The sequence below is a fragment of the Bradyrhizobium sp. STM 3561 genome (assembly GCF_045571455.1).
Lineage (GTDB): Bacteria > Pseudomonadota > Alphaproteobacteria > Rhizobiales > Xanthobacteraceae > Bradyrhizobium > Bradyrhizobium vignae.
On the sequence record NZ_CP120695.1, the window covers coordinates 1,026,573 to 1,082,572 of the forward strand.

Annotated in this window: 51 protein-coding genes, 1 tRNA gene and 2 pseudogenes (2 of these 54 cut by a window edge); 18 read left to right on the forward strand and 36 right to left on the reverse strand. The window is 62.2% G+C overall.

Annotation, left to right across the window (positions count from 1 at the left end; all coding sequences use genetic code 11):
- The 4 genes in view from P6U28_RS04550 to P6U28_RS04565 are tightly spaced (at most 41 nt apart) and all read left to right on the forward strand, a layout consistent with a single transcriptional unit that may run on beyond the window.
- A protein-coding gene (locus P6U28_RS04550; RefSeq protein WP_129143877.1) for a CaiB/BaiF CoA-transferase family protein crosses the window boundary here: on the forward strand, positions 1-916 show its 3' portion. The gene continues 299 nt to the left of window position 1, outside the view; the window shows 916 of its 1,215 coding nt (coding positions 300-1,215); the start codon falls outside the window, past its left edge; its stop codon occupies positions 914-916.
- Positions 917-957: 41 nt separating this feature from the next.
- Entirely contained in the window at positions 958-2,004 is a 1,047-nt protein-coding gene (locus tag P6U28_RS04555; RefSeq protein ID WP_122404676.1) for an ABC transporter substrate-binding protein, read from the forward strand.
- Positions 2,001-2,849: an ABC transporter ATP-binding protein gene (locus tag P6U28_RS04560; RefSeq protein WP_129143876.1), complete on the forward strand. Its 849-nt coding sequence runs from the start codon at positions 2,001-2,003 to the stop codon at positions 2,847-2,849. The genes P6U28_RS04555 and P6U28_RS04560 overlap by 4 nt, the downstream gene beginning before the upstream one ends.
- A gap of 2 nt (positions 2,850-2,851) precedes the next feature.
- Positions 2,852-3,703: an ABC transporter permease gene (locus P6U28_RS04565; protein WP_209294406.1), complete on the forward strand. Its 852-nt coding sequence runs from the start codon at positions 2,852-2,854 to the stop codon at positions 3,701-3,703.
- Between the two features lie 66 nt (positions 3,704-3,769).
- Here the strand turns inward: P6U28_RS04565 and P6U28_RS04570 are convergent, their stop codons facing one another.
- The 7 genes from P6U28_RS04570 to P6U28_RS04600 form a co-directional block, all read right to left on the reverse strand.
- Positions 3,770-5,017: a class I SAM-dependent RNA methyltransferase gene (locus tag P6U28_RS04570; RefSeq protein WP_122404673.1), complete on the reverse strand. Its 1,248-nt coding sequence runs from the start codon at positions 5,015-5,017 to the stop codon at positions 3,770-3,772.
- Complete coding sequence (locus P6U28_RS04575) at positions 5,010-5,744, reverse strand: TlyA family RNA methyltransferase (protein WP_129143874.1); 735 nt, start codon at positions 5,742-5,744, stop codon at positions 5,010-5,012. Before P6U28_RS04575 ends, P6U28_RS04570 begins: the two co-directional genes overlap by 8 nt.
- Positions 5,745-5,858: 114 nt before the next feature.
- The gene (locus tag P6U28_RS04580) at positions 5,859-6,041 is read right to left on the reverse strand and encodes a hypothetical protein (protein ID WP_129143873.1); all 183 of its coding nucleotides are present in this window, start codon (positions 6,039-6,041) and stop codon (positions 5,859-5,861) included.
- Between the two features lie 137 nt (positions 6,042-6,178).
- Complete coding sequence (dxs, locus tag P6U28_RS04585) at positions 6,179-8,107, reverse strand: 1-deoxy-D-xylulose-5-phosphate synthase (RefSeq protein WP_122406805.1); 1,929 nt, start codon at positions 8,105-8,107, stop codon at positions 6,179-6,181.
- 626 nt (positions 8,108-8,733) lie between these two features.
- The gene (locus P6U28_RS04590) at positions 8,734-8,985 is read right to left on the reverse strand and encodes an exodeoxyribonuclease VII small subunit (RefSeq protein ID WP_122404671.1); all 252 of its coding nucleotides are present in this window, start codon (positions 8,983-8,985) and stop codon (positions 8,734-8,736) included.
- A gap of 74 nt (positions 8,986-9,059) precedes the next feature.
- The gene (locus P6U28_RS04595; protein ID WP_407121834.1) at positions 9,060-9,989 is read right to left on the reverse strand and encodes a histone deacetylase family protein; all 930 of its coding nucleotides are present in this window, start codon (positions 9,987-9,989) and stop codon (positions 9,060-9,062) included.
- A gap of 122 nt (positions 9,990-10,111) precedes the next feature.
- A complete protein-coding gene (locus tag P6U28_RS04600; RefSeq protein WP_407121835.1) occupies positions 10,112-11,767 on the reverse strand; it encodes a bifunctional metallophosphatase/5'-nucleotidase in 1,656 nt (551 codons plus the stop codon).
- A 75-nt stretch (positions 11,768-11,842) separates the two neighbouring features.
- Between P6U28_RS04600 and P6U28_RS04605 the strand changes: the two genes are divergently transcribed.
- Positions 11,843-13,132 carry an IS701 family transposase gene (locus tag P6U28_RS04605; protein WP_407121836.1) on the forward strand — a complete coding sequence of 430 codons (1,290 nt, stop codon included), beginning with the start codon at positions 11,843-11,845 and terminating at the stop codon, positions 13,130-13,132.
- Positions 13,133-13,238: 106 nt separating this feature from the next.
- Here P6U28_RS04605 and P6U28_RS04610 read toward each other — a convergent pair.
- Together P6U28_RS04610 and P6U28_RS04615 are read right to left on the reverse strand one after the other, a co-directional pair.
- Positions 13,239-13,998, reverse strand: a pseudogene (locus tag P6U28_RS04610) (IS5 family transposase).
- A gap of 271 nt (positions 13,999-14,269) precedes the next feature.
- Positions 14,270-15,028: an enoyl-CoA hydratase-related protein gene (locus tag P6U28_RS04615; RefSeq protein WP_129143870.1), complete on the reverse strand. Its 759-nt coding sequence runs from the start codon at positions 15,026-15,028 to the stop codon at positions 14,270-14,272.
- Positions 15,029-15,217: 189 nt separating this feature from the next.
- On the opposite strand from P6U28_RS04615, the gene P6U28_RS04620 reads away from it, so the two are divergent.
- Positions 15,218-16,525: an MFS transporter gene (locus P6U28_RS04620; RefSeq protein ID WP_407121837.1), complete on the forward strand. Its 1,308-nt coding sequence runs from the start codon at positions 15,218-15,220 to the stop codon at positions 16,523-16,525.
- A gap of 135 nt (positions 16,526-16,660) precedes the next feature.
- Here P6U28_RS04620 and P6U28_RS04625 read toward each other — a convergent pair whose 3' ends face one another.
- Positions 16,661-18,439, reverse strand: a complete 1,779-nt coding sequence (locus tag P6U28_RS04625; protein ID WP_407121838.1) for an acyl-CoA dehydrogenase — start codon at positions 18,437-18,439, stop codon at positions 16,661-16,663.
- A 251-nt stretch (positions 18,440-18,690) separates the two neighbouring features.
- On the opposite strand from P6U28_RS04625, the gene P6U28_RS04630 reads away from it, so the two are divergent.
- Both P6U28_RS04630 and P6U28_RS04635 read left to right on the forward strand, forming a co-directional pair.
- Positions 18,691-18,765 (forward strand) — tRNA-Gln (locus tag P6U28_RS04630).
- 102 nt (positions 18,766-18,867) lie between these two features.
- Positions 18,868-20,865: a DUF6538 domain-containing protein gene (locus tag P6U28_RS04635; RefSeq protein ID WP_407121839.1), complete on the forward strand. Its 1,998-nt coding sequence runs from the start codon at positions 18,868-18,870 to the stop codon at positions 20,863-20,865.
- Positions 20,866-21,208: 343 nt separating this feature from the next.
- Here the strand turns inward: P6U28_RS04635 and P6U28_RS04640 are convergent, their stop codons facing one another.
- From P6U28_RS04640 to P6U28_RS04650, 3 genes are all read right to left on the reverse strand, one after another.
- On the reverse strand, positions 21,209-22,414 hold the full coding sequence (locus tag P6U28_RS04640) for an integrase core domain-containing protein (RefSeq protein WP_122400437.1): 1,206 nt from the start codon (positions 22,412-22,414) through the stop codon (positions 21,209-21,211).
- A 57-nt stretch (positions 22,415-22,471) separates the two neighbouring features.
- On the reverse strand, positions 22,472-22,882 hold the full coding sequence (locus P6U28_RS04645) for a hypothetical protein (protein ID WP_181956126.1): 411 nt from the start codon (positions 22,880-22,882) through the stop codon (positions 22,472-22,474).
- Positions 22,883-23,610: 728 nt separating this feature from the next.
- Complete coding sequence (locus tag P6U28_RS04650; RefSeq protein WP_122404665.1) at positions 23,611-23,790, reverse strand: hypothetical protein; 180 nt, start codon at positions 23,788-23,790, stop codon at positions 23,611-23,613.
- A gap of 719 nt (positions 23,791-24,509) precedes the next feature.
- On the opposite strand from P6U28_RS04650, the gene P6U28_RS04655 reads away from it, so the two are divergent.
- Positions 24,510-24,956, forward strand: coding sequence for a hypothetical protein (locus P6U28_RS04655; protein ID WP_122404664.1), 447 nt, complete (start codon positions 24,510-24,512; stop codon positions 24,954-24,956).
- 185 nt (positions 24,957-25,141) lie between these two features.
- On the opposite strand, the gene P6U28_RS04660 is transcribed toward P6U28_RS04655, so the two are convergent.
- From P6U28_RS04660 to P6U28_RS04680, 5 genes and pseudogenes are all read right to left on the reverse strand, one after another.
- The gene (locus P6U28_RS04660; protein WP_407121840.1) at positions 25,142-27,886 is read right to left on the reverse strand and encodes a hypothetical protein; all 2,745 of its coding nucleotides are present in this window, start codon (positions 27,884-27,886) and stop codon (positions 25,142-25,144) included.
- On the reverse strand, positions 27,883-29,085 hold the full coding sequence (locus tag P6U28_RS04665) for an SIR2 family protein (RefSeq protein ID WP_122404662.1): 1,203 nt from the start codon (positions 29,083-29,085) through the stop codon (positions 27,883-27,885). Before P6U28_RS04665 ends, P6U28_RS04660 begins: the two co-directional genes overlap by 4 nt.
- Before the next feature lie 152 nt (positions 29,086-29,237).
- Positions 29,238-29,610, reverse strand: a pseudogene (locus P6U28_RS04670) (SOS response-associated peptidase family protein); the annotation flags it as partial.
- An 82-nt stretch (positions 29,611-29,692) separates the two neighbouring features.
- On the reverse strand, positions 29,693-30,337 hold the full coding sequence (locus P6U28_RS04675) for a GNAT family N-acetyltransferase (protein WP_122404661.1): 645 nt from the start codon (positions 30,335-30,337) through the stop codon (positions 29,693-29,695).
- 442 nt (positions 30,338-30,779) lie between these two features.
- A complete protein-coding gene (locus P6U28_RS04680) occupies positions 30,780-31,877 on the reverse strand; it encodes a helix-turn-helix domain-containing protein (RefSeq protein WP_122404660.1) in 1,098 nt (365 codons plus the stop codon).
- 251 nt (positions 31,878-32,128) lie between these two features.
- Between P6U28_RS04680 and P6U28_RS04685 the strand changes: the two genes are divergently transcribed.
- A complete protein-coding gene (locus tag P6U28_RS04685) occupies positions 32,129-33,076 on the forward strand; it encodes a hypothetical protein (RefSeq protein WP_209296267.1) in 948 nt (315 codons plus the stop codon).
- Between the two features lie 619 nt (positions 33,077-33,695).
- On the opposite strand, the gene P6U28_RS04690 is transcribed toward P6U28_RS04685, so the two are convergent.
- The 14 genes from P6U28_RS04690 to P6U28_RS04755 form a co-directional block, all read right to left on the reverse strand.
- Positions 33,696-36,107 (reverse strand): glucose/quinate/shikimate family membrane-bound PQQ-dependent dehydrogenase, encoded by a 2,412-nt coding sequence (locus P6U28_RS04690; protein ID WP_209296266.1) that lies wholly within the window; start codon positions 36,105-36,107, stop codon positions 33,696-33,698.
- A gap of 4 nt (positions 36,108-36,111) precedes the next feature.
- On the reverse strand, positions 36,112-36,492 hold the full coding sequence (locus tag P6U28_RS04695; protein WP_122404658.1) for a cytochrome c family protein: 381 nt from the start codon (positions 36,490-36,492) through the stop codon (positions 36,112-36,114).
- A 12-nt stretch (positions 36,493-36,504) separates the two neighbouring features.
- Positions 36,505-37,140, reverse strand: a complete 636-nt coding sequence (locus P6U28_RS04700) for a cytochrome c (protein ID WP_122404657.1) — start codon at positions 37,138-37,140, stop codon at positions 36,505-36,507.
- Positions 37,140-37,988 (reverse strand): substrate-binding domain-containing protein, encoded by an 849-nt coding sequence (locus P6U28_RS04705; RefSeq protein WP_407123199.1) that lies wholly within the window; start codon positions 37,986-37,988, stop codon positions 37,140-37,142. The genes P6U28_RS04700 and P6U28_RS04705 overlap by 1 nt, the downstream gene beginning before the upstream one ends.
- Positions 37,957-39,792, reverse strand: a complete 1,836-nt coding sequence (locus tag P6U28_RS04710) for a methanol/ethanol family PQQ-dependent dehydrogenase (RefSeq protein ID WP_122404655.1) — start codon at positions 39,790-39,792, stop codon at positions 37,957-37,959. The genes P6U28_RS04705 and P6U28_RS04710 overlap by 32 nt, the downstream gene beginning before the upstream one ends.
- 104 nt (positions 39,793-39,896) lie before the next feature.
- Positions 39,897-40,685 carry a heme-binding protein gene (locus P6U28_RS04715; protein WP_245163265.1) on the reverse strand — a complete coding sequence of 263 codons (789 nt, stop codon included), beginning with the start codon at positions 40,683-40,685 and terminating at the stop codon, positions 39,897-39,899.
- 71 nt (positions 40,686-40,756) lie between these two features.
- The gene (locus tag P6U28_RS04720; protein WP_407121841.1) at positions 40,757-41,680 is read right to left on the reverse strand and encodes a cytochrome c oxidase assembly protein; all 924 of its coding nucleotides are present in this window, start codon (positions 41,678-41,680) and stop codon (positions 40,757-40,759) included.
- Positions 41,668-42,021, reverse strand: a complete 354-nt coding sequence (locus P6U28_RS04725) for a hypothetical protein (RefSeq protein WP_122404653.1) — start codon at positions 42,019-42,021, stop codon at positions 41,668-41,670. The genes P6U28_RS04720 and P6U28_RS04725 overlap by 13 nt, the downstream gene beginning before the upstream one ends.
- On the reverse strand, positions 42,018-42,617 hold the full coding sequence (locus tag P6U28_RS04730) for a cytochrome c oxidase subunit 3 (protein WP_122404652.1): 600 nt from the start codon (positions 42,615-42,617) through the stop codon (positions 42,018-42,020). Before P6U28_RS04730 ends, P6U28_RS04725 begins: the two co-directional genes overlap by 4 nt.
- Entirely contained in the window at positions 42,614-44,527 is a 1,914-nt protein-coding gene (gene ctaD / locus P6U28_RS04735; RefSeq protein ID WP_122404651.1) for a cytochrome c oxidase subunit I, read from the reverse strand. The genes P6U28_RS04730 and ctaD overlap by 4 nt, the downstream gene beginning before the upstream one ends.
- Positions 44,524-45,534 (reverse strand): cytochrome c oxidase subunit II, encoded by a 1,011-nt coding sequence (gene coxB / locus P6U28_RS04740; RefSeq protein WP_122404650.1) that lies wholly within the window; start codon positions 45,532-45,534, stop codon positions 44,524-44,526. The genes ctaD and coxB overlap by 4 nt, the downstream gene beginning before the upstream one ends.
- A gap of 62 nt (positions 45,535-45,596) precedes the next feature.
- Positions 45,597-46,151, reverse strand: coding sequence for a DUF421 domain-containing protein (locus P6U28_RS04745; protein WP_122404649.1), 555 nt, complete (start codon positions 46,149-46,151; stop codon positions 45,597-45,599).
- Positions 46,152-46,160: 9 nt separating this feature from the next.
- On the reverse strand, positions 46,161-46,283 hold the full coding sequence (locus P6U28_RS04750; RefSeq protein WP_283809901.1) for a hypothetical protein: 123 nt from the start codon (positions 46,281-46,283) through the stop codon (positions 46,161-46,163).
- 441 nt (positions 46,284-46,724) lie between these two features.
- Positions 46,725-47,045 carry a chemotaxis protein CheB gene (locus P6U28_RS04755; protein WP_122404647.1) on the reverse strand — a complete coding sequence of 107 codons (321 nt, stop codon included), beginning with the start codon at positions 47,043-47,045 and terminating at the stop codon, positions 46,725-46,727.
- A gap of 46 nt (positions 47,046-47,091) precedes the next feature.
- Here P6U28_RS04755 and P6U28_RS04760 point away from each other — a divergent pair, with 46 nt between their 5' ends.
- The 3 genes from P6U28_RS04760 (at position 47,092) to P6U28_RS04770 (ending at position 48,510) form a co-directional block, all read left to right on the forward strand.
- Entirely contained in the window at positions 47,092-47,595 is a 504-nt protein-coding gene (locus P6U28_RS04760) for a Crp/Fnr family transcriptional regulator (RefSeq protein ID WP_145987040.1), read from the forward strand.
- Positions 47,574-47,780: a helix-turn-helix domain-containing protein gene (locus P6U28_RS04765; protein WP_160118867.1), complete on the forward strand. Its 207-nt coding sequence runs from the start codon at positions 47,574-47,576 to the stop codon at positions 47,778-47,780. Before P6U28_RS04760 ends, P6U28_RS04765 begins: the two co-directional genes overlap by 22 nt.
- A 526-nt stretch (positions 47,781-48,306) precedes the next feature.
- On the forward strand, positions 48,307-48,510 hold the full coding sequence (locus tag P6U28_RS04770; protein WP_145987039.1) for a hypothetical protein: 204 nt from the start codon (positions 48,307-48,309) through the stop codon (positions 48,508-48,510).
- 418 nt (positions 48,511-48,928) lie between these two features.
- Here the strand turns inward: P6U28_RS04770 and P6U28_RS04775 are convergent, their stop codons facing one another.
- On the reverse strand, positions 48,929-49,303 hold the full coding sequence (locus P6U28_RS04775) for a DUF4142 domain-containing protein (RefSeq protein WP_209296311.1): 375 nt from the start codon (positions 49,301-49,303) through the stop codon (positions 48,929-48,931).
- A 315-nt stretch (positions 49,304-49,618) separates the two neighbouring features.
- On the opposite strand from P6U28_RS04775, the gene P6U28_RS04780 reads away from it, so the two are divergent.
- From P6U28_RS04780 to P6U28_RS04795, 4 genes are all read left to right on the forward strand, one after another.
- Complete coding sequence (locus tag P6U28_RS04780; RefSeq protein WP_122404644.1) at positions 49,619-50,128, forward strand: DUF2243 domain-containing protein; 510 nt, start codon at positions 49,619-49,621, stop codon at positions 50,126-50,128.
- Positions 50,129-50,278: 150 nt separating this feature from the next.
- Positions 50,279-51,064 carry a succinate dehydrogenase iron-sulfur subunit gene (locus P6U28_RS04785; RefSeq protein ID WP_122404643.1) on the forward strand — a complete coding sequence of 262 codons (786 nt, stop codon included), beginning with the start codon at positions 50,279-50,281 and terminating at the stop codon, positions 51,062-51,064.
- A 78-nt stretch (positions 51,065-51,142) separates the two neighbouring features.
- Positions 51,143-51,580, forward strand: a complete 438-nt coding sequence (locus tag P6U28_RS04790) for an NUDIX hydrolase (RefSeq protein WP_407121842.1) — start codon at positions 51,143-51,145, stop codon at positions 51,578-51,580.
- A gap of 51 nt (positions 51,581-51,631) precedes the next feature.
- Complete coding sequence (locus P6U28_RS04795) at positions 51,632-52,552, forward strand: SIR2 family protein (protein ID WP_122404641.1); 921 nt, start codon at positions 51,632-51,634, stop codon at positions 52,550-52,552.
- 16 nt (positions 52,553-52,568) lie between these two features.
- Here the strand turns inward: P6U28_RS04795 and P6U28_RS04800 are convergent, their stop codons facing one another.
- Positions 52,569-52,883, reverse strand: a complete 315-nt coding sequence (locus tag P6U28_RS04800; protein ID WP_407121843.1) for a hypothetical protein — start codon at positions 52,881-52,883, stop codon at positions 52,569-52,571.
- Positions 52,884-53,264: 381 nt separating this feature from the next.
- Here P6U28_RS04800 and P6U28_RS04805 point away from each other — a divergent pair, with 381 nt between their 5' ends.
- Positions 53,265-54,461, forward strand: a complete 1,197-nt coding sequence (locus P6U28_RS04805; protein ID WP_407121844.1) for an NADH-quinone oxidoreductase subunit D — start codon at positions 53,265-53,267, stop codon at positions 54,459-54,461.
- A gap of 67 nt (positions 54,462-54,528) precedes the next feature.
- On the opposite strand, the gene P6U28_RS04810 is transcribed toward P6U28_RS04805, so the two are convergent.
- Together P6U28_RS04810 and P6U28_RS04815 are read right to left on the reverse strand one after the other, a co-directional pair.
- The gene (locus P6U28_RS04810; protein WP_407121845.1) at positions 54,529-55,752 is read right to left on the reverse strand and encodes a carboxylate-amine ligase; all 1,224 of its coding nucleotides are present in this window, start codon (positions 55,750-55,752) and stop codon (positions 54,529-54,531) included.
- 2 nt (positions 55,753-55,754) lie between these two features.
- A protein-coding gene (locus P6U28_RS04815; protein ID WP_244607727.1) for a gamma-glutamyl-gamma-aminobutyrate hydrolase family protein crosses the window boundary here: on the reverse strand, positions 55,755-56,000 show its final stretch. Its footprint extends 573 nt past the window's final position; the window shows 246 of its 819 coding nt (coding positions 574-819); the start codon falls outside the window, past its right edge — the gene reads right to left on this strand; it ends in the stop codon at positions 55,755-55,757.

Genomic DNA, 56,000 nt, shown 5'->3' on the forward strand with positions numbered 1-56,000 from the left:
GAACTTCCGGCCGGGCCTGTTGAAGCGGATCGGCCTCGACTACGAGAGTGTCGCGGCCTTTGCACCACGCCTGATCTATTGCTCGCTCAAGGGCTATCTGCCCGGCCCGTACGAGAACCGCCTGGCGCTCGACGAAGTCGTGCAGATGATGGGCGGCCTCGCCTATATGACCGGCTTGCCCGACCGTCCCATGCGCGCCGGCGCCTCGGTCAACGATGTCATGGGCGGAATGTTCGGCGTGATCGCGATCCAGGCCGCGCTGGCCGAGCGGCAGCGCACCGGCCGCGGCCGCTACATCCAGAGTGCGCTGTACGAGAACAACGTGTTCCTGATGGCGCAGGCCATGATGTGCGAGGTGGTCAGCGGTCAGCCCTCGATCCCGTATTCGATCAAGGATAGCCCGTGGCCGGTCTACGATCTCTTCGACACCCGGGACGGCTCTAAACTGTTCGTCACCATCGTCGGTGAAGAGCAATGGGAAGCGTTCTGCCGCGCCTTCGATCGCGAAGCCTGGCTCTCTGATCCGCGCTTTGCGACGAGCAACGACCGCGTCGATCATCGCAGCTGGCTGATCCCCGAGATCGCGAAGATTTTCGAGCAATGGGACAAGGCCGATCTCGCCACGCGCCTCGAGCAGCTCGATCTGCCTTATGCACCGGTGAACAAGCCCGGCGATCTCTTCGAGGATCCGCATCTCAACCGTTCGGGTGGCCTGACCGACATTCGGCTTCCCGACGGTCGCGAGGCCAAGACGCCGCTATTGCCGATTTCCATGGATGGAAGGCGCCTGCCCAACCGCTACGATCCTCCCGGGATCGGCGAACATAGCAGTGAGATCCTGAGCGAGATCGGCATGTCGCCGAATGAGATCGAAGCACTGCGACAAGCAGGGACGGTCAAGGTCGCGCCGCCCTGACCGATCGGCGCGATCGAGCAGAACCAAGGGAGGAGGAGCACATGAGCATGACAAGGCGCCAGGCGCTGATCGCGGGCTCAGCATGGGCCGGCGCATCGCTGCTGCCGGGGCAGCTGCGCGCCGAGGCCAAGCAGGTCTCGCTCGCCTTCGGGCCGGTGTCGCCGGTCTACGCCATCGGCATGATCGCGGAGCTGAAGGGGTACTTCAAGGACGAAGGGCTCGATTCCAAGCTCGTTACCGGCAATGCCGGCACATTCGGCCGCCAGACGTTGGCGGCAGGGCAGGCGCTGTTCGCCCACGGTGACGCCAGCCATCCACTTCAGCTCGGTGCGCGCGGGAAGCCGTGCAAGATCCTGCTCGCGACCGAGATGGTATGCTCCTACGCCAACATCATGGTCCGGCAGGACCTCTATGACAGCGGCATCAATTCGGTCGAGAAGCTCGCGGACTATAAGCGCGCGGATGGCGCCAAGCCGATCGTCGCCGCGACCGCCATCGGATCCGGCACCTGGGTGTTCGGCACTTATGTGTTCGAGGCGCGCGGGCTGAGCAGCAAGGTGAACTGGGTCGCAGGCGGCGGGCCCAACACGATGTTCCCTTCGCTGCAGACCAAGCAGTTCGACGCCATCATGGCGCCGCCGAGCTGGATCGTCGAGGTCGAGAAAAAGGGCTTTGGCAAAACGATCTACGACACGTCCAAGCCGGGCGTGTTTGAAAAGGATTTCGGCGGGACGCTGCCCGTGCTGGTGATCTACACGCTCCAGGACACGGTCGAGCAGGACAAGGCGATGGTGCAGGCCTATGTCAACGCGATCTATCGCGCCATGGCCTTTGTGAAGGCAACGCCGCTCGCGGAGGTGCAGGCGCTGGTCACGCCGAAATATTTCTCAGGGATAGATCCGGACGCGGTCAGCGCCGAGCTCGGATTCGACAAGTCGACCTGGGCCTATGACGGCGTCATCGACAAGGCTTCGTTCGAACGCGGCGCCAAGCCCTGGTACCGCAAGGGGACCGACATTCCCGAGACCAGGTACGAGGATGTCGTCGACATGAGCTTCCTTCAGACGGCCAGGGCGAAATACAAATGATCGCCCCGCCAGGCCAGGGCCTCGCGCTCGCGCGCGGCGACGTTCCAGCAGCGGCGGCGCGCACTCGCATTGCCGTGCAGGGGCTTGCCAAGCGCTTCAACGCGTCCGGACGCGAGTTCGTCGCGGTGGATGACGTGTCCTTCGAGGTCAAGCAGGGCGAATTCGTCGCGCTGCTCGGTCCATCCGGCTGCGGCAAGAGCACCATTCTCAACATGGTCGCGGGGCTGCTGCCGCGCTCGGGCGGGCGCATCCTGATCGACGAGGACACGGTGGAGACCGGCAAGGTCAACCCCAGGGTGGGTTATGTCTTCCAGCGCGATACGCTGTTCCCGTGGCGAACCGTGGAGCAGAACATCGGTTATGGGCTGGAGATCGCGGGACTGCCGAAGACCGAGCGAGCAGGCCGCGTTGCTTCGGCCGTCGAGAAAGCCGGCCTCTCGGGCTTTGCGCAGAGCTTTCCGCGCATGCTGTCCGGCGGCATGCGCCAGCGCGTCGCCTTGATGCGCACGCTGATCCTGGAGCCCGAGATCCTGCTCATGGACGAGCCGTTCGGTGCGCTCGATACCCACACCAAGCTCGAGATGCACAAGACGCTGCTGGAGATCTGGGAGCGCGAGCGGCAGACCGTGCTGTTCGTGACGCACGATCTCGGCGAAGCGTTGACGCTGGCGAGCCGTATCATCCTGCTGTCGGCGCGGCCCGGGCGTCTCAAGGAAGATTTCGACGTCGCCATCCCGCGCCCGCGCGATCCCGTGGCCGTGCGCGAGACCGCCGAGTTCGGCCGCCTCTATTCCCACATCTGGCATTCCCTCGGCGAAGAATTCCGCCGCACCAGGGCCGACTGATCATGTCCAACAGCCGCACCGTCATCCTGCTCTGGCAACTGGCCATTCTCGCAGCCATTCTCGTCATCTGGCAGTGGGGCTTCGAATGGAGCAGGGCGCTGCTGCCGAAGGCCTACGTGCCGAAGATCCTCGATCCCTATTTCGTCGCCAGGCCATCGCTGATCTGGCAAAGTTTTCTGCGGCTTGGCTGCTTCTCCGACGCGGCCGGCTTTTCCGCCTGCATCACGGGTAGCGACAACAATCTGTGGCTTGCGACGCTCGTCACCCTGAAGAACACCTGGTGGGGCTTTCTGTTCGGCTCGGCGAGCGGCATCGCGGCCGGCCTGGTCCTCGGCCGTTCGGACTTCCTTGCCCGCGTGTTCGGACCCTACATCGTGGCGCTCAACTCGATACCGCGCATCGCGCTGGTGCCCCTCGTCATCCTGATCTTCGGCCTCGGCGATCTCTCCAAGATCGCGACGGCATGGCTCGTCGTGTTCTTCGTGGTGTTCTTCAACACCTTTGAGGGAACGCGTGCGGTCGACCGCGATCAGATCGCCGCCGCCCGTCTGCTCGGCGCCAGCGAATTCACGGTGCTGCGCACGGTCGTGATTCCCTCCGCGCTCGCCTGGGTGTTTGCGTCGCTGCTGCCGGCGGTGTCGTTTGCGCTGATCGGCGTCATCGTCGGAGAATTCATCGGCGCCGAACGCGGGCTCGGCAAGCTCATCATCGAGGCCGAGGCCCGCGCCAATGCCAGCGAGATGATGGTCGCCATCTTCGTCATGATGTTCGTCGGGATCCTGCTGGCGATCGCGGTGCGCTCGCTGCAGTCCTACCTGTTGCGATGGCAGCCGCAATTCGAGCCGTCGGCGTAGAGCATGATCCGGAAAAGTGTGCAGCGGTTTTCCGGAAAGATCATGCTCGAACAGTAGAGTCCGGCGTCATCGGCTGAACCGTGCCACCAGCTCCACGTGCGGCGTGTGGCGGAACTGATCGACCGGCACCACCGCTTCCAGCCGATAGCCTCCGTCCATCAGCAGCCGCGCGTCGCGGGCAAAGGTTGCGGCGTTGCAGGACACAGCGACCACGACGGGCACCTTGCTCGCGGCGAGCTTGAGCGCCTGCGCCTGCGCGCCCTGGCGCGGCGGGTCGAACACCACGGCGTCGAAGTCGCGCAGCTCCTGCGGCACCAGGGGGCGGCGGAACAGATCGCGCGGCTCGCACCTGATCGGCTTCAGGCCCGGTGTGCGCGCGGCTTTCGTGAGGGCCGCGATGGCACCGGCGTCGCTGTCATAGGCGGTGACGCGGGCCTTCTCGGCGAGCCGCAGAGCGAACGGGCCGACGCCGCAGAAGAGATCGGCGACCTCCTTGGCTTTGCCGATGCGCTCAGTGACGAGCGCCGCAAGCGTCTCCTCGCCCGCCACCGTCGCCTGCAGGAATGAACCTGGCGGCAGCGTCACCTCCGCGCGGCCCATCTTCACCGTCGGTGGCAGGCGCTGCAGCACCAGCTCGCCGTGCCGCGTCAGTCGTGCCAGGCGATGCTGCTCGGCGACGCGCGACAGCGCCGCGACCAGCGGCGTGGGCAGCGGGCCGGAGCCGCGCACGTCGACGTCGAGGCCGTTGGCGGTCGCAGTGACCTGGATGTCGAGCGGCTTCGTCACCGGCATCTTGGAGGTCAGCGGCTCGGCCAGTGCCCAGGCGGCATCGAGCGCCCCCTCGAGTGTGGGATCGAGGATGGGACAGCGATGAATCGGAATGACGTCATGCGAGCTCGCTGCGGAGAAGCCGACCTTGAGGATGTCATGCGTGCCGAACCGGCCGTGCAGCGTGATGCGGCGGCGTCCGGCGCCGTGGGCATCGACCAGCGGCGCCACCTCGCAATCGACGCCGGCCTGCGCCAGCGTGTCCACCACGATATCGCGTTTCCAGGCGCGATACGGCTCGGCCGCCCAATGCTGGATGGCGCAGCCGCCACAGACGCCGAAATGCGGACAGAATGGCGCGATGCGTTCGGGACTTGCGACCTCCACCGCGAGCAGCTTGCGGCGGTCGGGATGGTGGCCCACGACGTGATCGACTTCGACAGTCTCACCGCCGAGCGTGTAGGGCACGTAGATTGCTTCGCCGGCGTCGAGGCTGACGCCGTCGCCGCGATGGCCGACATGATCGATGGTCAGCCGTTCAACCACGGCGCGCGCCCAGAAAGAATTCGATATTGCCGTCACCGCCGGTGATCGAGGAGGGGAACACCTCGATGTCTGTGCAGCCGAGCGAAGCGGCAAAGGCCGCGATGTCGTCGCAGATCTCCTGGTGCACGGCGGCGTTGCGGATGATGCCCTTCTTGTTGTGCTTCCGGTCCGCCTCGAATTGCGGCTTGATCAGCGCCAACAGGCTCATCGGCGCGGCCGCCAGCGACAGTGCCACCGGCAGCACCGCCTTCAGCGAGATGAAGCTGACATCGATGACGACCACATCGGGCCGCGCCGGCAGGCGCTTGCCCTCGTAACTGCGGATGTCGGTCTCCTCCATCGAGACGATCTTGGGATGATCGCGCAGCGAGGGATGCAGCTGGCTGCTGCCGACATCGATTGCGAACACCAGGCTGGCGCCGTTCGCCAGCAGCACCTCGGTGAAGCCTCCGGTGGAGGCGCCGACGTCGAGGCAGACATGGTCCTCGATATCAATCGGGTAGCGCTCCAGCGCTCCGGCGAGCTTGACGCCGCCGCGGGAGACGTAGGGGTGCGCGGGCTCGGCCTGGATCACCGCGTCCTCAGCGATCGTCTCCGACGGTTTCGAAACCTGCTTGTCGTCAGCCGTGACGAGCCCGGCTTCGATCGCCGCGCGTGCACGCGCCCGGCTCTCGAACAGGCCGCGCTCGACCAGCAATGTATCAGCGCGCTTGCGGGGACGGGGCATCGGATCTCCGGGGCGGTGAAACGCTAAAGCATGATCCGGAAAAGTGCGAAGCGGTTTTCCGGAAAGATCATGCGTAAACAACAAGCTAAAGCGCGATGACGATTCATCCAAATCTCATCGCGCTTTAATGTAGCGATCAATCGCGCTGCCGCCATCCGGACTCAAGCCTCGAACTCGGCAGATCGTGCTGGACATCGATGGAGGTATCATGACCGGCACCACCAGCGGTTGGCTGAACACGGCCGACATTTTCATGAAGCGAGAAGTGCTGGGATCGAGATCTGCGCCACGGCGCATGCTCTGCTCCCTCCCTCGCTTGCGGGGAAGGCTCAGGGAGAGGGTGTCTCCGCGAGGAAGAACCTTCTACAGGAGAAAGCCCTCACCCGAAGCTGAGCGTCACCTCTCCCGCAAGAGAAGCGGAAGAGGTGAAACCATCAGGCCAGCTTGACCGTCTCGGTCTTCACATCCTTGCCGAGCGCCTCGAACACCTTGGCGACGATGCCCTTGGCGTCGAGGCCGGCGCGGGCGTACATCGCCGCCGGCGTGTCGTGGTCCTGGAACACGTCGGGCAGCACCATCGAGCGGAACTTGACCATGCCCGTATCGAGCACGCCCTGGTCCGTCAGGAACTGCGCGACATGCGAGCCGAAGCCGCCGATCGAGCCTTCTTCGATCGTGATCAGGATCTCGTGGTCGCGCGCGAGCTTGAGCACCAGCTCGGTGTCGAGCGGCTTCATGAAGCGCGCATCGGCGATCGTGGTCGACAGGCCGTGGGCGGCAAGCTCATCAGCGGCCTTCTCGCATTCGGCGAGGCGGGTGCCGAAGGAGAGCAGGGCGATCTTGCTGCCCTGGCGGATCATGCGGCCCTTGCCGATCTCGAGCGGAATGCCGACCTCGGGCATCTCGACGCCTCGACCTTCGCCGCGCGGATAGCGCAGCGAGCTCGGACGGTCGTTGATCGCGACCTGGGTCGCCACCATGTGCACGAGCTCGGCCTCATCTGCCGCCGCCATGATCACCATGTTCGGCAGGCAGCCGAGATAGGCGTTGTCGAACGAGCCGGCATGGGTCGCGCCGTCGGCGCCGACGAGGCCCGCGCGGTCGATCGCGAAGCGGACAGGCAGACTCTGGATCGCGACGTCATGCACGATCTGATCGTAGCCGCGCTGCAGGAAGGTCGAGTAGATCGCGCAGAACGGCTTGTAGCCTTCGGTCGCAAGACCGGCGGCGAACGTCACCGCGTGCTGCTCGGCGATGCCGACGTCGAAGGTGCGGTCGGGGAAGGCCTTGTTGAAGATGTCGACGCCGGTGCCCGACGGCATCGCCGCGGTGATGGCGACGATCTTGTCGTCCTTCTGCGCTTCCTTGACGAGGCTCTGGCCGAATACGTTCTGATAGGCAGGCGCGTTCGGCTTGGCCTTGGCCTGGGTGCCGGTCGCAACGTCGAACTTGACGACGGCATGGTACTTGTCCGCGGACGCTTCCGCCGGGCCGTAGCCCTTGCCCTTCTGCGTCACGACATGGACCAGGATCGGGCCGGTCTCCATGTCGCGGACGTTCTTCAGCACGGGCAGCAGATGGTCGAGATTGTGGCCATCGATCGGGCCGACATAGTAGAAGCCGAGCTCCTCGAACAGCGTGCCGCCGTCCATCATGAAGCCGCGGGAATATTCTTCGACGCGATTGGCGCGGTTGGCGAGGATCTTGGGCAGGCGCTTGTTGATCTGCTTGGCGGCATCGCGCAGCGTGCGATAGGTCTTGCCCGAGTAGAGCCGCGACAGATAGGCACTCATGGCGCCGACCGGCGGCGCGATCGACATGTCGTTGTCGTTGAGGATGACGATCAGGCGCGAGTTCATCGCACCGGCATTGTTCATGGCCTCATAGGCCATGCCGGCCGACATCGCGCCGTCACCGATCACGGCGATGACGTTGTTCTTGCCGCCGGAGAGGTCGCGCGCCACGGCCATGCCGAGGCCGGCGGAGATCGAGGTCGAGGAATGCGCCGCGCCGAACGGATCGTAGTCGCTCTCGCTGCGCTTGGTGAAGCCGGACAGGCCGCCGCCGGTGCGCAGCGTGCGAATGCGGTCGCGCCGGCCGGTGAGGATCTTGTGCGGATAGGCCTGGTGGCCGACGTCCCAGATCAGCCGATCGCGCGGCGTGTCAAAGACGTAGTGGATCGCGGTTGTGAGCTCGACCACGCCGAGGCCTGCGCCGAAGTGACCGCCGGTCACCGAGACTGCATCGATGGTCTCCTGCCGCAGCTCGTCGGCCACCTGGCGAATCTGCTCGACCTTGAGCTTGCGCAGGTCTTCCGGCGTCCGGATGGTGTCGAGAAGCGGCGTCTTACTGTATGCGTTCACGGCGATTTCCAATTTGTCAGCGCCGGAAGGTCATTCCGGTGCGCGATGGGTTTGCACAATATCGGCGCAGCGCGAGTCCTCAAACCGTCGGAGCCACCTGCACGGGGAATGCCCCGTCTTCAAGCTTAGGTAAGCTTAGGTGCGCTCCGGTTCAGTCTCTGTGATCCCTGTCACTCAGATCGGCTTCGTCCGTCCCAAGCCAATTTCATTAGCAATTTGAAGCGCTTGTCGTCGGTGATTGGTGCCCACGCAAGGCTTGCAAAAAGCCACACTCCGCGCAGCTTTACACCAAAGCTTGGGCCAAAGCCAACCCGCCGGACCGATTGTGGGTATGCAGGTGTAACTGGCGGGCCACATTGGTTAACCGTAGCCCGGGATAAGTGGCTCCGGCCCTGCTCGTTCCCTGGCAGGCTTTTTTGGCCTGAATGAGAGCTTTTTCGCCCTCAACGGCCGATTCTAGAAGGGGACGGCATCGATCCGCCGGCACGGAAACCGCGATGCCTTTCGAGAACGGCGCCGTGCAATCCTGAAAACGAAGCGGCGTCCACGCGCCCCTGAAGGCGTCTCGCGGGGGCCCTGCGTCGTCGGGCGACTGAGCGGGAAAGTCTAGGCTTCACTCCGGACGATTACTGGACGTCGAGCGGAGCAGTGCCCGTGGCCTGGCCGCTGGCATCGGTGGTGATCTTGTCGACGCGCGCCTCGGCTTGGCGCAGCAATTCCTCGCAGCGCCGCTTCAGGGCCTCGCCGCGCTCGTAGATCGTCACGGATTCCTCAAGCGGCACCTTGCCCTCTTCGAGCCGCTTCACGATCGTTTCGAGTTCCTCGATCGCGCGCTCGAAGGTGAGCCTGGAGACGTCGATTTGAGTATTTTCAGCCATATCCGTTTCCGATTGCCCGATTCGCCTTCACCTTGGAGAAAGCAGAGTTTTGCGGGCGTAATGTGGCGGGTGCGTCAAGCGCCCATCAGGGCGCCGACATGCGCCGTAACAGATTCTTTCAGTCCTTGCAGGTCATAGCCGCCCTCGAGCACCGAAACAATGCGGCCTCCGGCGGTCTTGTCGGCGAGATCCATCAGCTTGCGCGTCACCCAGGCATAATCCTCCGCGCGCAGGTTCAGCGAAGCCAGCGGATCGCGATAGTGTGCGTCGAAGCCCGCGGAGATGATCAGGAACTCGGGGCTGAATTTTTCGAGGTGCGGCAGGATCAGATTCTCGAACGCGGAGCGGAATTCCGGGCCGCCGTCCTCGGAGGCGAGCGGCGCATTGACGATGGTGTCGTGGTCGCCGCGCTCGCTCTTCGCGCCGGTCCCTGGAAACAGCGGCATCTGGTGCGTCGAGCAGTACATCACGGTCGGGTCCGACCAGAAGATGTCCTGCGTGCCGTTGCCGTGATGCACGTCGAAATCGACGATGGCCGCCCGCTTGATGCCGTATTTGCGCTGGGCATGGCGCGCGGCGATAGCGACGTTGTCGAAGAAGCAGAAGCCCATCGGCTTGCCGATCTCGGCATGATGGCCGGGCGGGCGCACCGCGACGAATGCGTTGCGATGCTGGCCCGCCATCACCGCTTCGGTCGCCGCTACCGCACCGCCGACGCCGCGCATCACCGCCTCCCAGGTGCCCGGCGACATCGAGGTGTCGCCGTCGATATAGACCTGCCCGCTCGTCGGGGCGATGTGGCGCAGCTCGGTGACGTAATGCTCGTTGTGGCAGAGCGTGACGAGATCGAGATCGCCCTCCGGCGCTTCCTCGCGCGCCAGGAACTGGAAGCGCTCGTGCGACAAAGCTTCTTCCACCGCGCGCAGACGATCCGGCCTCTCGGGGTGTCCCGGCGGCGTGACATGGTCGAGGCAGGCCTTGTGGGAAAGGAGAAGCGTGCTCATCAGGTCGGCCTCATGGGATGCGGGCTTTTGACGTGGTTGGCGCATCGGGCGCCAAAACGCAATGCAAAACCCAATCTAAGCGCTTGGCCGGGAATGGCAAAGGGCCGCCCGTTTGATCCGGATCAATTCACGCGCAGGATGCGGGTGGGCGGTAGCGGGCCGATCGGCCCGTGCGCCCGGAAAAACGCGAACAGCGCGTCCGCGTCGTAGCCGCCATATTGCGGCGCCGTGCCCTGCTTGGCGACGGTAAACCCGTCTCCGCCGACGGCGAGGTAATCGTTGAGCGTGACGCGGTAGCCGCTTCCAGCTTCGATCGGCCTGCCGTTGAGCGTCATGTTCTCGAGGCTGACGCGCTCGCCGAATGGCTTTGATGCATCCCAGGTATAGCTGAACCCGTTCGACACCTGGAGAATCCGCGGCCGCTTCGGGTCCAGCCATTGCTGCTCGAGCATGTCCTTGAGCTGGCTGCCCGTCAGCGTCATGGTAACGAGGCGGTTGCGGAACGGCTGGCTGGCAAAGACATCGCCGAACGTGATCGCGCCATTCTCCTTCGGAACGATGTCGGTGCGGATGCCGCCGGGATTGGTGAGCGCGATGACAGCGCTGCCATCCTTCGCATCGCGGGTTGCGAGCAATTGGGCGTCGGCAATGATATCGCCAAGCGCGCTTTCGCCGGACTCGTTCGGCACGCGCGACAGCGTCTGCGTCACCGAACCGGCCGGCCGGTTGGCGATCGGCGCAGAGAGCTTGTCGTAGGCGTCGATCAATGCGGTCTGCTCGGGATCCTTGGCCAGCGAAGCGTTGGCGACGATGACATTCTCGGCCTTGGCGCCGACGATGTCGCGCGTTGTGGGATCGAGCTTGAGGTCGATCGCGGTGACCAGCGTGCCGAATTTGTCGCCGCTGGTGATGAGCCGTCCGTCGATATCGCAGACATAGGCGCGGTGGGTGTGGCCGCTGACGACGACGTCGACGGCGCGGTCGAACTTCTTGACGATATCGACGATCGGACCCGTGATGGCAGGGCATTCATTGTAGTCGCCGGCGGGTTCGCCGCCCTGATGGATCAGCACCACGATCGCTTCGACGCCGCGCGCCTTCAGCTGCGGCACGAGCGCGTTCACCGTCTCGGCCTCGTCGCGGAATTCGAGTCCGGCAATGCCCGCTGGCGAGACGATGCCGGCGGTTTCCTTCAACGTCAGCCCGATGAAGGCGACGGGGATGCCGTCGAACTCCCTGATCTCGTAGGGCGGCAGCACGCTCTTGCCGGTCGCGGTCTCGACGGTGGACGCCGCGAGGTAACGGAATCTGGCGCCCGTGAAGGGATGCGGTCCCTGGCAGCCGTCGACCGGATGGCAGCCGCCGTTCTGCATCCGCAAGAGTTCGGCCTTGCCCTCGTCGAATTCGTGATTGCCGACCGAGCTGATCGCAAGGCCCATCATCGAGAGCGACTCGATCGAGGGCTCGTCGTGGAACATCGCCGACAGGAACGGGCTCGCGCCGATCAGATCGCCGGCCGCGACGAAGATGGTGTTCTTGCGCCCTTCGCGCAGCTGCTTCACCAGTGTCGCCATGTACTCGGCGCCGCCGGCCGCCACCATCACTTTCTTGGTCTTGTCCTCAGGGTCATTGATGCGGATGCTGCCCGGCGGCGGCCGCAGATTGCCGTGGAAATCGTTGATCGCGAGAATGCGCAGCTCGACGGGGGCCGCGGTCTGGGCAGAGGCGGGAAGGGCGCAGGTCAGCGCGAGCGCGGCGAGAATGGATCGGTATCGCATGGAACCGACACTAGCACTACTTTGGCAGATTGTTGATTTTGGCGCGTTTTATAGGATTCCCGAATCAATTTTTCAATGATTCATGGGTGGTCGGCTCTTGGAGGGCTGACCATGCCGGGATGGGAAGACGAACTCGAACGCTGGCTGATGCCGTTCTTGGACCGACTGGGTCATAAAACCCGGCAGCGGATGTGTCCTCTGTATGTTGCGGGATTGATCGGTCCCGGCGATCGTAAGAGCGTTCAGCCGATGGCGGAACGCCTTGCCACCAGCACCTACGACCAGTTGCACCATTTCATTGCGGACGGTGTCTGGGACGCGACGCCGCTGGAGACAGAGTTGCTCAACCAGGCGGACCGACTTGTCGGCGGCAGGGATGCGGTGCTGGTTATTGATGACACCTCACTTCCCAAGAAGGGTGAGCGCTCGGTCGGTGTTGCGGCTCAATACGCCTCGGCTCTCGGTAAAACGGCAAATTGCCAAACACTGGTGTCTTTGACGCTTGCGAGCGGCGAAGTACCCGTGATGGTCGCGTTACGTCTCTTTCTGCCTGACAGTTGGATAAGCGACGAATCTCGTTTGAAGCGCGCTCGCGTGCCAGTCGAACATCGAACGCCACGGTCCAAGCCGGAGATTGCTTTGGCCGAGATTGACCGCGCGATAGCAGCCAACGTGCGCTTTGGATATGTGCTGGCGGATGCAGGATACGGCCTCAGCGCACCGTTTCGACAAGGGCTAACAGAGCGCGGGCTGGTCTGGGCTGTCGGAATCCCGCGGCACCTGAAAGTGTATCCGGTCGATGTGAAGCTCATTTGGCCGATTACCAAAGCCCGCGGGAAACCACGAAAGCACCACGTGCCCGATATCTTATCAATTGCGGCCGAGCAAATGCTGGCCGGCGCCAAATGGAAAACCGTGAGTTGGCGTAGCGGGACGAAAGGTCGGCTTAAAGCCCAATTTGCTGCGGTCCGTGTCCGGACCGCCGACGGCCCTCCGCAGCGGATATGGGATAAAGGTCAGCAGCATCTCCCAGGCGACGAAGCCTGGCTCATTGGCGAGCAACGTGCGTCCGGGGAGAAGAAATACTATCTGGCCAATCTTCCGGCGGCGACGGATCTGCGCACGCTGGCCGCCACCATCAAGGCACGGTGGATTTGTGAGCAGGCGCATCAGCAGTTGAAGGAGGAACTTGGACTTGATCACTTCGAAGGGCGATCATGGCAAGGTCTTCATCGCCACGCCCTGATGACAATGATTGCCTACGCCTTCCTGCAACATCGTCGCCTCGCATACGCGGGGCGGAAAAAGAATCTACGGGCCTCCGCCTCAGCCAACCATGCCAGCCGTACGTCACGCCATCGTTGATCTCATCCTTCGGCCGCCGTCTCAGCATTGCCCATATTGCCGAAGGCAAATCCGTGAAAAACAGCGGCGAAAACACAATCTGCCAAAGTAGTGCTAGGGTTCAGACTCAATTGATCCAATAGGCGACGATGGCGGCGAGGTGCACGGCAGCCAAGAAGTTCCTGGCAAGTTTGTCGTAGCGAGTTGCGACACGCCTGAAATCCTTGAGCCGGCAGAAACAGCGCTCGATAACATTGCGCCCTTTGTAGGCGCGTTTGCTGAAGGTGTGGAGGGTCACCCTGTTGGATTTGTTTGGAATGACGGGCTTTGCGCCGCGATTGGCGATTTCGGCGCGAAAGCCGTCGCCATCGTAGCCTTTGTCCCCAATGAGGGCAGACATGGGCGGCGCGAGTTTCAAAAGGGCCGGCCCTGCGGCAATATCTGCGTCTTGTCCCGGAGTGAGATGAAATGCGCAAGGTCTGCAATCAGGGTCGCTCAGCGCGTGGATTTTCGTGGTCCGCCCACCGCGCGAGCGTCCGATCGCCTGTTCATGCTCCCCCCTTTTCCACCGCTCGCCGAGCGATGCGCCTTGATCGAGGTGGAGTCGATGGACAAGGTCACGCCATCCTTGCCGCAGCGGGCGAGCGCTTCAAAGATCGCTGCCAATGTCCGCGCTTAGCCCAGCGATTGAAACGATTGTAGATCGTCGTGTAAGGACCATAGTCGGGCGGGCAATCGCGCCAGCGTGCGCCGCACTGAAGCATGTGAATGATACCGCTGATGATGCGTCGATCGTCATCGCGCGCCGGGCCGGTCTGGTTCGTTGGCAGATGCGGCTCGATCTGAGCCCACTGCTTGTCGTTCAGCCAGAACAGCCCTTTGCGCACCGAAGTCCCCCATCCCGAATCAACTTGGTGCGAAGGAATCAGAGATCGCTAATTAGGTACAGACCCTAGTCGGTCCGCGCGAAGATTTCACGAAGCATTTGTCGTGAACGTGCCGCACTTTCTTCCTTCTTTCCTTGTGGGAAAAGGTGGCGCGGACGAAGTCCGCGACGGATGAGGGGCCTCTCTCCGAGCCCTCGATGCGGCAACGCTCGCGGAGACATACCCCTCACCCGTCTCGCCGCTGGCCCACAAGGAGAGAGGGAGGAGGGGCCTACCGCTTCTTCCTGTTCGCGAACGCGTTGAACGCGGCAATCGCCTCATCCGACTTCAGTCGCTCGCCGAACAGATGACCTTCCTGGTCGATGCGGCGGGTCAACTCCTCTGGCGGGGCGCGCAGCAGCTTGCGCGAGGTTGCGACGGCCTCGGCCGGCAGCCGGCAGATCTCGCGCGCCACCTTGCGCGCCTCGACCTCGGTGTGTCCCGGCGAGACCACGGTGTTGACGAAGCCTGCGGCCTGCGCCTCCGCGGCGGTGAAGGTCCGGCCCATCACCAGCAGCGCGAAGGCGCGCTGGTAGCCCATCGTGCTCGGCATCAGGAGGCTGGCGGCACCGACCGGCACGAGCCCGAGATGGATGTAAGGTGCGGAGAAGGTCGCAGCGTTCGAGGCCAGCACATAGTCGCAGTGGAACAACATCACGGTGCCCATCCCGATCGAGGCGCCGTCGACGGCTGCGATGATCGGCTTGGCATTGAGGGCGAGGGAATAGAGGAATTTGGCGCCGTTCGACAGCATCTCGGGGCGCGATGCGTCGGCGTGGAGAAAATCGTCGATGTCGTCCCCGGCGGTGAAGACGCCGGAGCCGCCGGTGATGATCATGCAGCGGATGTCCGGATTGTTCTGGGCGGTGTCGATCGCGCGGCTCATCTCCCGGTACATGTCCTGGGTGATCGCGTTCTTCTTGCCCGGACGGCGCAGGGTGATAACGCGCGTTCCGCGCTCTTCGGTGACGATGATGTTGCCATTCGGCATGAGAGCCCCCCTGCGCGCCGCGGCGCTTGCCGCTCGCGAGTGTCGCGAAGCAACAGCCTACATCATCTCACAGGCGTGCCAATGCGCTCGCTCAATCTTTCGGCGGCGAATTCCCATGAGTTTGATGCATGGCACCTGCCGCCGTCGCGTCTCGCAACAATTGGCTACAATGTTTCATTTGAAAAACCGGTGGTTGTGGGGCACGATCCGGCGCCCGTTCCATTCGATGGACTGCCCGATTTGACGATTGCGGCAACCCATATTGACGAATCCTCGCTGCACTACCGCGGCTGGCGCGTCGTGCTGGCCTGCTTCCTGATGGCCTTCTTCATGTTCGGTTTCGGGCTCTACGGCCAGGGGGTCTATCTCGCCGAGCTGCAGCGTGCCCATGGCTGGCCGGGCACGCTGGTTTCCGCGGCCAGCACCTTCTCGTTTCTCCTGACCTCCGTGCTGGTCGTCTTCACCGATGGTCTGCTCGAGCGAATCGGGTTGCGCTCGCTGATCCTGTGCGGCCTGATGGCGCTCGGCGCCTCGACGGTGCTGCTGGCGCTGATGCAGACGCCATGGCAGCTCTATCTCGCTTATGCGCTGATGTCGGTCGGTTGGACCGGTATGGGCACCGTTGTGATTGCGATCCTGCTGAATTCCTGGTTCGAGCGCCGGCGCGGGCTCGCGCTCAGCCTCGCCTTCAACGGCGCGACCTGCGGCGGCATCATCCTCGCGCCGCTGCTGCTGTCGCTGACCGGCAGCATCGGCTTCCGTTCCGCGATGCTGGCGGCCACGCTCGCGATGATGGTGCTGGTGCTGCCGGTGGTCGTGACCTGCATCGGCTGGCCCACCGGGATGTCGCTGGCATCGGGCGGGCGTCCGCGCGCCGGCGGTGCGGCCGCACCAAGCCATCCCCGCAAAGCGTTGCTCGCCAATGCGGCGTTCTGGACCATGGTGCTGCCGATCGCGATCGCGCTGCTGGCGCAGATGGGATTCATCATCCACCAGGTGACGTTTCTGGAGCCGCTGATCGGGCGCGCCAGTGCCGGCCTCGCCGTGACCATCATGGCGGCGATGGCGATCGTCGGCCGCCTGTCGCTTGGCCTGTTCGTCGACCGGCTCGATCCGCGGCTCGCCTGTGCGGCGTCGATGACGAGCCAGGCGGCGGCACTGTTCGTGCTTCTCCAAAGCACGAGTCCGACCGTTCTGCTGGCCTGCTGTGCCGTTTACGGCTTTTCAATCGGCAACATGATCACGTTCCCGCCCTTGATCATCCAGCGCGAGATCGGCGCTGCCGCCTTCGCCGCCGCAATGGGACTGGGCACCTCGATCAGCGGCATCGTCAGCGCCTTCGGCCCTGGCATCGTCGGTCTCGTGCGCAGCCTCACGGGCAATTACACGACGGCGTTTGCGATGTGCGTCGTGCTCGATCTCGTGGCGGCCGGAGTCGTGCTGTGGCGGCCGGGGAGAAGAGCGGAGGAAACGCCAAATTTATCAACGTTGCCCTGAGGTGGCCGCTTGTTCAGCGGCCCTCGAAGGGCGACGGCCCAGCTGCATCCCGGCCGTTCATCCTTCGAGGCTCGCGATGCGTTCGCATCCCGAGCCTCGCACCTCAGGATGACGGATCAAGAGCGACGCGCCCACTTACCCCAGCAGCACCGCGTCCGCCGCCGCGACCGACTCCGCGCTCTCCGTCACGGTGCGCTCGAGCGCTCCCGCCTGCACCGCGATGTTCTCGGCAAAGAAGCGCGCGAGCGCGACGTAGCGCGCAGCGTCCGTATTGGCTTCGGCCTTGGCGGCGAGCGCCTCGGAGGCGAGCAGGCAGCCGCCGAGCGTCGCGCCGAACTGTTGCAAGTAGGGCGTCGCACCCGCAAGCGCCTCGTTTGGTGCGGAGGCAACGCGCTCCAGCAGCCATTTGCTGGTGCGCGTGACTGCCTCCAGCGCCTCGCGCAGCTTCGCACCCGTGGTGCCGAAACCGGGATCGTTGGAGGCCTCGACCTGCTTGACGGTCGCGGAGAGCTCGTCGAGCAGCGCCCACACCGCCGCGCCGCCATTGGCCGCGAGCTTGCGCGTGACGAGATCGATCGCCTGGATGCCGTTGGTGCCCTCGTAGATCGCGGTGATCCGGGCATCGCGGTAGTGCTGGGCCGCGCCGGTCTCCTCGATGAAGCCCATGCCGCCATGCACCTGCACGCCGAGATAGGCGACCTCGTTGCCGATATCGGTGGAATAGGCCTTGGCCATCGGCGTCAGCAGCGCCGCGCGTGCCGCCGCATCGGCGCGCACCTTCGCGTCCTTGGCGCGCGTCGAGACGTCGATGGCGACTGCGGTCGCATAGCAGATGGTGCGCGCGGCCGCAGTCTGCGCCCGCATCCGCATCAGCATGCGTTTGACGTCGGGATGCACGAAGATCGCATCCGAGCCGTCGTCCGTCTTGCCGACGGCGCGGCCCTGCTTGCGCTCCTGCGCATACGACAACGCCTGCTGGTAAGCGCGGTCGGCAACGCCGACGCCTTCCAGGCCGACGCCGAGGCGGGCCTGGTTCATCATCGTGAACATGCAGCGCATGCCCTGGTTCTCTTCGCCGATCAGGAAGCCGATGGCGCCGCCATGATCGCCCATGGTCATGGTGCAGGTCGGCGAAGCATGCATGCCCAGCTTGTGCTCGACACCGCTCGCATAGATGTCGTTGCGCTGCCCGAGCGAGCCGTCCTTATTGACCATGAACTTGGGCACGAGGAACAGCGAGATGCCCTTGGTGCCGGCGGGCGCATCGGGCAGACGCGCCAGCACGAAATGCACGATGTTGTCGGTCATGTCGTGCTCGCCATAGGTGATGAAGATCTTCGTCCCCTTGATGCGATAGGTGCCGTCGGGCTGCTTTTCGGCGCGGGTGCGCAGCGCGCCGACGTCGGAGCCGGCCTGCGGCTCGGTCAGCTGCATCGTGCCGGTCCATTCGCCGGAGACGAGCTTTTCGAGATAGATCTTCTTCAGCTCGTCGCTGCCATGCGCGTCCAGCGCCTCGATCGCCGATGCCGTCAGCAGCGGGCAGAGGCCGAAGGCGACATTGGCCGCGCTCCAGATCTCGGTGCAGGCGGCGTTGATCGCGAGCGGCAGGCCCTGGCCGCCGAAATCTTCGGGGCCGGACACCGCGTTCCAGCCGCCCTCGGTCCAGCGCTTGTAGGCGTCAGGCCAGCCCGGCGCGGTCGTCACCTTGCCGCCCTCGAGCTTGATGCCGTGCTCGTCGCCGACCTTGTTGAGCGGCGCCAGGACGTCGGATGCGAACTTGCCGGCTTCCTCAAGCACGGCGGCCGCGAGGTCGGCGTCGAAATCGCCATAATGGCCGGCCTCCACGGCGGCCTTGAGGCCCGCGCCATGGTTGAGCGACAGCAGCATGTCAGAAATCGGCGCGCGGTAGGTCATGGCTCACTCCCGAGGACAATTGTTGGCGCCGTATTCCCATGAAACGGGGGCGGTCTCAACTGGGTGGACGTCGGGATGGCTGGGCCGGAACGGGGCGGCCATTGGGGCTCGGAATAGTGTGTGGGCCGCCGGCGGACTGGGCCAAGGGTATTTTGCCCTTCCAGACGGTTGAAATGACGCGCCGCTCCCTATAGACCGGCTGCCACCGACGGGAATCTGCGGTAGCCGGTTCTACCCCGTTCGCCGTCTGTTGGGGCGTAGCCAAGCGGTAAGGCAGCGGATTTTGATTCCGCCATTCGGAGGTTCGATCCCTCCCGCCCCAGCCAGAGAGCCCTCCGCGCCTGAAAATCCTGATGAATTCGGCCTGGCTGGGGAGCTGAGGCACAGCTCTGCGACACATTCCTGCTGCACAGGGTGTCGGTCGAACCATGGCTTTCCACATCTTTCGCCGCGAAGCGGTCTACTACTGGCGGCGCCGGACCCCTCGTGCGCTTGCCATTCGCTTCGGCCGCCCGCATGTTTCCATGAGCCTTCGGACGACGAGCCGCCTTGCCGCCCGTCGCCTGGCCACCCAACTCAACCTGACCTTGGACGACATCGCGATGTTTGCCGACGGCGCCGACCCGCATCTGACGCGATCTCAAATCGAGACAATGCTCCATGCCGTCGTCGACCGGCATCTGGCCAAGCTCGACCGGGTGGCCCTTGCAGCCAAGAGCGGGCCCGGCTTCGACGTCGCCCAGGCGAAAGCCTACGACAAAAGGGCTTATTGGGCTTATGCGCTGTTGGACGCCCAGGGCGTCACGGCCGTCGTACGCGACGAGGATCGCGAGCGCATGGCCGCCGACGGGCTCTCCGAGCTCGACATCGAGGCGGTCCAGGACCACCTGGCCATGCTCCGCGTCAACGAACTCGTCCCGACGAAGCACTACATCCTGCGGGGCATGATCGAGGGCGTCGCGGCAAAGCCGACCGCCATGAATCTCGCCGTGGCCCAGGGGACCTATCTTCGCGGGATGAAGCTGGCGCTGGCCCAGTCCGACCGGCGCTACGGTGGAGCGAGGATCGAGGACGACGGGCTGGTGGATCGCATGATGCTCGCCGAGAGCGATCCACCGACGCCGGCTTCATCGATTGTGAATCGTTCGGTGGATCGCCCCGCCGATCCACCGAAGGTCGACGCTCCCACGATCCCGCAGTTCATTCCGATGGCCGACTTCGCCCAATTTGCTGACCGCGTCGTCCAGCAGAATGACGCGGACGAGCACTGGGACGAAAAAACCCAGCAGCAGGCGAAGAGCATCGCAAACCTGTTCGTCAAGTTCATGGTCCAGGATCAGCGCATTCTCGATCTCGGCCTGCTGCGTCAGCAACACGTCGGCAAGTTCGTCGATTTCTTGCGTTTCGACATCTACAAGCACTACGGCAAGTCGACGCGGGACGAGCAACTGACGATCGAGCAGCTTCGCGAGAAGGGGCGATCCGTCGTGCAGGCCAAGCGTGGGATCGGTGGCGGCACGCTCAATCGCCATGCGACCTTCCTCGGCCAGATCTTCGACCACGCCATCGCGCGCGGTGTGAAGAGCCTGGAAAGCATCGATCTGACCAAACTGCGCGCAAAGAGCCGCAGCAAGAACAAGCGCGCCCGCGACGAGAGGCGCAAGCTCCCCATCGACAGCGCGAAGGCGATCTTTCAGACGCCGCCGTTCATCAACTGCGCCGGCTGGGACGATCTCGGGAAGTGGGGCGAGCAGGGTGGGGCTCTGATCTTCCATTGCGCGCTCTACTTCGTTCCGATCCTCATCTACTACTCCGGTGCGCGGCGCGAGGAGCTTTGCGGTGCGATGGTGGACGACATCATCTTCGATCGCGAGAGGTGCATACCGTACATCCACATCGGGGCCAATGAGCAGCGGCGCATCAAGAACGCCCAATCGAAGCGAAACATCCCCCTCCATCCGGAGCTGATCCGGTTGGGCTTCCTCGATTATGTCAGGAAGATCAGGGCGCTCGGATACAAGCTCCTCTTCCCTGATCTATACTCTCCCAGCACCCGGTCGCCACTCGGCAATCGCTTCTACAAGCTGTTCAAGCCGATCCTCACGGCAGCTAAAATCACCGAAGAGGGGCTGGGCGCGCATGCCGTGCGCCATCTCTTCGGCGCGCAGCTGAAGAAGAAGCTGCTGTCAAAGGAGGACCGCGCGGACCTTCTCGGGCATGGCGGCGACAGCGAGACCAGCGAGCGCTACTGCGAGCCCCATGAGCTCGACACCCTGTTCGAGTTCATCATGAAACTCGACGTGGTCACCGACCATCTCGAACCGCAGGCCGTGAACTTGATACCGTGGGTCGAAAGCATGCAGGTCGCGCCGTTCTCCCAGCCATCGCGTGCTAAAAAGCCGCTGGTTAGAGCACGGGGATCATAATCCTGGGGTCGGGGGTTCGAGTCCCTCCCCCGCTACCATCTTTATAGTGTCCGGCCCGGAGACATGGGTAACGAAAGTACCTAAGAGATGGGTGACAACCTCGTGCCGATCGGGTTGTCGCGGGGTTTCAAAGTCATCTGCTCCAAGTTCGCTTCAAATTGAGATGGCCTGCAATCTGCTGCATTTCAGCGTGACGCATTCATGGCACGGCTATTTTTGCTCGGCTCGCGCTATCGCCGTCAACCCCGCACGTGCCGCGCCCCTTCGGGCTTCGGGGTTGACCGCGACAGCGGAGCCAAGCAAGTGGCCTTCCATGCCAAGAATGCACAAGAGCGCGTCTCCGTCAGGGCGCCGTGGTCGTGGCGGGGACATCGGTGATGGGCCTCGGACCGAACGGGTTGTCGAGAGGTTGCAAGGTCTTCTGTTCGAGATCGAAATAGCCGAGATCGTAATGCATGAAGCTGACGAGCCAGATGCCCTCGTCGACCTCCTTGATGCCGAGCTTCTGGCCAGCCAGGACGGTTGAGATGTTGATCCTCTTGCGATGCAGGCAGAGGCGGCCGCAGGCAGTGACGACGACGTCGCGGTCGTGGAAGGGATAGCTCAACTCCGGCAGGCCGGCATAGGCCCGCGCTGAGGCCGTGTAGACCTCGGCAGGGCACTTCATGCCGAGCGCCTCGTGGGGGCGCTCGGTATTGAACTCGTGCACGAAGGCATCGAAGCGCTCCTGCTGTTGCAGGCTGTTGAAGCCAGGCGGCCTGGTGGCCTCCTTCTTGAGGGTGAGGTGCATGCGCTCGTGCCGGCCATTTTGTTGCGGATGACCTGGCTTGATGCGCTCGATGGCGATACCGAGGCGGAGCCACCATACCGAGAGCTTGGAAAGATTGAACAAGGCATTGGGACTGGCAAACGGCACGCCATTGTCGGACCGAATGGCAAGCGGCAGGCCGCGCTCGCGGAACAGGCGCTCGAAGGCGGTCATGGCAGGCTCCTCGCGCGTGGAGTCGAGCGCCTCGCACAGCAGCAGGAAGCGCGCGGCATGATCGCTGACGGTCAGCGGGAAGCAGTAATGGCTGTTGCCAAGCTTGAACTCGCCTTTGAAGTCGGCGCACCAGACATCGTTCGGGGCAGTCCCTTGCGATAGCGACGTGCCGCGCGCGCGATGGCGCGGCCCGCCGCCCCGCCTGACCAGGCCGTGGCGATCGAGCACCGCATGAATGGTGCTTTTGGCCGGCACCCGGACATCGCCGTCGAGCCGTCGCACCAGGAGTTCGCGGATCTTGCGGGCCCCCCAATGCGGCTTCTCGGCCTTGAGCTGGACAATCAGCGTCTCGATCTGGGCCGGCAGTTGATTGGCGTAGCGAACCGGCCGCCTGGAGCGGTCGCTCAGCGCCTCCAGGCCATGTTCCTTGTAGCGATCGAAAATCTTGTAGCCGGTCTTACGGGAGATGCCGAACTCCCGGCAGACATCCGTCATGGCTTCCCCGTCCAACAGGCGGGCGACAAAGCGAAGGCGCTCCTCCATTACCGAACTCGCTTTCCACGGCATCCACACCTCCCGCAGAACAAAAGCGGAAAGTGTAACCCATGTGCCCGGTACGTTCTGTCACCTATGTCTCGGGCCGCTCACCCCCGACATAGCCATATTCGGAAACAGGGCCGGATTGTCGCACAGAGCGGCCAGTCGGCCCTTGACGTCGATGCGAACGCGACGATCATCCTCAACGCTGGCCTTGGACCCTGCGCCCCCCGGCCGGCTCGGACTGGCATGCACGATGATCGCGGTCACCAGTTCACGGATCGTTGCAAACTCGGTTGCGCTGCCACGCTTGAACTCTTCGGCCAACTCCCGGACTGCGCGTTTGTAGCGGTCGAGAGCCTTAGGATGAAGCGTGATGACGTTGTCGGCTTCGTTGGTCTCCTCAAGTTGCGCGGCGAGCGCCTTGCGATCGGCCTCCAGTTCATTCATTCGCGGGATAAGCGCGTCGGTAGCCATCCCTTTCACGATGAAATCCACGATGCGCTTGATCTCGCGCTCGATCTCGCCCAGGCGTCCCTCGATCCGGGTGCGTTCGGTGCTCGCCTCTTGTTAATCAGGTCAATCAGCCCGGTCTTGGGGGACGGGAACTGCGTGGCGGTTCTGCGTAAGAAGTCGGGTGATCGGGCCAAACTCGCTCCCCGCAGTCATCAGAACAGGTCTGATGTCTGGCCGATCCCTAATGCCCAATGACCCAAACGGAAAGGAAACCGACGCGACAAGGGCGGAGCGCACACGCCGCACGCCAAGCCAACCGACGCGGCAATGGCGGAGCGCAAGCCGCACGCGGGGGGGGGGGGAGCAAAAATGTTGCGCCGCGGCGGCCCCCGCGACCGCACCGGCCGGTCGTACGCAATGGGATTAAATTCCTAAAGGGGGGTTGCGCATTTTGACGACGTTTAGCCCAGGAGGTCCACCATGGAAACCGCGGCGAAGGGGCTTTCACCGATTGGCCGCCGCCCAGCGCATGCGGGAACACCGCGCGCGCCAGGCGAGATACGCCGGCGAGTTGGAGCAAAGCTTGGGCGATGATGGAGCGGCCGTCCGCGATCTTGCACTAACTCGCCGATCATGGCTCTACGGTAATCGACGACGTCAACGATCGTAAGGCACGGGGGATGTAACCGGCCTGATGATCTTGAAAGGCCCCGGCGGAGTGAGCACGCCGGGGCATTTCTTTTGACAGTCTATGGGCGCGCGGCTCCCGCCTAGCGCTGATGGCCCAAACCAATTCCAAGGCTGAGAGCCTTCTGCCTCAACGAGCCCTCGGAGCGCTTCATCAGCTTCGAGAGTTTGGCAACGGGGGTGCGGGCCTTGGAATGCGCCTTGAGCAGCTTCACGTCGTCTTTGGTGTACTCTTTGCGCTTGCTCTTCGTCTTTTTTGCCACGTGATGTTCTCCGGCCCTTCACGCGATATATCGATGCCGTGTACTACGATGTCGCCATGACGCTGTCCACCGTGTCGCGCATTTAAGCGTACCCTGGATGGTCGCAGAGATCGATCAGATTATCTTGGGCGTGGAGACACACAAGGCGTTAACGATGGAGCGCGCACGCCGGAAGCGGTGGCAGCGCGCTGTTGAGGCCGGCTCCGCGCAAGTCGAAATCATCAATGCTTGCCTACCAACAAACTTGAGCTGTCAGTTCGTTGCCGGCTAACCAACATCAGCCAACGGTTGCCTAGCAACAGGAAACATCAATCTGACGTTGGTTGGCAACGTAATCGATCTGAGTTGATGTTTAGTGAGCGTAGCAGTCGATCCTCTTTCAAAAAATTTTAGTCGCCGAGATCAATCGGTTGCATCGGTAAAGCCCTACTTACACGCGGCGTTCGCAGGGTAGCTCGCTCTTCGATTGATCGACGAGTGCGGTGCTTTGAGCCTATCATTCGCTCAGGTTGATCGAGTGGGTTTCTCGCACCATCCAGCGCCGATATAGACCAGTGCCATCACTTGACGGGCGTCACGCTCGTCCATAACGGCCAGCGTCTGCAAGGCCAGTGTAAAGCGAGCGTCAACCGAATGCGCGCCCCGCAATGTTTGCGGGGCGCGCATTGCATCTGAAGAGGTCAGGATAAGAAGATTGTTCGCAACGCGGGAGGACGACGATGGTGACCAAGCTGGAGCACGCTCGCGCTCTCAAACAGATGAAAATACCGCTCAACACTCCTGTCGAGCAACGCACGTTCAGCGCGGAATACACGCGCAATTGGGTTCACCTTATGGCGGCCCATCGCGAGTTTACGCAGGCGGTGACTCAGTACACGACGGGCACGCGCGCTGGATCACCCGGCAAGTGGAAGCTCATGCGGTGCAAGCTGATCGCGCTCGACCGGGCATTCAGCCGGTGCGGAGTGTTGCTCGGCAAGTTGGGCGGTGACGTGCTGCCGCCCGAGTTCAGGACTGAACAAGACGAACACGAACACGCTATCCTCGGCCATTTCCTCACCGAACACGCGGCGCCTTTCATTCAATTTTGGAAGGATGCCATCGATGCTGTCGATGCTGGAGCGTCCTTGACGATCAAGCCGAGCGACATCCCGCCATGGCCGTGAACGGTGAGCTTCAGACCGCACGGTTAAGTGTTCCAGCGCGTGAACATTACAAATACTTATTCTGGTCACAATGACACAGCGATATCGCCGACGTGCCTCGAAAAGATAAGAGCAAGGGCCTCCTTGATCTGTTTTTGTGACATGTCGGCGTCGACCTCGGAGGTATCGAACTTTTGTTTGCCGCATCAAACGCGCCGCGCCGCCGTTGACAGACGACGATAACCGACACTGTCCACGAGATGCGGTGCGACCGTTCGAATTTGATCCAGAGCATCCGTCAAGTCGTAGGGAATGACTGCGCCCTCCGACGTTCCAATAGTATGGTCCAGCAACCGCAGCAAAGCGTTTGCCTTGACCTCATCATCGATCATTGAAAGCTTCTTACTTTCCCCCTCATCACCATAAAGGCCGTAGTCGAGCATCGACCAACATTCGAAGGGCACCAAAAATCGTTCAATCACTTCAACTGCGTCGGCGAACGCCTCACGTGACGTAGCTGGAAGATCGGCGAGAGCCTTGCTCACGCCGGGCGTCGCGAGCGAACGCTCCTGCGGCCACACACCGCGAAAAAATGGCATTGCGGCGGTTCGGAACAGAGCAGCAGCAGAAGGCGGCTCACCACCCCGTGGGGCCTGTGAGGAAAGGTCTTTGACAAACTGCTGAACGGCGTTTGCAGCGGTTGCCCGGACTTCGTCGTCCAAAGTTCGCACCATCTGCTGAACGCGCGCATTTGGAACAGCAGGTTCGCGGTTCTCGCGAAGCGCGTGGAGTGCTTCAACAATGAGGCTAAACACCAAACGTCCGCGCACTTCTCTTCCTAACCTTCGATCTGTTGCTTTTTCTGCCATCGCGTTGCCGATGAACTTGAGCACATCGGTGAAACGAGTTGCCCGCGCAACAGCGCGCCAAAGGGTGAGCGAGGCTCCATCTCCCTTTTGGAGAGGCGTGACGAGGTTCTCCTCCGTCCAAGCGCGATCTGCACGCAGGAAGTAGGGTAGCCCTTCGATAAGACGGTGCCGGGTGATCAATCCGCTAAGGCCATCAGCGGTGATAAGGACATCCCTCATCTGGCGTGCGGCTGCTCCAGCCTCGAACGGACTCGGAACTTGGTTGAGTGAAGGACAAGCAGCGAGGAAAACACCGACGAGTTTGCCGACTGGCGTGTTGAGCGTATCAATGTCCGTTGGCTCTCGATCATTGTCCCCAATCGTAGCTGCCACGCTAAGATTGGCACCGTCTTCACTCTCGGCCTGGTTGTTTGTGGCCTTTACAGCCAACGGCCAAACCTTCAGCCATACAGCAAGCCCATCTGCGGAGACCACCACATGCTTTCGCCAATGGTCTAACCAACTGCTAATGCCCTCAATGGCGATCGATAGGGTCCTCTCGGATAGCTGCGCAAGCAGCGCCAATACGCGATCGGCTTCATTTTGAAAGTCCTGTGCGGAAGCATCTACCGGTTCCGGCCGCGTGGGCGAGTGTGCCCATCCGAAACGGTTCCATACTCTTGGGAATTCGTCTCCGCCACGTTCCGCCTGCTCCAGGTCATTTAGTATCAGCGCGACCTTCGTGGGCTGCCTAAGCCAATCATCCGCACGTCCTGCGGGATCGTCGCTCCATCTCTCGCCAGCACTTGCAAGAGCAGTTTCGAGCGCTCGCAGCCGCGCTAGGCCTTCCAGAGCGTCATATCGATCATCTGGGCTAGAAACGACATCTTTGACCGTCACTCCCTCCGGAAGGCCCTCGTCGGCACTCATACCTATCAAGTCAGGGAATTTTCCGATCTCAGCATCAAGCCATGCCTTAACATTTTGTGGCAGGTTGCCATTGGCCAGATCACTGCGCTTCAATTCTCGAAGCGCCCAATACAGCCGGCCAATCTTGACCTTTTCCGGTTCTGCCTTCTTTGGCCAAAAACTCCGGGGTGGACCTTTCCGGAGACGAGCAGTTAGTGTTGCTTGCGCCTCCGCACCGAGTTCGCCAAATCGCGCTGCTCTAAGCTCGGCGATTTCAGGGTACCCATGCAAATCCCAAAATCTGCTATCATCAAGCGCAAGCATGAACGCACTAAATTCCGCAGCAGATGCCACCTTAGGATTGCGTGCGGCGGCGGCCCAAAGTCGAATGTGAACCGGCGTGTTCGTCAACTTCCACCGTCGAACAAAAGACAACTCCTGCTCGCGGATCAGTTCACCAATCCTAGTGACGACCTCGTATAGGAGCTTGACTGCAGGTGCGATGCCATGATGGTAAGCATCGGGGTCGTCCTGTCCATCGACCGTTCTTCGGCTGCGAACAACGTAATTGACACGGCTCAAATCGCCCAATTGCCAGAGGCGATGTTGTCCGTCCCAACCGATGCGACGTCCGATATCAAGACCATGATCAACTGCCCGGTCTAAAGCATTGGCCAACGCTGTTAGAAATGGAACATCGTCGAGTTTTTCTAGCTCGAGAACGTCCAAGTCCACAACCTCGCCGCTCGTCAATCCTGCTGAAACCAATTGCCGGAAAGTCTTTGGTCGTCGGGGCACCTTGGCGAACTGCCTGAAGGAGGAAGTTAGGGCCTCAACTTTCAGGCGTGGAGCAACCAAATCGACAATCGCCGAAACGATTGCGCCGGAGCGATCGCCGGAGCGCAGTCGTCTCTGGATTTCGTAGATTGCGGTTGAAGCACCGCTCTCAACAGGTCTCTCCGACCAACTCTCTTCAATCAAACGCCAGGTCGTCGCCCACGGTTCATTAGCCACGTCGGCACGTTGACTACTCAACAGGTTCTCGATCGCAGCACGCTCGATCCGCCTATCGCGCCCCAACCGCACAGCCCAGTCGATAGTGCTTGGCTCTGCGAGACGATTGTCTAGGAATGCGAGAGCCGCTCGGAACACCGATCGATCGTTCTCGTCGAGATATGCCCATGAGGGGATCATGTGCGGTGGACCCGTTCTCTTTCGGTGCCAATCTTCATTATCGCGTCTAGCCAACCGAGGTCGGCGCTTGCAGCAGAAGCCAGCCCAGCAAGCCGGACGCGTTCGCTGGCGTTGCTCCTTCTGATCAAATGGTCAAATAAATCGCGATCCTCATCCGAGGCTACGGCTCTCCCTCTCTTTACGATCCGCCGGATCGCCGCATCAATCGTTTTTCTATTGCCATTGATTGCCGAGAGATCCGCCCATCTCTCTAGCGTCATTCGCAGCGCACTATGTCCTCCATTCGCATCGTAGTGAATAGGAGTGATCCCACGGGCGTTCCAATCTTCCAACGCCACCGGATCGGGCGCGTTGGTGCCGAAGAATGTGAACCGCTCCTTTAGATCATCGAAACGCGAGCCGTCGGCCGCTACTGCGTTCAAGAGATATCGCATTGGCGGATCATTCGCGCTGTAACCGACTAGCACCAAGTGAAACAAGCGAGCCGCATCATAAATGAAATCGGGTACCACGCGCCGCCTAAGATAGTATTCGCCAAAGTCTCGATCCGATAAGACAAGTTCGGAAAAGCGTTCCGGGCTGCGGTCGAGCGCTCCATGAATGTGCAGGACACCCGAAAATTCACTTTGTCTACTTGGCCGAGGGATCGACCCGAGCGAGTAGGTGCTAGGACGTAGTTTCTTGACAGCCATTTCAAGGAGCAGATCGAAATTGGTGGTGACGATCGTGGTCATTCCACCTCGATCTGCGAGACGCATTAGCGTACGATGAATAGATGCCGGACGACTATCCCCTTGGCGCAGGCGCTTGGCGACTTCTCGTCGAACGTGGCTATCGCCTCGGGTCTGATTGTCCAAACGTCGTTCAAGCATTCCGAGAACGAGGTCGTAGTCACCTGCGATAAACCGCTTTACTTCCGCAGCCTGCCGCTCGCTCAACTCCTTGCAGTCAGCCGCCCATTGATTGCACGCCGATGAAGGCAAATCCTTTAGAACAGCATGAACCGCTGCATCGAGGACTTTATAGACGTCGATCACTAGTTCTCGAAAGTCCGGCAGGTTTGCGGGCCGCGAGATGCCAGCGCCGCAAACAAACAGTACTTCCCCACGCGCGTGCGCCAGCATTAGCCTTTCTGGAATTGCCGCCAAACCTGGACCGAGAGAAATTACTCGATCCTCCACAGATGCTTCGGTTCTCATTCATACCCCGCCCACACCAATCGCCGTGAAATTGATCGGCGCATGTCCTGTTGGTTGCATCAACTGCAACAGAGAACTGTTGGTCAACCCCTTCCGTCGGATTACTGGACGCAAACTTGAGATGGGGCTCCGGGAGCCGGACCAGCGACCGATCAGGCGGCGATCCGGTCCTCTTTGTCCGCCCCGCGCGCAACTATCTGTAGGGCATCGTCTGCCAACGGTCGTTGCAACGCCTTGGCCTCGTCCCACGGCGCACGCATCCACACGTCCCGCTCTTCGTCGGTCAGCAGGATCACGGGCATTGCCTTCGGGGTGGATCGGCTCGACCACGGCATTCGGTGTGGTCGTCAGAAAGCCATAGACCTGATGCGGTCCCGGCACCGGCTTGGACTTTGTGCCGCGATCCCCGTTGAACGTTGTCCAGATGCCAGCGAACGCTATCAGCGGCCTCTCATCGTTGAGGGCAAACCAGACCACGTCCTTCTTCTTCGTCTCCGGGTTCGGCTCCGGCGCGTACTCGGCAAAGCCGCCGAAATCTTCGTCTGTCGCAGCACGACCAGACAATTGAATTTGTGCAGCCGCTTTTTGGGGTTTCGTGCGGATTACGTCATCTCCCCTCAGGTTCCCAGCGCAGCTTCTTGCCATCGAAGTGATTGGGTATTTCGACAAAGCCGAAACATGCAAAACGCTCAGCCTTCGAACTTTTGTTGTCTGGCCGGACGTTCGTCTCAATCGGCATGCCGCTTTCTTTTAGCTTCGAGACAAGAACTCTAGAGATGTGCTGATTCCGCGCCGTTTTGGAAACGCCCAGATAGTCTAGATAGATCGTGCTGTCGTGGCCATAAGCGAGCGCGTAGCCCACGATCTGGTCGTCAGCATCTACCGCTACCCAAGACAGACCCGTCGCGACTGAGCCTTCTATCCTTCCCAAGGTTTCGGGATAAACTCTTGTTGGGACCTCAGGTGCGACCTCCGCGAAAACCAAGAGAATGCCGACCTCATCGCCAGGAGCAGCAACTCGATAGGCCATATTTCCAATCGCCATTGTGGCGACGGGACCAACTTCAGTGAGTTCTAACATCCCGACGATCGCCGCGCGCTCACCTTCAACAACGAGGTGGGCGATCACGCCGCCTCCCGTTAGAGAATCCTGGCGTTGGTAGACGATGGTGCCGCCCAGCCCTTCGATAGCTGCCTTGGCTGTCTCGAGACTTTCCAGTGCGATTTTAGCCGCCCGTAACATTACTCGCATTCGTTATCGCTCCCCCGGCCACCACGTTGATGGCGGATCGCTCGCCGAAATCTTCGTCGGCCGCAGCGCAACCAGATGGCTGCGCTTGTATGGATAGGGCGGCCTTCAAGTGGAAGCCACGCAGGTATGTCTCATGCTCGGAGCCACTTTGGTGCCTGTCCGCGGATCCAATCGGCTGACAAAACAAACTCTGTCGTAAATGACCGCATAACCGGCGCGGCTAGTTCTGCAACAATCTCTGGCCATGCATCGGTCAGGCTTGTCACTGGCCATGATCCAGTCGCAACCCGGTGACTGCTGTGTGAAGTCCAATTATTCATCCAAAGCCCAAAGGGGTCTCGAACAGTTCGATCCTTTAGACCATGCCACTCGACGCGAAAGGTTACAGTGGTTGGACTGTCAAACCGCTCGGCCATTCCACGTGCGTGGCGCACGAATTCGGCTAGAGCCCTGGTAAGCAAATTCGGACTGAGCCACGTTCCGCTTTCCCATCCCAAGGACTTATTCCAATCAGCACCATCTTCCCAATAGTTGCGGATGAGGGTTGCGTTTCCCGCCAAAGGTCTGGAAACAACGGTCTAAAATCACGATCTCGCGTATCTCTCAGTAACGTGCATTCGAGGAAATCGTTCTCCTCCAATCCGCTCGCTGCATCCGTGTGCCACGAAGGCCTAATCTCTGGCACGTCGAAAATATAAAACATGCTCCATCCCGTTTTGACGAGATCACGGACCTCGGAATTGATTTCACGCAATGTCTGCAACAGATTTTGGCGCGACAGTTGCTGCTCGTCGGAGCGATCAATTGAATAGCTCAATTGCCAATGCGATTGAGCGACTTCCTCGCAGCCGTCACGATTAGAAATCTCTTTGAGAAACGCAACGTGGGCAGCGTCGTGCCACCTTCTTATTGCATCTTGGGTGTTAGATGGAGCGGGTTGCGCGCCACGTAGTGCGGCGTCCAATGCACCAAGAATAGATGCCCTTTCGTGCATGGCACATCGTCGTATAACCGGAGCCCATTCGGCTGCTGTCAGGATGGACGCGCTTTCTGGACCCGTCTTACGCAGGTAGTACTGACCTTGAACTATCCCTTGAATTTTTTTGCCATCCATTGGCCCGTTTACTTTGGCGCAGATAGGTGAAGCTCCATGAGCAGGAACGATTACAATAGGGTGTTCATTCCCAGCGCTGGACCGGACGAATGAAACATCACATTGAAATGTAGGCTCCAAGTATTTTTTCACGATTGACGAGATGACATCTCGGTCGATCTTATCGGCATATGGACTGGGGACGTATTGAAGGGTCGTGTCGTCAAACCCAAACACGATACAGCCACCGCCGTGGTTTGCGATAGCAGCAATATGCCGTGCTATGTCCGCTCGCGCCTCATGACTATTCAGGTCCAGCCAAGACTTATATTCGACCCCAAGCGTTTCGTTCGGGGTGTCCACCAGTTCTTGCAATTCCGCAAAAGCCATAACTCTGCTAACCTTTTCATCTGCGAGAAGCCTGCCCGCCCTATGCCGCTCGATCATCGCTTCAGGCCGCCGCCAAGCGACTGCGCTCTAGCAGCCTACCGAGCAGGCCCAAGCCCCGAAATGCCCAAGGGAAACGAGTTTCACGTGGCCCCGCAGGGCAGCCATTGAAACCGAAGCCGGGAGCACGCGCAAGATGTATTGATGTCATAGAACTACTGGATGACCAGCCCCAACCCCTACGCCTAAGACCTGGGGATCATCAAGCCCAGTCACCAAGCCAAGATCAATCCGAACATTTAGCGGGTGCCATGCTGCCATCCACACCCGAAGAGACACAGGCGATTGTGGACTACATGAACTGGCAAGCACCCGACCTAACCGTCGAGTTCTTGCAGAAAGTCTATGCCGAAACCATCCTGAACCAGCAGCATGTCGTGTGGGACGTTCACACCAACGTTGACCGTTGGTGGGTGATAACTAATCCGACCAACCTGTACTCCCAGGTCCAATTCCCAAACATGGATTTGGCAGTCACCTTTCACGTCGGTCTGTGCCTTCGTGTGCCGCGTGGCCAGAGAGCAAGGCTGTCAGAACTTCCGGTGGAGCCGCTTGCCGCTTGCTTTCGCCATATGTCCGATGCCTCGGACGCGTTGGCGAGCGCGCAGGAGGTCAGCGACTTCCAAACGGTCGGCGTCCGCTGCCGTGAGGCGCTACTCGCCTTCACCAGCGCAGCGCAGACCGTGATGCCGTGGGCAGTGGACCTGGCGAACAAGCCGAAGCAGGCCGACTTCAAGGCTTGGGTGGATCATGTATGTCTCACGAGTCTTGCCGGTCACACGCATGAGCACCGTCGCCATCTGCTCAAGACGCTGCTTGATGAAGCGTGGCGTTTTGCCAACTGGCTTACACACGCCAAAGCCTCCACATGGTACGATGCAGAAGCCGCGACTACGACGGTTGAGCACGCGCTTGGCTTAGCGGCGTCTCAGGTCATTCGACACATCCGGGCCGCACCTGAAAGCTGCCCTGCTTGCGGCTCTTATCGGCTCTCGCCGCAACGCGGTTATCACTCTAGTGCTCCCGAACTGGAATGGGAGCGGCCGACCTGCGATAAATGCGGTTGGGTCGGTGATCCGGTGCCGATCCTTAGCAGCCCTCAGGACTATGCTAACGATGAAGTCCCGACGCCGGAAGGGGATTGCGTGATTCCCACTGTCCCGCTGCGAGAACTACACAAGCCCAGACGGAAGGATTAGCGTTTCGCATCCTCGGCATTGGCCTTGGTTCCGGCCCCGCTCGGTGGCTCGGGCTCGCATGCACGATGGTCGCGGTCCCTAGGTCGCGGATGGTCGCAAACTCCGCTGGGCTGCCGCGCTTCAATGATCGGCTAACTCAAGAATAGTACGGCCGGTACGGTGTATGTAGGAGTGTATGTAAAACCGATACGCTTCTAGAATCCCCTATTTTTTGTCGTAAAAATTGATCAAATTGGCGGACACTCTCTCCGCCACCTATCTTTGGGAGCGAAAAAATCCTTCGAAATCCACCGCGACCCGTTCGAAGGCGCGCTTGCATTCCTTGAGGACTTATGCGCCGCTTCGTTTGAGCTGTCGCGTGCCCTGGTGCTGATGTTGTTGGCGGACCATGCAGGCAGGCTCAAAGGACCAGGCGAGAGACCCCGAGCCGGCGCAAGGTGCTGTTCGGCTTTTTGAAAGCTGCTTCGCCCCACCGCGCGTCCTCAACTGGTTCGGTCGGCAGGACGAGTAGATGCTCCGTCGGCCGGCCTGACCAGCAGGGGCTGCTCGGCATCGCGACTTGTGTGGCGCTCGTCGTCTCCACCGCCGGCGCATCACGACCGCCTGCGCGCCGGCTACGCTACGACCGCCGCTCCGGCAGGGCGTAGGCGCGGACGTAGTCGCCGAGCTTGGTGCCGAACGAGCCGTGGCCGCCGTCGACCGTGACCACATATTGCTTGCCTCCGACCTCATAGGTCATTGGTGTCGATTGACCGCCAGCCGGAAGCCGGTTCTGCCAGAGCTCTTTGCCGTCGCGCACGTCGAAAGCCCTGATGTAATAATCCATCGTCCCCGTAATGAAGGCGACGCCGCCTGCCGTGACGATCGGTCCGCCCAGCATGGGCACGCCCAGCTTGAACGGCAGCGGGATCGGGGCCTCGTCGCGGATCGTGCCGATGCGATGCTGCCAGACAATCTTGTGAGACTTGAGATCAATCGCTGCGATGTTGCCCCAGGGTGGGGCCAGGCAGGGAATGCCGAGCGGCGACAGGAAAATGCCGAGATCGACGCCGTAGGGGGCGCCGTACATCGGCTGCACGCCGAGCTCGGTGCCGGGCGGATGCGCCGCGTTCGGCGCTGCCGGATTGTCCTTGCCGCGCGGCACCAGGCGCGAGACGAACGGAATCGATTGCGGATTCGCAATCGCGATCTGGCGCTTAGGATCGACGGCGATGCCGCCCCACTCAAACATGCCGAAATCGCCGGGAAACACCAGCGTGCCCTGTTCCGAAGGCGGCGTGAACGGCCCCTCATAGCGCAGGCGCTTGAACTTGATGCGGCAGGCGAGCTGGTCGAACATCGTGCTGCCCCACATCTGCGCACCCGTCAGCATGCCCGGCGGCCGGAAGCTCAGTTGCGAGAAGGGCTGGGTCGCGGAGAGGCGGTCGCCGGGCGCAGGCCCTTGCGGCACCGGCTTCTCCGGCGCGGGCACCAGCTGATGCCCGTCGCGGCGGTCGAGCACGAAGATGTCGCCGGTTTTGGCGGGGATGTAGATCGCCGGCGTTACGCCGTCATTCGTGCGCAGGTCGACAAGGCTGGGCTGCGAGGGCATGTCCATGTCCCAGAGGTCGTGATGCACGTTCTGGAAGGACCAGCGCAGCTTCCCGGTGTTGATGTCGAGCGCGACCAGCGCGGAATCGTAGCGCTCCTTCTCGGACGAGCGGCCACCGCCCCAGATATCGGGAGAGCTCGATCCGAGCGGGACATAGACGAGCCCGAGATTCTCGTCGACCGCGGAGATGCTCCAGGAATTGGGCGAGCCCGCAGTGAAATGATGCGAGGCCGAGGGCATCTCGTTCGGATCGGGATTGCCGGCATCGAACGCCCAGATCAATTTGCCGGAGTAGATGTCGAAGCCGCGGATCACGCCCGAGGGCACGCGATCGGAGTAATTGTCGATCACCGCGCCGCCAACGATCAGGATCTTCTCGGTCACGACCGGCGGCGAGGTGCCCTCGTAGAAACCGGGCGTTTGGATCTCGGTGCCTTGCTTGAGGTCGATCTGGCCGTGATCGCCAAAGCCTTCGCAGGGGGTGCCGCTCTGCGCATCCAGCGCAAACATGCGTCCGTCATTGGTCGGGATGAAGACGCGTGCCGGACACTCAGCGGGAGCGCGCGCGCCGTCGGCGGTCACGCCACCAGGCTTGGTGACGTGATAGGCTACGCCGCGGCAGGTCATGTGCTGGAAGTTCTTGTTGTGCTGGACCTGCGGGTCGAATTTCCAGCGCAGTTTACCCGTTGGGGCCTCCAGCGCGAACACGATCTGGTGCTGCGAACAGGTGTAGAGCAGGTCGCCGACCTTGAGCGGCGTCGCCTGGTTGGTGATCTCGTCGGGATCGTCAGGGCCCTTGTGGTCGCCCGTGCGGAATTCCCACGCGAGCTTGAGATCCTTCACATTGTCCGGGGTGATCTGGTTGAGCGAGGAATAGCGCGTGCCGAAGCCGCTGCCGCCATACGCGGTCCAGTCCTCTCCGGCCCCAGGCACCATCGATGCGGCAGCCGCGGCGGCGCGCGTCGTCCCGCTCTCCGGCAGCGTGCCGGCGAGGTCGTGGCGATCGCGCGACAGCGAGACGGCGAGCACGCCGGCGGCGATGGCAAGCACGAGCCCCAGCGCCCATCGTGCGGCCCGCAAGCCCGGCACGAGGCGCGATGCGATGAACGGCAGCAACAGCCAGACGCCCAGCGGAACGAGCACGTCGCCGCGCGGCGCCAGCGACCAGAAATCGAGCCCGACTTCCCAGACCGCCCAAATCATCGTGCCGAGCAGCAGCGCAGCGTAGATCCACAGTGCCTCGGCGCGGCGTCGTGCCAGGAGCCAGCTGGTGAGCAGCAGCGCGAGGCCGGAAATCAGGTAATAGAAGGACCCGCCGAGCACAGCGAGCCAGATGCCTCCGGCGGTGAGGCCCAATCCCATGATGGCAACAATCAGGATGGTGATGACCAGCAGCGGCGCGGCGCGGAACAAGGTCCCCAGGCTAGATATCGGTCTCATGGGATTACTTCAGCGTATAGAGAAACGCCGCGATGTCGCGCGCGTCCTTCTGCGGGATGCCTATTGTGGGCATGGCGTTACCCGGTAACGCCTTCTGTGGATCTTCGATCCACGCCGCCATATTGTCGGGCGAATTTTGGATGTAGCCGGCGATGTAGGTGCGCGTGCCGATCCGATGCAGGGGCGGTCCGACATTGCCTTCGGCGCCGGCGATGCCGGGAATGTCGTGACAGCCGCCGCAATGGTAGTTTTTGACGAGGTCGGCGCCCCGCGTGGCGTCGCCGTTGAAATTGTCGGGGCCCGCAGCGTTTGCGTCGCTGCAGCCAATCACAGCCAACCCCAACAACGAGGCGATCAGCAACCGTGCGGCAGGATGGGCGTCCATTCGCCGCTCCGCTCAAGGCTTCTGGCCAAAATTGAATTTTTTGGTCGCCGACCACGGATCGGTGGTCGACACTTGCTCGGTCGGGACCTGCTCGACCTCCGGCGACAGCGGGTTCGCCGAGAAGGTGCGGCCCCATTGGTGGCTCGGCTCGTTGCTGATCTTGCCGATATAGGTGACGAGGTCCCAGATCACGCTGTCGGGCAGCACGCCGCCCCAGGCCGGCATGCCGTTCGGCCGTCCCTGGTAGATCGAGAGGAAGATGTTCTCGGGCTGCGAGCCGTAGATGAAGGTGCTGTTGCTCAGCGCCGGTCCCATGCCGCCGCCACCATTCGGCGCGTGACAGCCGACGCAGTTGAAATTGACGTAATACGTCATCCCCCGCTGCTCCGCGTTGGGATCGCCCTGCACGGGATTCTTGATCTGCGGCGGGTCGGGCTGCGCGCCCGGGTGCAGAGGACTGACTGGAACCTGCATGAACACGCCGGGCCGGCCGTTGCCGACGCTGCCGCCGAAATTCGGCCGCGGCGACAGCGTCGGCATCTGTGCCTCCTGCGATTGCGGCAGGCTCTGCTGGGCAAGCACGGCACTTTGCGGCGCTATCGCCAGTAGCAATGATAGGGCGCTCGCGCGCAATATTGGAGCTGACATCACTCATGTCCTCCCGATGCGGTGACGGGCTGCTCGACCAGCGGCACGCCATAGCTGCGCAGCAGTGACCCTATTTCGGATCGATGCCCGTCGATGAACGCGTTCAGCCGGTCGCGCAAGGCGTGGTCACCCTTGCGCACGCCCATCGCGATGGCGAATTGGAATTGCTGGGGCGCGAAGGCCTCGGTGTCCGTGATCCACGTGACCGTCAGCGGCACCGCCGAGCGCTGGGCGAAATAGCCGGCCAGCGGTCCCCACGCGGCGGCAACGTCGATCTCGCCGCTCGCGACCGCCTCGATCAGGCGGGCCGGTGGATTGGCCTGGCGATAATCACCGTAGATCGAATAGCCACGGACGTTGTCGACGATGCCCTCCTCGCCAAGCGCCTGGGCCGGCGGCGGATTGTTGCCGTCATCGCCGATCAGATGCACGCCGATCGCAAGATGATGCAGGCGCGGATCGCGCAGCGACGACAAATCGAGCTTGCGGTCCTGCCGGCTGACGAAAACGTAGGTCGAGCGGTAATAGGGCTTTGTGGTCTCGACGAGATCATAGCCTTTGGGCACGCCCATCACCACATCGCATTGGCCTGCTTTCAGCGTGCTCCGGATGAAGCCGCGGCGCTGCGCCCACCAGGTGTAGGCGATGGTCTCGCCGAAATGCTCGGCGACCATGGCGGCGAGCCTGTTCTCGAATCCGGCTTCGGCGCTGTTCGAGAACGGCAGGTTGTTCGGATCGGCGCAGACGCGCAGCGCGCCGTCCGATGCGGCCGCTGCGGTGGACGCGAGCCCGATCACGAGGGCAACCGCGATTGCGCTATTTCGAAGGCGCATGGCTGGTGTCCTCACCATTGGCTCCGCCGAGCTTGAACACCAGCAGCTCGCTTCCGCCGGCCGTATAGAACGGCAGATCCTGCGTCGCGCCGGTAAAGCCGAGCGCGGCATTGCGTACGCGTTGATCGACCTCGGCATTGGCGACGACGCCGGGCCAGCCGCCGACGCCCGAGAGGATCGCGATGTATTGCTGTCCATCGGCGCCGCCATAGGAGACCGGCTGGCCGATGAAGCCGGAGCCGGCGCGGAATTGCCAGAGCACACGTCCGTCCTTGGCGTCGACCGCCTTGAACAGGCGATCCATGGTGCCGTAGAACGCGACGTCCCCGGCGGTGACCAGCGCACCGCTCCAGACCGGCAGCTTCTCGTGGATCTCCCACACCTTCTTGCGCGCGACCGGATCCCAGGCCATGAACTCGCCGCGATGGCCGCCGGGGCCGGCATACATGTCGACATCGGCGCCAACGTAAGGCGTGCCGGCGACATAGCCGACCTGCGAGGCCTTGAAGTCCATGCAGAGATGCTGATGCGGCACGTAGAGCAGCTTGGTGCGCGGTGACCACGCGCTCGGTTGCCAGTCCTTGGCGCCGGGCGCGCTCGGGCAGATATTCTCCACGGTCTTGCCGACCAGCGGCGTCTTCTCCTCGTTCGGGATGATCTTGCCGGTCTTGAGATCGACGCCCTTGTAGCTGTTCACGAACTCATAGGCGTCCGCCGAGATCACCTCGCCGGTGGCGCGGTCCATCACGTACATGTAGCCGTTGCGGCCGGGATGGATCAGCACCTTGCGCGTCTGACCATTGAGCTCGAGATCGACCAGCAAGTTCTCGTTGATCTCGTCATGGTCGAACAGGTCGTGCGGATTGACTTGGTAGGCCCATTTGGCGCGACCGGTGTCGGGGTCGCGCGCGAAGATCGTGGTGCTCCAGAGATTATCGCCGCTGCGCTGGTTCGCATTCCACGGACTGGGATTGGCGGTGCCGTAATAGATCAGGTTGAGGTCGGGATCGTAGGAGATCCAGCCCCACATGGTGGCGCCGCCGACCTGCCAGCGGTCGGCCGGCCAGGTCTTCACGCCGAGATCCTTGCCTTTCAGACTGTCGTAGAACGGCTTGAAGTCGTCACCGATCAAGACGTCCTTGTCGGGCCCGGTCGAATATGCGCGCCAGGCGATCGCGCCGGTGTTCTCGTCCAGCGCGGTGACCCAGCCGCGCACGCCCATCTCGCCGCCGCTGTTGCCGACCAGAATCTTGCCCTTCACCACGACTGGCGCCATGGTGATGGTCTCGCCCTTGTTGATCTCGCCGAGTTTTGTGTGCCAGAGCTCCTTGCCGGTCTTGGCATCGAGCGCGACGGTGTGATTGTCGAGCGTGTTGAGGAAGACCTTGCCGTTGTCGAAGCCGAGGCCGCGGTTGACGACGTCGCAGCAGGCGACGCCGGCGGCCGCCGGCTCCGGCTTTGGCGCGTAGGACCATTTCAGTTCGCCGCTGGTCGCATCGAGCGCGAACACGCGGTTGGGGTAGGGGCCGGCATAGGGACCGACCACATACATGGTGCCGTCTACCACCAGCGGCGCCGCCTCCTGGCCGCGATCGGCGCCGATCGAGAACGTCCATGCCAGCTGCAGGCGCGAGGCATTGCCGGCGTTGATCTGGTCGAGCTCGCTATAGCGCGTGTTGGCGTAATCGCGCGCTGCCATCGGCCATTGGCCGGGGTCCTTCATGCGGCTGGCGAGATCGATCTGTGCCGAAGCGGTTGCGAGCGGCGCAACGACCGCACAAAGCACGCTCGCTACCAGCGTGAAACCACGCACTAACATAGATCAAGATCTCCATGGCGATGACGAGGCCGTGCCGCGTTGCAGGCCGGAACGTGCACGTACAAACCTTGCGCTTCGGCTTGGTTCCAAAACCGATTGCCGAGCTATCTCACGACGTTCCCGGACACGCCGGCGCCGAGATCGACCGCGATCTGGTCCTCCTTGCCGTTGCACTTGGGATGGCCGAAACCGGACGGGCTTTTGCCGTCGGGACCGATGTCGTAGATGATCGCGTCCTTCATGTTGGGGCTGACGCCGGCGGGCACGCGATCGAGCCCGAGCTGGTGGCGCACGCGCCAGGCAACATTGTGATCGGCGCAGGAGCTGTCGCCGCTGACGCCGAGCGCACCCGCAATGCCGTTGCCATCGTAGAGCGCCAGTCCGCCGCCGAACACGATCACGCCGCCGACGGGCTTGCCGACCATCGGATCATGAGACGTGCCGAAATCGTCGGGGCTGCCGGCGTAGAGCGTTTCGGGCGAGGGCGGATTGCTGAGCGCCGCGCCGAACAGGAATCCGCCGGGCTGCGCGCCCGCGTAGAGATTGGCTGACGCCATCGCCTTGTCCTTCAGGCTGAACGCGTTCGCGGTGTTGGCCTTCTCCGCCGCGATCGCCCGGCTGCCCGGCCATTGATCGTCTGCCTTGCTGCCGCTGTAGGCGACGGCGCAGACGACGCCTTGTCGGTTCACGACCGCGGCCCATTCATTGTTGTCGAGCCCGCCATTGCTCGGGCCGCCGCCCGGCTTGACGCTCTTCTTCAGGATATCGGCAAGCTGATCATGGTCGACCGGACATGACATCGCGGGACGCGGCCGGTCCTGCGCGTTCAGCGCCTGAGGCATTGACAGTGCAGCCAGGATCGCAGCTGTCACGATGACAATTCGCTCGCCCATGTGATCTCCCTTCGGTCTCGCGCCTGCAGGCGAACGTTCGAACGGAAGTTGCAGTTCCTATGCGAAGGCGCTCATCCCGGATGCCTGACCGGCGCGAGCGGCGCCTCGCTTTCGTTCACGGTCAGCCAGCGATGCGCGAAGACCAGCGCCGCGCCGGTATAGAGGATGCCCATAGGCACCCACATCAAGACGCCCGCGAGCTGCTGGTCTTCGAGCGGAGTGAGGCCGAGTTCGCCGGCGAGCGCGCCCTGGCCGGGAATCCAAAGCCGCGGCGATATCGTCAGCAGCGCGCCGAGCACGCCGGAATGCAGGATCGTGATGAACAGGCACGCAATGGCGATGCCGTCGCGCACGCGGCTGCTGCGGCCCTGTCCGCGGCCATGCAGCAGCACCCACCAGAACAAAAGGGCGGTCGCGAAGAAGCTGATGTGCTGGAGCCGGTGCACCGCAGGGTTCGCCAGCGCCCATGCATAGAGCGGCGGCGCGTGCCAGGCCCAGAGCGCTGCGCCATGCAGCGCGGTCGCGCTCAGGGGATGGCTGATGAAGCCCCAGGCGCCCGCCACCGGCGGCAGATTGAGCAAGCGTCCGGCCGCCGGGCGCAGCGACGCCGGCAGGCTCCACAGCATCGGACCGTTGATCCGCGCATAGGCCATCAGTGGCGCGGCGACCACCATCAGCAGCTCGTGCTCGGTCATATGCGCGGTGAACAGCCGCTCGCCGAGCCAGTGCAGCGGCGATGTCACCGCCAGCGCCGTGATCAGCCAGCCGGTCCAGAACGCCGCGACCTGGCCGAAGCTGACGCCGCGGCCACCGCCGGCGTGCCGCCACAGCCGCTGTGTGCCGATATAGAAGCCGATACCGACGAGATAGAGCGGGGTCAGCAGCCAGGGATCGTAGCTCCAGAGCGATCGGGCATCGACATCGGAAAGCCCGTGCGCGAAGGCAGGCTGCGTCAGCAGCACAAGGAGAAGCGCTGCGAAGCTCAGCGCAGGCATGGGCTGATTAACAGCGAGGCGGCAAGCTGGTTGGCGATCACGAGCGCGAACAGCACGCCCATGCGGACGCCTATCCAGGCCATGAAGGAGCGGGGCCCGCCGCCTCGGGCGTCGCTCCATTCCGCCCCGGCGCTGCGCCGCACCGCGCGCGCCGAGATGAAGGTGCCGACGAGGGCGACGATTGCCAGGACGCCGCTCAGGATCGCCCCGCTCATCCTGGTCCCTTCGCAGGAGAAATGCGCGAGCACGTACACGCCTTGCAAATTGAGGCCCCACGCGATTGGACCGAGCGCGACACCGGCCCAATACAGGAGTCGTGAACGTTCGGCAGCTTCGGTCATAGCCGTGGCACCCAATCGAGCAGGACATAGAGCGGCAGCCAGGCCAGCACGACGAAATTCCAATAGAACACGTTGTCGGTGACGTCGCTGAAACGCCGCGGCTTGGCATGGCGCGTGAACATCAACACCGCCAGCACGACGGTGTCGCCGACATCGGTGGCAAGGTGGGTGGTGTGGAGCCCGAGGATCAGCCATACGATCGAGCCGTAGGCGGAATTGTCCCAGCGCGTGTTGAGATGAGCGAACTCGAAGCCGCGCAAGATCAACAGAGCGATGCCGATCAACGCCATTACGATCAGCATGAGGCGGGTCTTCCGGAGGTCCTGCCGGTGCGCCACGCGGCTGGTATATTCATTCGGGATGACGCTGAGCAGATAGAGCACGGTCTCGACCGTGCCGGGCCAGAGATCGGGCGGCGCCGCGCTGATCGGCCAGGTCGGGTTGACGGCATAGAGATAGAGATAGGCGCCGATGGCGATGGCAAAGCCCATGCCTTCCAGCGCCATGAATCCCATGGCGCCCCACCAGGGGCCGCTGCGCGGACCATAGCCGTAGGTCGGCAGGTCCGAGACGTCGCGGACGATGGTCTGTCTCACTCTTCGTCCTCCTTGGCGCCGGAGGGCCAGAACCAGCCGATCAGGGTCACTGCCATCGGCGGCGTGCCCCAGAGCACCGCCCAGGGCGTAAAGATCGAGCCGATGAAGAAGATTGTGGTCGCGATCGCGGTGAGCAGCGGCCAGAGGCTAGGCTCGGGCGAAGCCTCGCGGATTTGCGGCTCGGCCTCGGCCAGCGAGGTCAGCAGCACCTCGCGCTTGTCAGCGCTGAGGCCGCCGACGACGGGCAGGCTCTCGTTGTCGGCCCACAGCGGATCGCGGTGCTTGACGACGGGAATACGGTCGAAGTTCTGCGGCGGCGGCGGAGAAGTGGTCGCCCATTCCAGCGTCGAGGCGTCCCAGGGATTGTCCCCGGCGAGTGCGCCCTTGCGCAGGCTATAGATCGCATTGACCAGGAGCAGCGCGAAGCTGAGCGCGAACACCAGCGCGCCGGCGCTGGACAGCAGATTCAGATGCGCCCAGTCCATGTCGGCAGTGTAGGTGTAGACCCGCCGCGGCATGCCGATCAGCCCGAGGATATGCATCGGGAAGAACGCGACGTTGAAGCCGATGAAGGCGAGCCAGAAATTCCAGCGCCCCAGCTTTTCGCTCAGCATGCGCCCCGTGATCTTGGGAAACCAGTAATAGACGGCGCCGATCAGCGGGAAAACCGCGCCGCCGATCAGCACGTAGTGGAAGTGCGCGACGACGAAATAGGTGTCGTGCACCTGGGTGTCGATCGGCACCGAGGCCACCATGACGCCGGAGAGGCCGCCGATCACGAAGATCACGATGAAGCCGATCACGAACAACAGCGGCGTGCGGTACACCGGCCGCCCGTCCCACAGCGTCGCGATCCAGCAGAAGATCTGCAGTCCGCTCGGCACCGCGATCAGCATGCTGGAGGCCGTGAACAGGCCGGCGCCGAGCTGCGGCAGGCCGGTGACGAACATGTGGTGGACCCAGAGGCCGAACGACAGCAGCCCCGTCGCGATCAGCGAGAGGATGACGATGGGATAGCCGATCACCGGCCGCCGCGCGAACGTGCCGAGGATCGCCGAGACCATGCCGGTGCCGGGAATGAAGATGATGTAGACCTCGGGATGGCCGAAGAACCAGAACAGGTGCTGCCAGAGCAGGGGATGTCCGCCCGACGACGGGTCGTAGAAGCGCGTGTTGACGAGCCGGTCCAGGATCAGCGAGGTCGAGGCCACCATGATCGAGGGCATCGCGAACATGACGAGGAAGCTCGTGACCAGCATCGCCCAGACGAACAGCGGAATGCGATCGAGCGTCATGCCCGGCGCGCGCAACTTGAACACGGTCACGACGACCTCCACCGATACGGCGAGGGCGGCGACCTCGGTGAAGGTGATCATCTGCGCCCAGACATCGGGGCGTTTGGTCGGCGTGTATTGCAGCGAGGACAGCGGCACATAGGCGAACCAGCCGACGTCAGGCCCCACATTGACGGCGAATGAGATCCAGAGGAAGCAGCCGCCGAACAGAAACATCCAATAGCTGAAGGCGTTCAGGCGCGGGAAGGCGATGTTGCGCGTGCCGACCATGAGCGGCACGAGGTAGACCGCGAACGCCTCCATCACCGGCACGGCGAACAGGAACATCATGGTCGAGCCGTGCATCGTGAAGATCTGGTTGTACTTGTCTGCCGAGAGGAACGTGCTCTCGGGCTGCGCAAGCTGAATGCGCATCAGCACCGCAAGAACGCCGCCGAGCAGCAGGAAGGCGAATGCGGTGATGATGTAACGGCGGCCGATGATCTTGTGGTCGACCGACATCAGCGCGCCGAGGAAACCGGAGGGTGTGCGCCAGACGCTCTCAAGCTGCCTGGACAGCTGAAAGCCATTGAGGACGTCGTCGCGCAATTCGCGCTGTTCCGCGGCCAGGCTCACTTGAGCTGCTCCAGGTAATGAAGGATCGCGATCATCTCGTCCGATTGCAGCGGCATCTTCGGCATCAGATTGCCGGGCTTGATGTGCTGGGGATCGGAGATCCAGGCGCCTAGCGTTGCCGGTGTGTTCGGCAACGTTCCGGCCGCGATCATGGTGCGGCTGCCGATATGGGTCAGATCCGGGCCGAGCTGTCCGCCGGCGAGTGTGCCGCTGATGTTGTGGCACAGGGCGCAGCCGCGCGAGCGGAACAGCGCCTCGCCTTGCTTGCCGAGCGGATCGGTCGGGCTCGCTGCGCTCTGGTTTTCATGGTCGCGCCAGCGGCCGAATTCGTCCGGCGCCAGCGCGATTACCGCGAAGGCCATGTGGGCGTGCTGGAGCCCGCAGAACTCGGCGCATTGCCCGCGATAGATCCCGGCATTCTTCGCCGTGAATTGCAGCTCGTTCTTCTGTCCGGTGATGAGGTCCATCTTGCCGGTCAGGCTCGGCACCCAGAAGCTGTGGATCACATCGGCGGATTCCAGCTCGAGCTTCACCGGCTGGCCGGTCGGAATGCGGATCTCGTTCGCCGTCACGAAGCTCTGGTCGGGGCTGTCCGCCTCATAACGCACCTCCCACCACCATTGATGTCCGATGATCTTCAGCGTGAGGGCGTGCTCGTCCTTGGCGAAGACGGTGCGCTGTCCGGCATAGCTGACGAGGGAGAGCCCGAGCACGATGATCGTGGTCGCGATGCCCAGGATGAGGATGACGCGCCCGCTGCGGTCTTCGAACCCGTCATGCAGGTCGAGCGGCCGGTCGGCCGCGCGTTTTGAGCGCAACATTCCGATGCCGAGCACGAGGACGACGGCGATCCAGACGATGGCGGCGACAGCGAGGAAGACGAACAGCGTCCAGCGGATCTGCTCGGACTGAAGGCCCTGCGGATCGAGCACCGATTGACGGCCGGCGCACGCGGTCAACAGCCAGCTCGTGCACAGCACCAGAACTCTTCGAACCCAGACTGGCATGACGCTTCGCCGTGCTCCCCTTCAAAGGCGGAACCGGCCAATTCTACAAAGGTTCCTATCCGCTAATCGGAGCGGTTGGCCGCGTTCGATCCGCCAAGCTCCGGGATGTCGGCGAGCGCCGAAGCCTCGGATCCAAGCTGCCTGATGACGCTGAAGGTACCGTCGGCCTCGAGGACCACGGCGCCGACATCCTCCAGACGATCGATACCGTGCTGGCGCACGGCGGCGCGGACATCCGCCTCGGCGACCCTCTGGCTGCGCATCGCGTCGCGAACGAGTTTGCCCTGATGAACCAACAGCGTCGGCTGCGGATTGACGATGATGCGGAGCGGGCTCCAGTGCGCCACGGCAAAGGCGATGATGAATTGTAGCCCGATCAGGATCACGAAGCCCACCAGGGACTGTGCCACGCTGATGTCGCCCGACAGGACGCTGTTGGCGAAGGTCGAGCCGAGGGCGACGGTGACGATCAGGTCGAAGGCGTACCACTTTGCGAGGGTTCGAGGACCTGCGAGGCGGAGCAGGACGACCAGCGCGATATAGGTGATGGTGGTGCCGATCGCGGTGCGGAGCAGCGGCGCCCAACCCTGGAAGATGATATGTCCGACGTCGACCATGGACGGCGACTAGAACGGCCAGCCCTTGGTGGCGATCAGGATCGCGACATCCCCGGCAGCCATCAGCAGCAGGACGATGAGGACGGCCACGATCGCTCCGGGCTGGGCAATCGCACGCAGGTCTTCGTGCATGTCTGGCTCCGAGATGAACACTTATGCCTGCAATGTTTCCGCCAACGGGATGTTCCTGCATGGCGGGCCGAGCGACCTCCGCGCAACGGAACGAAGCTTCTCAACCGCGCGTTCCCAAGCAGAAACTTGAGGAATGGACGTGCCGCGCTATCATTTCGATCTGGTGTATTCCAGGACCTTTGCCGACGAAGGAGGCGCTGAATTGCCTGAGGATATCGAAGACGTGGATGTCGGGGACGAGGTCTCGCTTGCCTGCCGAAGGAGCGTCCCGAGCAATGAAAAGCCCGCCAATCGTGACGCGAAGCAGCAAAACGGCATAGGTTGGGCAGCTTCTGACCACGGACATGGCCCTCAACCCGGGACGGCGGCACCGAATAATTGCGCTCGCTTTCGATTTTCTGCGACAGAAGTCGCTTTCGCTCGACCTGTAGCGCGAGTCTTTCAACATACCCATGTGCGAGCGTAAAGCTCCGCTCGCCCAAGCCTCACGAAATGCCCTATGTGCAAGCTCGTAGGTTTGGTTGGTGTGGGTAAGGGCGGTAGCGCACCTCTCACGGGAAGTCTGCCGTGCCAAGACAGAGTTTGGTCGAGGGAAAGCGGGATGCGCGGCAGGTGCTGCGCGACGAATATCGGAAATGGAAAATCCGGTTCCAGCCTCCGAACGATGTCAATGAGTGCCGGAATGCCCCCTGCGGAGGCCACGATGGCGACCGCTCCGAGACAGGAACCACCACCGACTGCGCTGATTGGGACAGAGACCATATGTCACAGATGACCTACCTTTAGTCCCGAGCCCGAGGAGTTCGCAATGGATAACAGGCTCCTCGCGAAGCTGCCCGCCCGGGAACTGAAGCTCGTTCAGCCTCATCTGCAAGCCGTCGAGTTGCGTTACACGCAGGTACTGGCGGAGCCCGACGAGCCTATCACCCACATGTATTTCCCCACCGGAGGGGTGCTCTCGATGGTGAATGAGCCGGAAGACGGGGACATCGTCGAGTTTGCCACGGTTGGGAATGAGGGAATGGTTGGCGTTCCCCTTCTGCTTGGCGCGTTGACTATGCCAAGCCGCGTTTTCGTCCAGGTCGAAGGTGCGGGTTTCCGCGCTGCTGCGAAAGACATGCTCGAAGTCCTGAGACAGACACCGACGTTCCATGGCCGGCTGATGCGCTACGTCATGGCGTTGCTCAACCAGATCGCGCAGGGGACCTCATGCAATCGCCTGCACGAAGTGCAGGAGCCTTGCGCCCGGTGGCTCCTGCACACTCACGACAGGTCAATGGCGAGAGCTTCATGCCGACGCAAGAGTTCCTGAGCCAGATGCTGGGAGTGCACCGTCCAACTGTAACGATCGCTGCGCGCATGCTCCAGCAGGCCGGCCTCATCCGGTATAGTCGGGACCATATCGAAGTCATCGACCGGCCCGGTCTCGAAGCTGCGGCATGCCCCTGCTACCGCCTCATCACGGACCAATACGCACGCTTGCTGGAGCCGACTTGAGGTGCTCGAGCGACGATCGCAGGACGTCGTAAGCCGTTGCCGCGGCGAGCCATGATGACTTCGGCAACGGATCCCCGTTTCGCTCTGCGGCCATGATGCAATGCATTTGCAAACGGCGAAGCCGTGGCGTTTCATTTAGGACTCTTTCGGCGGCTCTAGGTCCGAATTGATCCATGCTTTCTCCCGCTCAATCCAAGATGATCGCTCTTCCGCCGGTTCAAGCTGCAATTGGTCTTCAGGCTTGATCAGCCGTGCGAATTTTCGGCACCAGTAAAGAAAGTGGTTCATGCGCGATTAGTTATCGGCAAACCGAGCTGCTGTCGGTCATGTACCCAACATACGTGGATGCGCGGGCGTGCCGATGTTGGGCGATGTCAGATGGCGCATGCCTTCCCAAGAGTGCTCTCGCTCCTGTGCGGGCTGGAGTGAGATGTGCGAAATGCTGACGAATCTTTGCAAAGGATAAGGCGCACATTCCGGCGGTGTGATTGAAAGAAGGGCATCACTTCAAACGCATGGAAACGAGATGCTCGGATCAAAGGTATTTTCACCTGAGGACCTGTCGCTGCTAGGAGCGATTTACGATCTCGTCGTGGATTCGCTTCCAATCCCAATGCGCACGCATCGAAATCGGCTCCAGGTCGCTCGCAACCTGTTTTATTTGAAACTGCGTGGCGAACGCGATCCGCTAAACCTGGAGCTTGGCGCTGCGGCTGGTTTGATTTGCTGACCGCAAGCTGTCTTACTTTGGGATGTCTCCTAGTGACCCATCCGGACAAATCTGGTCCAGTGCCTTGACCTCGACAATGAGGGGCAAGCCGGACGCCGGTTTGATGGGGTCGGACTAACGCTTTTCCCTGGCTGTGTGAAAACGCTGCGCCCGATGTGATTCGCGCGATATGATTCCCGCACGATTTGCGGGGGGCTTGGATGAAGCGCTCCGTTACGGAGGCGGATCGTGGACAGTCGACCGTTATTGCCCGAATGCCTCGACGATTCTATTAACGAGAGCAACCCTGTTCGCGTGATCGACGTGTTTGTCGATGCGCTCGATTTGGCTGAACTTTGAACGATGGAACCGGCGGCGACCGGTCGGCCATCAGACCACTGGCGCGTCGGCGAAGTTGCGCCTCGGTTGTACGTGCCCGTTACGCCATTTCCCTGAGATTGCTCAGGATGGCGAGATGTCGCTGGATGACCGGAAGAGACATCTGCGCGACCTGCTGCTCCTGCGGGTTACCGCCCGTCCGCAGGTAGGAATTGTTTAGCGCCAGCAATTCGCGATGGCCCCGAATCTGTCCTTGCACATACATCCTGTCGAAGGGGCCCGAGGGCGTGACCTGAAGCCGTTGCAGCATCGTCGCATGGTCTGGCCGCAGGGGTACCGAGCCTGGAGCGGCACCGAGCGCACTTGCCACCTGCACCTGTTCGGCGATCTCGGCGTTCGCGAAATTTACCACGTCAGGATTGCCGGTGCGGGTGAGCGCGAGCTGACTGGTCCGCATCGCGAATGCGCCGCCCATGAGGTCGGCCGTCCTGAAATCCCTCTGCTAATTTGTCCGGGCCTGAACGGCTAAGGTCGAAAGCCCAAGCCCTCCGAGGGCAAGCAAGAATGATCTTCTCAGCATGTGCATCTCCAACTGTGAGCGACCGACGCTTCGCTGCGTTGAACGTTCCTATCGATCGATCAAGTTGAAGGCGCGGCGTTGGCCCTGAGCGCGGAACACCCCTCAATTAAACGCATCCAATCGTCTGCGGGACGCAAGTGGCTCGCCATAGGAACGGCGGACTGCAAAACGCCTTGTCTCGTTTTCATATCGCGCCACACACGAGTTCAGATGCTACAAAGCAGACCCGCCAACTTTCCCACATCCGCAGGCGTCCTTCTCGGGCTTGGCCTCGGCGCGTTCTTCGATGGCATCGTCTTTCATCAGCTGCTGCAATGGCATCATATGTTAAGCGGCTGGTATCCCCTCAATTCCATCGACAACATCACCCTCAACACGACCTGGGACGGCATCTTTCACAGCGTCGCCTACGTCCTCGTGCTCGCCGGGTTTTATGTGTTGTGGCAGTGGGCGCGCCGAAGCGAGCTGCGATGGTCTCGCTCGCAGTGTCTCGGGACCATCCTGATCGGATGGGGCATCTTCAATCTCGTCGAAGGCGTGGTCGATCACCAGATCCTGAGATTGCATCAGGTGAACGAGACCGTGCCCGACAGCCAGCGCATCTTCTGGGATATCGGCTTCCTGCTGTGGGGAGCAGCGATGATCGTCATGGGCGTTGCCATGGCACGGGCGGGCGCGCAGGAGGGAGTGCATGCGAAAGGCAGTCTACAGGTTCGTTAGAAAGACGCCGCCGCCTCTGGTCTACGCGATCTTTCTGCTGCTGCTCGTGCTCGCGACGGCACCGGCGTTTCGACCAGTCCTTTTCGGCGTCTCGGTCGATGATCTTTTGCAGCTGCGCTGCTTTTCGCCGGTCCGACAGCAGAGGTAATCATGGTCGAGTTCAGGCTTCCAATAAACTCCCGCATCGAGCAGGGGACCGTCTGGCCAAAGCCGACCGGCGAGAGCTTGCGCGAATTTCAGGTATATCGCTGGAATCCTGAGGATGGCCGCAATCCCAGGCTGGACACCTATTTCGTGGACCAGAACAATTGCGGGCCAATGGTGCTGGACGGGCTGATCTGGATCAAGAACAACGTCGACTCAACCCTGACCTTCAGGCGGTCCTGCCGGGAAGGCGTTTGCGGCTCCTGCTCGATGAACATCGCCGGCCAGAACACGCTGGCCTGCACCAAGTCGATGAACGAGGACGTTCCGGAAGGCGAGCCGCTGCGCGTGCTTCCCTTGCCGCATCAGCCGGTGGTGAAGGATTTGGTGCCGGATCTGACGAACTTCTACGCGCAGCTCGCGCTGATCGAGCCGTGGCTGCAGACCACGTCGCCCACGCCGCAGACGGAATGGCGGCAAAGTCACGAGGACCGGGCCAAGCTCGACGGATTGTACGAGTGTATCCTCTGCGCGTGCTGCTCGACGTCGTGCCCGAGCTATTGGTGGAATTCCGAGCGTTTCCTCGGGCCGGCAGCTCTGATCCAGGCGGCTCGCTGGATCAATGACAGCCGGGACGAAGCCACGGGCGAACGCCTCGACATGCTGGAGGATCCCTTCAGGATCTATCGCTGCCACACCATTCTGAATTGCGCGAAGGCATGTCCAAAAGGCCTCAATCCCGGAGAAGCCATTTCGGCCCTGCGGCTCAAGATGGTCCAGCGGAAGTTCTGATCGTGGGTAAGGCGCCAAGTCGCAAACAGGAACCATGGCTGCGGCGCTCGCTTATCAAACGCGCGTTGGAGGCGTTTGATGGGAAAGAAGCAATTTGCCGCTCTGCCGTTTCGTCTGGACAAGTCCGAGCTGCGGGTGATGCTGATCACGACCAGGCGCAAGCGCAGGTGGAGCGTCCCCAAGGGATCGCCGATGCGCAACAGGGAGCCGCATTTGACGGCAGCGCTCGAGGCCTATGAGGAGGCGGGCTTGGTCGGTGTCGTGGCAACGCGCGCCTTGGGCAGCTTCAAGCACCGCAAGCGAAAAGGCGATCGCAAGCGGACCATGAACGTTGCCGTCTTCCCCATGAAGGTGCACGGGCGCGAGCGCTGGTGGCCCGAGAAGGGAGAGCGCGAAGCCATCTGGGTCTCGCCCAAGACGGCGGCGCGCCTGGTGCACAAGGCGCAGCTCCGGCGCCTGATCGCCCGCTTCGCGGCGCAGGCGGTGCGAGACGCATCCTCCCCGCTGGGCAGGTGAGCGGGCGGCCCAGCTTTAGGAACGCCTCGCGCGCCCGGTCATTCAAGCCTGATGGACCAACAAACGACAGGGCTCATATCCGAGGAGCGGCCGCCTCATGAAGTCCTCGCAGCGGCGATCGAGCGACGCCGCGCGGTCCTTTTCGTGGGCGCCGGCGTCTCGATGGCGGTCGGCTTGCCGTCCTGGCAGTCCCTGATCGATCATCTCCTGGACGATCTCGGCCTCGAACGCAACGTCATCGACGGAATGCACGGCGGCTATCAGATGCTCGCGGAATATTATCGGATCAAGCGCGGCGGAATCGGCCCGCTGCGCAGCTGGCTCGACCGAAATTGGCGTGTCGACCCCGAGAAGATCGCCGCTTCAGAGCTGCACCGGATGATCGTCGAGCTGGATTTTCCGGTCATCTACACCACCAATTACGACCGCAACCTGGAAACCGCGTTCGACGTGCTGAAAAAGCCTTTTGCGAAGATCAGCAACGCGAAGGAGATCGCGAGTGCGCGTGCCGGTGTCACCCACATCATCAAATTCCACGGCGACTTCGACGACGATGCCTCGCTGGTTCTGACCGAGACCGACTTTCTCAACCGGCTCGCCTTCAATTCCCCGCTCGACATCCGGTTTCGCGCCGATGCGCTGGGAAGCACGCTCCTGTTCGTCGGATACAGCATGTCCGATCCGAACATCCGGCTGCTGCTGCACCGGATCTGGCAGATCTGGGACGAGTCCGGGCACAGCCAGGACCGGCCGAGATCCTTCGTGTTCGTCGCGCAGCGCAACCCGGTGCAGGAGGCCGTACTCGCGAACTGGGGCATCACGACCATCGCCCCGCCTGACGTCATGGCTGCCGATGACGGTCTCAGGCGGCTGCTGCGCGACATTCGCGAGCGGCTCGGCGGCAGGACAACGCGCAGCTCGGGTCCTGACACCAAGAGACGTTGCCAGAGCATGATCCGGAAAAGTGTGTAGCGGTTTTCCGAAAAGATCATGCTGAAACAATACCTAAAGCGCGATGACGACTCATTCTAATCGCATGGCGCTTTAGGTTCGCCGCACGCTGTAGATGTCGTTCGGGTCTGGTGTGAGGCTTGCGGCATATTGCACGTCGAAAGGCGAACGCATGGCCGCCCGCGTGCGGCACGTCGGCGGGATTGCTTGGCGCATGCCAATAGCTGCGCAGATTCCACACGATCGTCACGCGGGCTCCCCCGCGATCAGCGCGGCGGTGATGGCTCCTCGACGAACCGGTCACCCAGTCGATCGGCAGCAGAAGAGAGGTGAGTGCTTCGAACAGCGCCATGATAGGCCGAGGCCAACACCGCCGGAGAACGCGATAGCGGTGAGAGGGCGGTCGGCTGCGCTCGTGCCGCCCGGTCCAACTGCACGGTCAGCCAAGATGGGCGCCGGTTGCCAGTCTGGAGGTCCGGGTGCACCGGTAATCCCTGTGTTGGTGTGCATAGCGGCAGCGGAGATTGACCACGAGAGCGGCGGTAGCTGTGAGCAATCGATATCTCCTCTTAAATCTCCAATTTCGACATTGAAATCGGCTCTCAATGCGGGTGTTCCAAGGGCTGAGGCGGCACGCATTTTCGCCTTTGCGGCGAGCCGTTAACCTGTGTGAAGCCGGCTGCCGCGCATCGCGGCTAAGCTGAGGGCTGCGCCATCTTCGATCGGAAGCAGGATGCCAGAACAATCTCCGAGCCTCAGAAACTTCACCATCAATTTCGGTCCTCAACATCCCGCCGCGCACGGCGTGCTGCGGCTGGTGCTTGAGCTGGACGGCGAGGTCGTCGAGCGCGTCGATCCGCATATCGGCCTTCTGCACCGCGGCACCGAGAAGCTGATCGAGGCCAAGACCTATCTCCGGGCCATTCCCTATTTTGACCGGCTCGACTACGTCGCCCCGCTGACGCAGGAACATGCCTTCTGCCTCGCCATCGAACGTCTCATGGGAATCGAGGTGCCACGGCGCGGCCAACTCATCAGGGTGCTCTATCACGAGATCAGCCGCATCCTCTCGCACCTTCTAAACGTCACCACTCAGGCCATGGATGTCGGCGCCTTGACCCCGCCCCTGTGGGGCTTCGAAGAGCGCGAGAAGCTCATGGTGTTCTATGAGCGTGCCTCGGGCAGCCGGATGCATGCCAATTACTTCCGGCCCGGCGGCGTGCACCAGGATCTGCCACCCAAGCTGATCGATGACATCGAAGCCTGGTGCGAACCGTTTCTGAAAGTCGTTGACGATCTCGACCGTTTGCTCTCTCTCAACCGGATCTTCAAGGCGCGTAACGTGGACATCGGCAGGGTGACGCTCGAGCAGGCCTGGGCCTGGGGATTTTCGGGCGTGATGGTGCGCGGCTCGGGGGCCGCCTGGGATTTGCGCAAGGCGCAGCGCTATGATTGCTATGCGGAAATGGACTTCGACATTCCCATCGGCAAGAACGGCGACTGCTACGACCGTTATCTCATTCGCATGGAAGAGATGAGACAGTCCGTCCGGATCATGAGGCAGTGCATCGACAAGCTGAAGGCGCCTGACGGCGGAGGCCCGGTGCTCGTACAGGACAACAAGGTCGCGCCGCCTCGGCGTGGTGAGATGAAGCGCTCGATGGAAGCGCTGATCCATCACTTCAAGCTCTACACCGAGGGCTTCCATGTTCCTGCCGGCGAGATCTACGTCGCGGTCGAGGCGCCGAAGGGTGAATTCGGCGTGTTTCTCGTCGCAGATGGGACCAACACGGCCTACAAGTGCAAGATCAGGTCGCCCGGTTTCGCCCATCTGCAAGCGATGGATTTCCTCTGCAAAGGACATTTGCTGGCGGACGTCTCGGCCATTCTGGGCTCCTTGGACATCGTGTTTGGCGAGGTAGATCGTTAAGAGATCGTGTTGCATTAGAACGAACGTCTTGAGCCAGTGCCTTGTCGAATAGATATCGCTTTGGCCTTCACTTGGATACGACATCACTTTGAGCCAATTCCGATCCAAAGGATTCTCGTGTTGCGAAAGGCTCCCGAACCTTCTTCGGCTCGTTGTTCCGAGCAGTGAAGTCGCCGGTCTCTGTCGAAGTCCTTAGCCATTTCGTCACGTCGCCGATCGCTTCCCGCGGCGAGCGGCCGAACTTGCGCAAGCCGCGGAAATATTCGAGCTGAAGGTGTGCCGACGTGCCGCGCTTGGGGATCGACATCAGATGCTGGATGTCGTCCTCGATGCCGAGATGATCGACGTGGGGTGCCACCATGGCGATCACCGAATCGAGCCAGCTTCTGAATGAGACCGGCTCGAACGACACCAGATCGATATAGGTGCCGTCGGTTCCGTAGCGCTGGGCGCGCCAGCGGTTCTCCTCGACCAGGGCGCGGTGCACGGCCGAATAGGTGGCGTTCAGCTCAGGATGGTGGATGGCGTGGCGGACCAGCGCGCGGAACAGCGCCGCGATCGCCACCGAATCCGCAATCGCCGTGCAGCAATCGGTGATGCGCAGCTCGAGCGTCGGATGCTGTAGCGAGGGCCGCAGCGCCCACCAGACATAGGTGGCGTTGGGGACAATTCCGGCATCGACCAACGTCTTCACATAGGTCTCGTATTCGGAAAGGTTCCGAAACATTTCGGGAAAGCCCGTTCGGGGCAGGGCGTCGTTGGCGGCATTGCGGTAGCCGAGCAATCCCGTCGGGTAGCCGCACCAGAACGGCGACGAGGTCGAGAGCGCCAGCAGCAGCGGCAGGAACAGCACCAGGCGGTGCATGATCTCGACGCGCAAATCGGGCTCGGGCACCTCGACATGGACGTGCAGTCCGCTGATCGGATTGCCGAGGCCGACCATGCCGAGGTCGCTGATGACCTTGCTGTAGCGGCGCTTGCGCGTCATGCGCTGCTGCTGCGGCTGCGCCAGCGGGTGTGTGCCGGCCGCGATGATGCCGACGCCGTGGTCCCTGCCGACCTCGGTGAGAACCGAACGGTAGCGCGCGAGCTCGGCCAGCGCATCGGCTGAAGACGTCAGCGGCGGGGTTGCCACCTCGATCTGCGATTGCAGGATCTCGGTGGTCAGGCGTTCGCCGAGCCGCTTCTGCGCCGCCGCCATGTAGGGCTTGGGCAGCTCGGATCGCGGCGCCGCGGACTGGCGGTTGACCAGAAAATATTCTTCTTCGATCCCGAAGCGGTAGCGATGCATGCCTATGCCGCCCGTTGCGCCTTGGCGTGGTGGCGAACCGCGTCGCCAAAGGCCGACAAAATCCGCGCCGATGCGTGGTCGGAGCTTGCCCAATAGTCCGGATGAAAAAGCGTGCCGAGCGCAAACGCGCTCGCGCCCTCGACGCTGGCGGCCTCGATCGAGCCGTCCTCGGCCACGGCTTCGGCGATCAGCCCCGGCGCGAGATCGGCGATCAGGAAGCTGTGCAGCGAATTCACGGTGATGGAGTC

What these genes read in the sequence shown, in the direction of transcription:
- P6U28_RS04555 (WP_122404676.1), top strand. Translation starts at nt 958, where the DNA reads ATGAGCATGACAAGGCGCCAGGCGCTGATCGCGGGCTCAGCATGGGCC.
- P6U28_RS04560 (WP_129143876.1), top strand. Translation starts at nt 2,001, where the DNA reads ATGATCGCCCCGCCAGGCCAGGGCCTCGCGCTCGCGCGCGGCGACGTT.
- P6U28_RS04565 (WP_209294406.1), top strand. Translation starts at nt 2,852, where the DNA reads ATGTCCAACAGCCGCACCGTCATCCTGCTCTGGCAACTGGCCATTCTC.
- P6U28_RS04575 (WP_129143874.1), bottom strand. Translation starts at nt 5,744, where the DNA reads ATGCCCCGTCCCCGCAAGCGCGCTGATACATTGCTGGTCGAGCGCGGC.
- P6U28_RS04580 (WP_129143873.1), bottom strand. Translation starts at nt 6,041, where the DNA reads ATGCGCCGTGGCGCAGATCTCGATCCCAGCACTTCTCGCTTCATGAAA.
- P6U28_RS04590 (WP_122404671.1), bottom strand. Translation starts at nt 8,985, where the DNA reads ATGGCTGAAAATACTCAAATCGACGTCTCCAGGCTCACCTTCGAGCGC.
- P6U28_RS04595 (WP_407121834.1), bottom strand. Translation starts at nt 9,989, where the DNA reads ATGAGCACGCTTCTCCTTTCCCACAAGGCCTGCCTCGACCATGTCACG.
- P6U28_RS04600 (WP_407121835.1), bottom strand. Translation starts at nt 11,767, where the DNA reads ATGCGATACCGATCCATTCTCGCCGCGCTCGCGCTGACCTGCGCCCTT.
- P6U28_RS04605 (WP_407121836.1), top strand. Translation starts at nt 11,843, where the DNA reads ATGATTCATGGGTGGTCGGCTCTTGGAGGGCTGACCATGCCGGGATGG.
- P6U28_RS04615 (WP_129143870.1), bottom strand. Translation starts at nt 15,028, where the DNA reads ATGCCGAATGGCAACATCATCGTCACCGAAGAGCGCGGAACGCGCGTT.
- P6U28_RS04625 (WP_407121838.1), bottom strand. Translation starts at nt 18,439, where the DNA reads ATGACCTACCGCGCGCCGATTTCTGACATGCTGCTGTCGCTCAACCAT.
- P6U28_RS04635 (WP_407121839.1), top strand. Translation starts at nt 18,868, where the DNA reads ATGGCTTTCCACATCTTTCGCCGCGAAGCGGTCTACTACTGGCGGCGC.
- P6U28_RS04640 (WP_122400437.1), bottom strand. Translation starts at nt 22,414, where the DNA reads ATGCCGTGGAAAGCGAGTTCGGTAATGGAGGAGCGCCTTCGCTTTGTC.
- P6U28_RS04655 (WP_122404664.1), top strand. Translation starts at nt 24,510, where the DNA reads ATGGTGACCAAGCTGGAGCACGCTCGCGCTCTCAAACAGATGAAAATA.
- P6U28_RS04660 (WP_407121840.1), bottom strand. Translation starts at nt 27,886, where the DNA reads ATGATCCCCTCATGGGCATATCTCGACGAGAACGATCGATCGGTGTTC.
- P6U28_RS04665 (WP_122404662.1), bottom strand. Translation starts at nt 29,085, where the DNA reads ATGAGAACCGAAGCATCTGTGGAGGATCGAGTAATTTCTCTCGGTCCA.
- P6U28_RS04675 (WP_122404661.1), bottom strand. Translation starts at nt 30,337, where the DNA reads ATGCGAGTAATGTTACGGGCGGCTAAAATCGCACTGGAAAGTCTCGAG.
- P6U28_RS04680 (WP_122404660.1), bottom strand. Translation starts at nt 31,877, where the DNA reads ATGATCGAGCGGCATAGGGCGGGCAGGCTTCTCGCAGATGAAAAGGTT.
- P6U28_RS04685 (WP_209296267.1), top strand. Translation starts at nt 32,129, where the DNA reads ATGCTGCCATCCACACCCGAAGAGACACAGGCGATTGTGGACTACATG.
- P6U28_RS04690 (WP_209296266.1), bottom strand. Translation starts at nt 36,107, where the DNA reads ATGAGACCGATATCTAGCCTGGGGACCTTGTTCCGCGCCGCGCCGCTG.
- P6U28_RS04695 (WP_122404658.1), bottom strand. Translation starts at nt 36,492, where the DNA reads ATGGACGCCCATCCTGCCGCACGGTTGCTGATCGCCTCGTTGTTGGGG.
- P6U28_RS04700 (WP_122404657.1), bottom strand. Translation starts at nt 37,140, where the DNA reads ATGTCAGCTCCAATATTGCGCGCGAGCGCCCTATCATTGCTACTGGCG.
- P6U28_RS04710 (WP_122404655.1), bottom strand. Translation starts at nt 39,792, where the DNA reads ATGTTAGTGCGTGGTTTCACGCTGGTAGCGAGCGTGCTTTGTGCGGTC.
- P6U28_RS04715 (WP_245163265.1), bottom strand. Translation starts at nt 40,685, where the DNA reads ATGGGCGAGCGAATTGTCATCGTGACAGCTGCGATCCTGGCTGCACTG.
- P6U28_RS04720 (WP_407121841.1), bottom strand. Translation starts at nt 41,680, where the DNA reads ATGCCTGCGCTGAGCTTCGCAGCGCTTCTCCTTGTGCTGCTGACGCAG.
- P6U28_RS04725 (WP_122404653.1), bottom strand. Translation starts at nt 42,021, where the DNA reads ATGACCGAAGCTGCCGAACGTTCACGACTCCTGTATTGGGCCGGTGTC.
- coxB (WP_122404650.1), bottom strand. Translation starts at nt 45,534, where the DNA reads ATGCCAGTCTGGGTTCGAAGAGTTCTGGTGCTGTGCACGAGCTGGCTG.
- P6U28_RS04745 (WP_122404649.1), bottom strand. Translation starts at nt 46,151, where the DNA reads ATGGTCGACGTCGGACATATCATCTTCCAGGGTTGGGCGCCGCTGCTC.
- P6U28_RS04750 (WP_283809901.1), bottom strand. Translation starts at nt 46,283, where the DNA reads ATGCACGAAGACCTGCGTGCGATTGCCCAGCCCGGAGCGATCGTGGCC.
- P6U28_RS04755 (WP_122404647.1), bottom strand. Translation starts at nt 47,045, where the DNA reads ATGGTCTCTGTCCCAATCAGCGCAGTCGGTGGTGGTTCCTGTCTCGGA.
- P6U28_RS04760 (WP_145987040.1), top strand. Translation starts at nt 47,092, where the DNA reads ATGGATAACAGGCTCCTCGCGAAGCTGCCCGCCCGGGAACTGAAGCTC.
- P6U28_RS04765 (WP_160118867.1), top strand. Translation starts at nt 47,574, where the DNA reads ATGCCGACGCAAGAGTTCCTGAGCCAGATGCTGGGAGTGCACCGTCCA.
- P6U28_RS04770 (WP_145987039.1), top strand. Translation starts at nt 48,307, where the DNA reads ATGCTCGGATCAAAGGTATTTTCACCTGAGGACCTGTCGCTGCTAGGA.
- P6U28_RS04775 (WP_209296311.1), bottom strand. Translation starts at nt 49,303, where the DNA reads ATGGGCGGCGCATTCGCGATGCGGACCAGTCAGCTCGCGCTCACCCGC.
- P6U28_RS04780 (WP_122404644.1), top strand. Translation starts at nt 49,619, where the DNA reads ATGCTACAAAGCAGACCCGCCAACTTTCCCACATCCGCAGGCGTCCTT.
- P6U28_RS04785 (WP_122404643.1), top strand. Translation starts at nt 50,279, where the DNA reads ATGGTCGAGTTCAGGCTTCCAATAAACTCCCGCATCGAGCAGGGGACC.
- P6U28_RS04790 (WP_407121842.1), top strand. Translation starts at nt 51,143, where the DNA reads ATGGGAAAGAAGCAATTTGCCGCTCTGCCGTTTCGTCTGGACAAGTCC.
- P6U28_RS04795 (WP_122404641.1), top strand. Translation starts at nt 51,632, where the DNA reads ATGGACCAACAAACGACAGGGCTCATATCCGAGGAGCGGCCGCCTCAT.
- P6U28_RS04800 (WP_407121843.1), bottom strand. Translation starts at nt 52,883, where the DNA reads ATGGCGCTGTTCGAAGCACTCACCTCTCTTCTGCTGCCGATCGACTGG.
- P6U28_RS04805 (WP_407121844.1), top strand. Translation starts at nt 53,265, where the DNA reads ATGCCAGAACAATCTCCGAGCCTCAGAAACTTCACCATCAATTTCGGT.
- P6U28_RS04810 (WP_407121845.1), bottom strand. Translation starts at nt 55,752, where the DNA reads ATGCATCGCTACCGCTTCGGGATCGAAGAAGAATATTTTCTGGTCAAC.